Here is a 57,671-nt window from a genome sequence, read left to right as displayed (position 1 = left end):
GATTCCGCCTCTGATATGAGCAAAATGCAAAATAAAGAGGCTTCTTATGAAGCCTCTCACTTTTACACCTGCGGTTTGGATTTCTTCAGAATACCTACCATCATTGCCGTTACGACTGTACCGATTACAATTGCAAGGAGATAAAGCAGAATATGCTGAATCGAAATGTTGTTTACAGACCACATTACGAATGCTCCGCCATGTGGAGCTGGTAGCGCTATATTAAAGAGCATTGTCAAAGCCCCTGCAACCGAAGAACCTGCGATGATAGAAGGAATAACCCGACCGGGATCAGCAGCTGCGAATGGAATAGCCCCCTCTGTTATAAACGAAGCTCCCATGACATAAGCAACTTTTCCAGCTTCTCTTTCTGTTTTATTAAAACGTTTCTTAAAGATCGTGGTCGCTAGTGCCAATCCTAATGGAGGTGTCATTCCACCCGCCATGATCGCTGCATGATAAGTTAGGTTTCCTGCGTCAATCATCGCGATTCCAAACGTGAACGCTGCCTTGTTAATCGGTCCACCCATGTCTACAGCCATCATACCCCCAAGGATTAAACCAAGTAGGAGTTTGTTCGTCGTTCCAAGTCCGCCTAACCAGCTTTCTAATCCAGTATTTAAAGCTTGGACCGGTTCGATCACAACATACATCATGATCATACCTGTGATGAAGATACCGAATAGTGGATAAAGCAGAACTGGTTTGATTCCTTCCAAAGATTGAGGAAGACTTGAAAATAGTCTTTTAAGTAAAAGTACAGCATAACCAGCAAGGAAACCTGCGATTAGGCCACCTAGAAAGCCGGCCCCATTCGTCGAGGCCATCAAGCCACCTACAAGACCAGGAGCAAGACCTGGACGATCGGCAATACTCATTGCGATAAATCCGGCAAGAACAGGAATCATAAGTGCAAATGCATTGCCTCCACCGATCGTACTCAGTGCTTCTGCAAAAGGATTGTAACTTGGATGTTCAGGATCTGCTGCATTGATTCCGAAAATAAACGATAAAGCGATTAAGATACCACCACCAACAACAAGTGGTAACATGTTTGATACGCCGTTCATCAGATGCTTATAAAAAACGGGCTGTTTCCCTTTTCTCTCATTTTTCTTCTCATTGATTTCATCTTCATATGAACGAGAGCTTTGAAACACTTCAGCATCACCACTAGCTGAACGTTTTAATAATTCCTCTGGTTTTCTAATTGCCTCTGCTACAGGAACTTCAATCACTTTCTTACCTTTGAAGCGTTCCATCTCTACTTTTGTATCTGCTGCGACAATAATACCATCTGCTTCTTTTATATCTTGATCCGTTAATCTATTCTTTACACCACCAGAACCATTCGTTTCAACTTTTAATGCCAAACCAAGCTCTGAAGCCTTTGACTTTAAAGCATCTGCTGCCATATAAGTATGAGCGATACCTGTCGGGCAAGCTGTAACCGCTAACAACTTTGCTCCTTGTGAGGTTTCTTCCGTGCTGCTTTCTATTTCCTGCTCTTCTTCTTTAGAATCGAAAGCGCTCAATACCTCATCCGTTGACTTAGCATCATTTAAAACCCTTCTAAAATTAGTATCCATCAGAAATGAGGAAAGTCTTGAAAGAGCCTCAAGATGGGTCTGGTTCGCACCTTCAGTAGCTGCGATCATGAAGAAAAGGTGAGCCGGTTGACCATCTAACGAATCATAGTCAATTCCTTCATGAGACCGTCCGAAGACGATCGCTGGTTTTTTTACAGCTGAAGTCTTTGCATGTGGAATTGCAATTCCTTCCCCTATTCCAGTAGTACTTTCTTGCTCACGTTTATGGATGGCTTCTTTAAAGCTTCTTACATCATTTAAGTTTCCCGCACGATCTAGTTTATCAGTGAGCTCATCGATAACCTCTTCTTTCGTTTTTGACGCAAGATTAAGGATAATCGTTTCTTTTGTTAAAAGCTCTGTTATCTTCATCCCGATATTCTCCCCTTTCTTATATAGAACGAACTTTTATTTGAGTTTTTAATGTTTCAATTTCTTCTTTTGTACAGAACTCGTTAGAAAAAGCACTTGCACTACCAGCAGCGATTCCAGTGTGAAAAGCATCTATTAAATCTTTTTTAGATAAGTACATGCTTAGAAATCCAGCGACGACAGAGTCACCTGCTCCTACAGAGTTTTTCACTTCACCCTTTGGCGCGTTGCCTATAAAATCACCTTCTGAGGATAAAAACACGGCGCCTTTCTCAGCAAGGGAAATGATGACGTTCTGTGCTCCAAGGTCTCGAAGTTTTCTACCATATGAAGTTGCTTCTTCGACCGAATTGATCTGTACACCAAAGAACTCACCAAGTTCATGATGATTTGGTTTGACTAAGAAGGGTTTTGAGTCAACTACTTCTTGCAATGCAGTCCCTTTCGTATCAACGATGGCTTCCACACCTTCGGGAAGAGAATCAATAATACTTGAGTAAATTGAGGATGGCACACTTGAAGGAACGCTACCAGCCAACACGACGATGTCACCCGATTCTAGTTCAGACAGTTGTTCGTACAATGATGAAATCGATGATTCATCTATCTCAGGTGAAAGTCCATTAATTTCCGTTTCCATTTCTGCTTTCAACTTGATATTGATCCGGGTATCTCCATCTACTTTAATGAACTGTGGAGATAACCCCTCTTCTTTGAGTGCCGTCTCAATAAATTCTCCTGTAAAACCTCCAATAAATCCTAGCGCTTTAGAAGCATAACCAAGCTTATGAAGAACTCTTGAGACGTTGACACCTTTTCCACCTGCAAATTTCTTATCATGATTCACAATATTAACCTGACCTGCCTCAAAATGCTCCAACCCGACTATATAATCGACTGACGGATTTAATGTAACTGTATATATCATAATTTCACCACTTCTACTGTTGTTTGTTCACTGATCTTATCTAGGTTCGGTTCTGTAAAATGACTGGTTATAATCGTACATTCATGTAGTTCAGCAACCTTACTAAAAGCAGTCTCCCCAATTTTTGAATGGTCAGCTACTATATAAGATTCTTTAGAAAGATCGATCGCTGTTTTCTTCATGATGGCTTCCTCAGGATCGGCGGTTGTATATCCGAAAGACTCATGTATGCCGTTAATTCCAATAAAACTCTTATCAAAACGATAAGTAGAGATCCCCTCTAGAGCTTTGCCACCAATCATCGCACCTGTATTCGGCTTTAGCTTACCTCCGATCAAATATGTCGTGATACCATTTGCGAGAAGTGTTTCTACTACTTGATAACCGTTAGTGACAGCAATTAGGTTTTTACCTCTTAATTGTTCTGCTACCTTTTGGGTTGTCGTACCTGCATCAAGAAAGATGCAATCACCGTCTTCAATAAGACTGGCTGCATAAGTTGCGATAGACGTTTTTTCGGTCAAGTTTTGTGAAGACTTTTCATTTAACGATGGTTCAGTCCATTTTGTCCTGTATTGAGTGGCACCGCCGTGTACTCGTTTTAACTTATCTAACTCTTCAAGTTGAACAAGATCACGACGTATCGTTGAGATAGAAGCTCCTGTGGCTTCACTTAATTCATGGACCGTAGCATTCCCTTGCTCTTTTAGTACTTGTAATATGATGAAATGGCGTTCTGCTGTTAGCACATGTTCACCTTCCTGTCTTAGTTATGTTAAACCCATTATAGTGTAAGCACTTTCATAAATCAATCATTTTTGTTCAAATAAATTCAAAAACAATCAACAAACGATTAAAACCGTTCATTTAGACATAAGAAAAAGACTGCATATGCTGCAGTCTTTTTAACATTACTTACTTTTCTCTTTTTATTTCCTCAATAATTTCATAGCGTTCGTTCCACTTCAGCGCACGATAACTCGCATCATGATAAAAGATAAACCACGCTTCTTCTTTTACAGCTTCATTTATCCACTTTTCCTTGGCGTAGATCGACGTCATCGGATAGTCATCATAAGCCAGGACCCAAAGTGGATTCACATGAGCATGAGTAGGCATCAAATCAGCCATATGGATGATCATTTGTTCATCTTCGGTCATTGTGATAATACAATGTCCATCACTATGGCCACCAGTGTGGTGCATCTTTAATCCAGGTAGAACTTCTATCGATTCGTTAAAGGTGCGAACTTGATTCACGATCGCTTCCCAGTTCTCTTTCCAGTATGTATTCTTAGAACGAATATTCGGGTGTCTCATTTCATTCCATTCAATTTCAGAAGTATAAATGACTGCATTTGGAAATACAGATCGATACCCTTCACCTGCAGGCTCTGTTAGTCCACATGCATGATCGAAATGCAGATGAGTCATCAATACCATATCAATATCTTCTACGGAGAGCGAGAGTTCCGCTAAACTGTTTTTCACGTCAGACTCTTCATTTACCCCATAATTCCTTTTTTGTTTTTCTGATAGCTTCTCAGAACCTATCCCTGATTCGATAAGGATATTTTTACCTTGCCATTGAACAAGAAGCGGGTCTGTCCTTAGCTCGATTTGATTGCGTTCATTAACCGGATATTTCTTACTCCACAATGGTCTTGGAACAACACCAAACATTGCTCCTCCATCCATGTGAGTAACGCCCCCTCTTAACCAGTGAATCGATAAAGAGCCTAGCTGAAATTTCTCCATGACGATCTCCTTTCACCTACATAGTTTATTTTTCTCTTTAGCAAACGCTTTCAAATATTATCAAAAAAAGAACCGTTTTCGGTTCTCTTATCGAAACTGAGCGACACAACGGTAAATCCTACTGCCTTTTGAGGAAAACTTCTGTTCATATTCAGTCATGACATTTCCTTCAAAATCACTCTGATGCAAGTCAAGGCTCACTTCATGAAGCACCATTCCATAGTCCGAGAAACTGTGGAGTGCATATTCGAAAAGACCCTGATTATCCGTTTTAAAATGAATCTCACATTGTGATTTTAAAACTGTTTTATAAAGATCTAAAAATGTACGATACATTAATCTTCTTTTTTCGTGTCTATTTTTTGGCCATGGATCAGAAAAATTCAAATAAATTCTGCTCAACTCATTCTCGTTGAAAAGCTCCGTTAGGTTCTGAGCATTTTCATTCAGCAATCGAACGTTCGTGATGTTTTCCTCGATAAGTTTTTCCAAAGCGGAAACCATTACACTCGGGGATAACTCGATTCCAATAAAATTTATATCAGGATATTGCTTAGCCATTCCGATAATAAATTGGCCTTTTCCTGTTCCTACTTCCAGATGAATTGGATTATTGTTTCCGAAGACCTCGCTCCATTTGCCATTTAACTCAGACGGAGCATTTGGTACTAAGGTAGGGTGTTCCGCGAACATATCCTCTGCCCATGGTTTATTGCGCTGACGCATACTTTCACTTCCTTATTTGCCTATCGTTCACACAATCGACATTTTACCATGAAACTTTCCGAATAGGAAGGTCTCATAAAGGCAATCACTCTCGATATATGTTATCTTATATTAAAATCAATCCAAACGGGAGGAGTTATCTTATGGAACATTTTCTCATCATGTGGGCTCCATGGATCGTTATAGTATTGTCAGTGCTCGCTCTATTTGGATGGGGCGCAAAAGGAGACACTAAGTAAAACACGGACCAAATATGTCCGTGTTTTTTTATTGATCTTACATAATAAGGCTCAGTTCATGTCATCCTACTCAATAGAATGGTCAAAGGAGGAATGAACAATGCCACTCACGCATGAACATCAGCTCGCGATCTTAGCTGATATTTTAACCAACCACAGTACTGATTGCACAGGTACAACATCTGAATGTGAACAAGTTCAAAGGCTTGCAAAGTTGTTAAAACAAAACCATGTGATCGCTCCTGAGATCAAACAAGTCTTAGATCAGATAGAGGAGTACAGTACAACTGGAGCGCAACAAGCCGATTTATTAAACCATATAGAAACCCACCAGCCAAATTTAAGCCAGTGGGTAGATACCATCAATCATTATCAGTAAGTCGATTTTTATTTAGATTAAGAAGATCTCTCTTCCAATATTCCACTTCTCCGTAGAGACCTTTATAATCGTACCAATAAATGGATAATAGGGTTTGAGCAAGCACATACCAGTACATCCTTTTTCTCAGCCCTTCTGTGACTGACAACCCGTAATGAGTTAACCAGTCTGCCCATTCATTTTTTGGTACGTACCAATATAGCAGCATTCCGATATCTAAAGCTGGATCTGCAACGACAGCCCCGTCCCAATCGATCAAGTATAGATTTCCTTCATCACTGAACATCCAATTATTATGATTGACGTCACAATGACAAACGACTTTTTCTACATGATCAAGATTGTCTTTGTTTGAAGCTAAATAAGACAAAGCACTCTCTACTTCGGGATCTTTTCTATGATGACCATCAAATTTCATGATCAGGTCATGATAGATTACATCTGGGGATAGAGGCTTTTTTCCAAGACGGTGAAGCATTCTAAGAAGTTCTGAAGAACGATGGATCTTCCTTAGCAGCTTTGCTACTCTAGGCTTTTTCATCTCAAACGCCTTCAGCTCTCTCCCAGGCAGCCATTTCTGGGCTGTAATGACGTCCCCATTCTCAAGTCTTTTGGTCCAGAGAAGCTTCGGTACAATTCCTTCCGCCGACAAAACAGCCAGAAAAGGCGAGGAGTTCCTCTTAAGGAATAGTTTCTCGTCTCCATATTGAGCTAAGTATGCTTCACCTGTCGCTCCGCCAGCAGGGGTCACCTGCCAGCCTTCGCCTAAAATGTTCTCCAACAAATTCACCTTCGATTTCTGTTAGTTTGTAGATTCTGGAAGTTTTGACCTCTGCTTTGGCGGCAGAATCTCTGGACGTTGTTCAAAACCGCCTACGAATAAAAAATTATAACACAGGTTAATGAATTCTTCATGTTTTTATTCCATCTTTATTAATACAACAGTGTTTAAAGGCGCTACAAAAATAGAACTGTCATGTGTTTTATCTAATGGATCGATTCCTGCTTCTGTACCATTAGCTACTATCCATTTCTCTCCCTCACCAATATAAATCCATTCAGAATGATGACCGGCATTATGAATCACGACAATCTTATCGTCACTGTGCTCTTGATCTATTCGATAAGCGATCATCGATTCAGGGGAGTCAATAAATTGAATGCTGTGCATCTCATGGATCTCTGACATACGCAAGGCAGAAAAGTACTTTCTGATCTCAATAAGACCCTTCAAGTAGGTAACATTCTCTTTTACAGCCCTCATCCTTCTCCAGTCAAACTTATTGACCCTGTCTGGTGATTTGTAGCTGTTTTCAACCCCATTTTTCGTTCTAAAAAACTCCTGACCGGCATGCAAAAAAGGAATTCCTTGTGAAAGAATCGTAATCGCTGTTGCGAGTCGGTGCATCTGTTGTTTAACTTCTTCGTTAGAATGAGGATGGCTGCGATTCAATCGATCCCATAACGTATGATTATCGTGGCATTCAACATAATTGATCGACTGGGATGCTGTAATAAAATAATCCTCAACACTTCCCATTATACACTTCTTCACGTCTTCTTTAACTGAGAAATTTCCAGTAGCAAATCCTGAAGAATGAGTATCAAATAGTTTTCCTTTAACAGAATCTCTAAAACGGTCGTTAAAAAAGCCGATTCTTGGAAGTTCCTTAGCATGTGAAATCGTTGCCTTACGATAATCAGGTAAGATGGTGTTCAGATGCCATCCTTCTCCAAATAGTAAGATGGTAGGATCGATACAGTCAATCGCATAGCGAACCTCTTTCATCGTTTCTTTATCATGAATGCCCATTAAGTCAAACCGAAATCCATCCACTCCAAATTCTTTCGCCCAGTACGTGACAGAATCGATGATGAGTTTTCTCATCATCTTTCTTTCAGAAGCTGTATCGTTTCCAACACCTGTACCGTTCGATGGCTTCCCGCCATGATCGTATCGGAAATAATATCCTGGTACGATTTTCTCTAGATTAGAAGCCTCTAGATGGTATACATGATTGTAAACCACATCCATTATTACCCTTAGCCCTTTGTTGTGAATAGCAGCTATCATTTCTTTCACTTCACGTATTCTCGTATAAGGATGATGGGAATCTGTAGAATAGCTACCTTCAGGAACAAAGTAATGAATAGGGTCGTATCCCCAATTGTATTGCGGCTCTGCTTTCATCTCATCTACGCTACCGAAATCCTGAATAGGAAGCAATTCAACGTGCGTAACACCTAACCATTTTATATAGTTCAGTCCTTGTGGAATGCCGTCTTTCTCTGGTAACTCTTCTGTGAAAGCCTTGTATTTCCCTTTATATTTTAGACCGCTTTTCGTTTGGATGCTAAAATCCCTAACGTGTAATTCATAAATGATTGAATCTGAGGATTTCGCATGCGCTGGTTTTACCGTAGGATCCCAATTTGGAGGGTTGGTATTAGAAAGATCTGTGACCATGCCAAATTTACAATTTGAGGTAGCCGCCTTAACATATGGGTCCACTACTTCCTTCGTACTCCCGTTAACCCGAACGCTATACGTGTATAAAGTTCCTTCTCCATAGCCATTCGCTTCACAATCCCATAATCCTTTATCCTGTCGTATCATTGGGAGTTCATCTACTTTTTGAAATAAGTCATTATAAATATTTACAATAACGTTGGTTGCAGTAGGTGCCCAGACTTTGAATAAAGATCCTTTCTTCGTTAGTGAATTGCCAAGTTCACCATCGTAATGGTACTTTTCATCAAAGGCTTTTGTTCGGACAACTTTACCTGTCATCACCAACGCCTCTTCACCACTAGAGTGGATGAGGTAATATTCTGTGCCAGGATGGTAGTCTGAATCTGTTAACAATGAAACGATCCTCTTCTTGCCAAGTTTGAAATCACCATTGATCTCTAGATTGATATCAAGGTGACCATCCGTTAACGTAAAGCCTTGATGATCGTCTATACCTTCTTCTACCATTACTGTTATCACATTGAAATCATCCCAATAAGCAGTAAAAGCGTGACTATCAGTTTGATAATTAGAGTGATTTCTCATTGATCCCATCCTTTACAAAGGTGTTTACACATCATCATATTTTCTCTTATAGAAAATGACCGCTTGATTAACTTAATTCATAGCCAATTTATTAAGATAGGAGCTAAGACCGAGACACATAGCGCACAAAGACTCATACCAATCGAACTAACCGCTGCTTCTTCTTGACCGTATTCGAGCGCTTTTGCTGTACCAATCGCATGAGAAGCACCCCCTAACGCAATACCGACCCCAAGGAAGTTTGTAATCTTAAATAGTTTCAAAATCCATGGACCCGTTACAGCTCCTCCTATTCCAGCGATCATTACGAAAATAACGGCAAGGGCTGGTTCTCCACCGATCATTCTTGAAACCTCCATAGCGACAGGGGTCGTCACATTCTTCGGAACAAAGGAGAACTGAATCACTTCTCCAAATCCAAACAGGAGGGTAAGCCAATAACCTGAAAGAATTCCTAACATGCTTGATAATAGGACAGTTGAAAGAAGCTCGTTTTTGTACTTGTTTAGGAGCTTTCTTTGTTTATATAAGGGATAGGCAAGAGCAACGATCGCTGGTCCTAGAAATGCATCGATAACCTTTCCACCGCTAAAATATGTATCGTAAGAAATATCAAAAGATGTGAGCAAGATTACTAGCAAGACCGTGCAAGTCAAGATTGGAATTAGGAATGGATATGGCAGAAGTCGATAGAGAAGAGTAAAAATAAAATAGATTGCAATTGTAAAGATGAGCCAAAACATGGCTTGTAATAAAAACATGACGCTATTCCTTTCGATTTACAAGTGTCTGACCAATGAAGCCAGTTGTGATCATAATAATCCATGTGCTGACAAGAACGATCGGTATTAACCAAAGACTTTTACCATTAAAGAAATCCAAGTGATTCATGACACCAACAGTAACAGGGATAAAAAATAGCGGCAGGTGGTTCAATAAAAACGTAGCCCCTTTTGAAACCCATTGCTCTGGTAATAGGTTTGTATAGAGGCAAACCAAAAGAAGTACCATTCCTATTACACTTCCTGGAATTAATAAACCGAATAACTTTTGGATTGAGACGCCTATAAGATAGAACCCAAACAATAATGCGAGTTGGAGTATGGTGATGAAAAGGTTACTTTTTAAATTCATAACGCGCTACACACTTGTACCTGGGTATTTCAAACGGTGCCACTCTGAATAATCCAATACTTGAGATTTCTTGCGATGCTTTATGAATATCTGGGGTATTTCTCCCTATTTTCTTTTCTGGATATCGCCATTTTTTAGCGAGCGTAATATGAGGACGATACTCTCGGCGATCGACTCTGAAACCGGAATCCTTACAAGCCTCGGCAACCATCTGATGTAAATGCTCTAGGCTCTTGGTCTTCTCCACATCTACATACAGTACACGAGGTTGAGATAATTTTCCGAATGTCCCGATTTTATTTAGCGTGATCTCAAATGAACTTACATTCTCAGTTATTTCCTTTAGTTGTTCACCTAAATCACTTAATTGCTCTTCCTTCGCTTCACCAAGAAACTGCAATGTAATGTGAAAATCATCCGGTTCAACAACATGCTTAAATAGAGATGTATCTAAGTTTTTCTGCACTGACTTCAGCTCAGATTTCATATCTTCGAGCGTGATCGCAATGAAATAATGGGTGCTCATCTATCCCCCACTCCTTTAGATCTGATTATATTCTACCAAAAAACTGAATCTTCTTGCATTTATCTTTTGAGCCGACTTCTTATCCTCTACTTTATCATTTGCTATAATAGGGAACAGTAAAAGAAGCATCACAATAAAACTTATCCTTAACTTTAACCTTTTATTGGATAAAGATAAACTCTTATAAATTTCGAAAGGATGTGGACACATGATTTACGAAAACATGGCTGAACTTATCGGTAATACTCCTCTTCTTAAATTAAACAGGGTTCCGAATCCTGATGGTGCTAAAATATACGCAAAACTAGAATATTTTAACCCAAGCCGAAGTGTAAAAGACCGAGCAGCTTATAACATGATTGCGACCGCTGAAGAAAAAGGATTACTCAAGTCCGGATCGACCATTATCGAACCTACATCAGGTAATACAGGGATTGGACTAGCAATGAACGCTGCTGCTAGCGGATATCCTGCCATCATCGTCATGCCTGACAACGCGACAGAAGAGCGGATCAAACTCCTTAAAGCTTACGGTGCAAAAGTAGTCTTGACTCCTGCTTCTGAGAAAATGCCTGGTGCAATCAAAAAAGCAAAGGAACTAGCTGAGACAATTGAAGACAGCTTTATTCCAATGCAATTTGAAAATGCTGCAAATCCGGATGCACATCGAACGTCTACTGCTTTGGAAATTATTGAAGCGATGAACGAACTAGGAGTTACCCCTGCCGCTTTTGTTTCCACAGCAGGTACGGGTGGAACCGTAACCGGCACTGGAGAAGTACTAAAAGAACATTACCCGAACATGACTGTTCATGTTGTAGAGCCAGAAGGATCTCCTGTTCTTTCAGGAGGCAAACCTGGAAAACATAAGCTCGTTGGAACGAGTCCTGGTTTTATCCCTGATATTCTTAATACCTCGATCTATGATGAAATTATCCAGATAAAAGACGAACAAGCTTACGAAGTAACCCGTAAACTTGCAAGTCAAGAAGGACTTCTTGTCGGTCCTTCATCAGGAGCAGCCGTTTACGCAGCTATGAAAGTAGCTCAGCGACTTTCCCCTGACCAAGTCGTTGTAACGATGACGTGTGATTCAGGAGAAAGGTATTTATCTAGCGATCTTTTTAGTTCCCTATAACGTGAAACGCCATGGCTTACCGCCATGGCGTTTGTTATTTTGCTAGTTCATAAATCGCTTCCGCGTAGATCGCTGCTGCTTTCAGCAAATCACTAACCTCTACGTATTCATCTTTTTGGTGGGCCATCTGTGGTTTACCTTGGAATAACGCGCCAAAGGCAACTCCAGCGTCTAATGACCGGGCATATGTTCCGCCTCCTATTGAAAGAAGCTCGGCAACGTCTCCCGTTTGCTTTTCGTATACTCTTTGTAGTCTTTGAATCAGCTCATGATCTTCAGGAACGTGATGGGGTGTCATATGATCAATGATGTTCATCGTAATTCCCTCAGGTCCCGTAACTTTATCAAACTGAGTTTTCACCTCACTAAAATCACATGTAACAGGGTATCGAAGATTGATGCCTATTTTACCTCCGTGTAAAGCTGTGTACGAGAACGTTCCTGCGTTCATGGTTAAATCGCCCGTAATGGGATCCTCACAGTTCACTCCCAGCTTTTCACCCTTGAAATCATCGGTGAGCCACTTTGTAATGAAATCGATATAAGTCGTTCCGCCCGTATCAAGACCTACTCCTGAAAGAAATTCTGCTAATCTGAACGCTGCATTATTCCCTTGCTCAGGTTTAGATCCATGCGCTGAAACTCCTTCTATCTCGATGGTCAACGATTCATCTAATGATGTATTCCCACTCAAATGTCTTTGAAATACAAACTCTTCAAAAACCGTTTTTAGTTCAGAAAGCACCTTCTCTTCACCTATTAATACAGCACTAGCGAAATCTGGAACCATATTCAGTCGTTCACCGGCACCGAATGATTTTAACACTAGATCATGTTGCTCTGTCTTCACAGCTGGGAAATGCCATTCAAAATCAGCAATCCCTTTTTCTGCATAAATAATTGGAAAGACTGCGTCTGGCGCAAAGCCCATCACTGGCATTTCTTCTTGCTTGAAGTACGTATCTACACAACGCCACGAACTTTCCTCGTCAGTACCGACGATCATTCGCACTCTCTTCGATAACGAAGGGTATAATTCTTTTACCATGTTCATCGCCCAGTAGGCCGCAATCGTTGGTCCTTTGTCGTCGATCGCTCCTCTTGCATAGAGCTTTCCTTCCCTAAGTTCAGGTTTAAACGGGGGGCTTGTCCATCCGCTACCAGCAGGTACAACATCTACATGACAAAGAATGCCGATCGCTTCTTCTCCATCTCCAAATTCCAGATGACCTGCAACATGGTGAACATCTTTCGTTTGATAGCCATCACGCTCTCCTAATCGAAGCATATAATCTAATGCTTCTCGCACCTTATAGCCAAACGGAGCCTCTTCAGTACTATCCTCTTCGTTCAACACACTTTCGATCTCTAATAAGCCATTAAGATCTGATAAAAGCGCTTCTTTTCTCTTAAGCACCTCTTCTGACCAATTCACTTCACTCATGAACCTCTCTCCTTCCCGATCAAACTCTGATAAACCGGCTTATCACAAATCACAAATAGCTTTGCATCGGCTGGTATCGCTTCATCAAGACGGCGATTGATGTCCATGCGATTTCGATCCGCAACGAGTGTTGCCCCCTGTTGAAGTAATGCCTCAAACGCATCTTTATAAGTTGTCCATTCCTTCCTTACAGGAATTTCATATAAATTTTCTCCGTGTCCTCTACTCAACAGCTGAGAGTATACGCTTGAAATCCCTTTTGTAAATGCAGCTCGTACAGCCATACGAGAGATCGCTTCATTGGATAGTACGAACTCATCTACCTGGACATGGGCGAAATTCTTAATATGTTCTTCCTTCATCACTTCTACTGTCGTATGTATCTCAGTTGACATTCTCTCAATAGAGCTTGCGATGATTAGAGACTTTCCATCTGCTAATAACGAATCATGAATCGAATCATCTGAGAAAACGAGTACTGCCCGGGCCTTTGTAATCGCAGCTTTCTTGAGGACTGCTTCTTCTGCAGCATCACCTTGTATGTAATGGATATGATCCGCAACGATAGGTGTTTTTGGAAGTTTATCGATTATGACGATTTCACAATTATCCGAATCCACAATCTCCGATACTGCATAGGAAGCTTTCTGTGACCAACCTATTATGACGATATGATCTTGTCCGTGATAGTTCAATTTCCCTTCCTCCTTCCTCTTTTTCAGTTCTGCTACTCCGTCCACTAATTTCCCTATGACGACCCCTAAGAGTCCAATTCCAACAATGTAAAGGAATATGGCGTATAACCTACCGCCAACTGTCACTGGAAAATAATCACCATAGCCTACAGTGGTTACAGTAGTCATCACCCACCACATCGAGTCGAATAGTGTGGGAAAGGTTTCCGGTTCGATCAGCCTCATAATGAGCGAACTGATTGCGACGAGAGCGACTGTCGTATAAAACATAAACCAGTTATTTAGCTTTAGTGCATTCTTAATGAATAATCGAACGAACATGATGTTCCTCCTTTCTATAGCCCGCTCCTATAAGAATAGCAAAGGAGGGAAGAAGAAGGAAGATGTAGACAATGGCATGAAAATTTTTGCCGAAATAACCGAGATATTGTAAAATAAACTTTAAAGAGGAGGTGTAAACAGGTAAATTAAAGGGAATTGGCAATAGAGGTGGAATTATACTATTATACTAACAATGCCGATATGTTACTGTGAAAGTTAGAAAATCCTTATTTATCATTACACCAAGTTGGGACTTACCCACAACAGCTAGAAATCACTTCCAGTTTAATACGAAGCACTCAGACCAATCAGACTTTCATCTTATTAATGAGGGAATCATCAGAAAATTAAGTATATCTTTACGTTTCCTTCATATTGTTTTAATAGTGAGAAACTATTCTAAGAGTATGGCATTGATTACACGTTAGGGAGTGGTTCTTTGAGTATTACTTCAACTGATCGAATGATGACCCGTATCAAGTCTATCTATTTATTTATTAGCAAGCATGGTACCGTCAGTACAACGGAGTTAGTTGAAGAGTTTGGTATTACCCAACGAACAGTTCAAAGAGATTTAAATGTCTTGGCCTATAATGAATTAGTCAAAAGCCCAAACCGTGGAGTATGGACTACTACGAGTAAGAAAGTAAAAGTTGGTTAAAGAGTTTACTTACAAGCAAAATTCAAAAGTATGATACACAAAAAGCCATGGACTAGTCCACGGCTTTTTCTATTGTTTATTTAGCTAATTCTTTGTGAAAATCTTTAGGAACAATCACGTTCCCATCTACAAGCTTTACCGACTCATTCACCTTCATATAAGGTTGTCCACTCATTAAGAAATCTGAAAGGAACCCTTCAGAAAGTTCAAGACCCTCAACTTCTCCTGTCTTAGCAATATAAACATCTCTTACCTTACCAAGCTTTTGGCCGTCTTCAGTATGAACTTCTGCTTTACATAACAAGTTGTACGAATAGTGGTTTACCAGTTCTGTCGGTTTAACTTCGTCCTCTCGGTTGTTTATCACAGGTTGACTACCGTTCCATGACAATCCTGAATAAGGGATAAACACACTCTCTTTTTCAGAAACTTCAAAGTCATCATCCGTAACAGGATAATTATCATGTGTATATTGCCCACCTGAAGCTTGAATTGAATTTAAGACGTCTTCAGCATGATGATCCGGCTCAAGATTTTTTTGTTTCGTTTTATCATTACTGATTTCTAAATAGGTCGCTGCATTCAACGATTCATCAAAGTAGACTTGATTCACAGTTTGCTCATCGTTGATACGCAAGTTAATTAGTTCATTCCCAATCTTTAACATCCTATCCTCTCCTTCTTTACTGACTACAAGGTGTATTCCCTTAGTCTGCAAAAAAGAAACGATGGGTTACTTTCTAAGGAGTTCTACTTCCTCTTCAGTCAATTCACGATATTCTCCTACATCTAAATCTTGATCAAGTACAAGATCACCCATGCTGATTCTTTGCAAATAGATGACTTTTTTATCAACCGCTTCGAACATTCTCTTTACCTGATGAAACTTACCTTCGTGAATAGTGAGTTCGATTTGAGAAATAGGTCCTTCTTCAACGATCGTTAGCTCTCCTGGCTTAGTCTTATACCCGTCATCTAACGTAACTCCATTTTCAAATGCCTCAACGTCCTTTTCTGTAACACGTCCATTGATCCTTGCATAGTAAGTTTTTGGAACATGGTGTTTTGGAGATGTCAGATGGTGAGCTAGCTTACCGTCATTCGTAATAACTAGTAATCCTTCTGTATCTTTGTCTAGGCGCCCAACTGGGAAAGGATTAAAAATTTGATCTTCTGGAATAAGGAGATCAATTACCGTTTCCTCTTCATCTTCAGTTGCCGATATGAAACCTGCGGGCTTATTCATCATGATATAGATGTATTCTCTATATTCAACGGTTTCCCCATTAACTGTAACGTGATCATTCTCAAGATCGACGTGCTGTTTAGCATCTTTGATGACTGACTCATCCACTCTAACCGCACCTGTTTTTAAGATTTTTTTTACTTCTTTCCTTGTTCCATATCCCATATTAGAAAGTAACTTATCGATACGCATGTTCAATCGCTCCTTTTTCCATGTAATTTCCAAAAAAAATAAAATATGAGCATAATTATTGTAAATCTAGGGTAAGTAACCGGTAAATGCTAATTTGTACGTTTGGAGTGATAGAATGACTGAAAAAGTTGGACTTTTAGCAACCGCACGAAAGAAAAGTACAAAATCAGCTCCGGTTACGGAGTTTTATCAAAGCCCTTTATTTCAAAAAACATTAGAATACGCATTGCATCACTACGACAGAATGTATTTTTATAATGCCAAAGACGGGCTTTTATTACCAGACGATATGATGGATCCATACGATCTATCTATTAAAACATTAACACACCATCAACGAGAGGAATGGGCGCAAAAGCTTATTTCACAATTTAGAGAGCAAGAGTCCCCTTCTAACATTACTGTTTATTTGCATGGTGGCTCCGTGTATAGAAAACATATTGAACCTCAGCTGAAGCAGTATGAATTTAACTATGAAGTACCTCTCAAAGGACTCGGAATAGGTGAGCAATTGAATTGGTACCAAAAAAATTCAGTGTAACCATGATAAACGCCCAGCAACTATGCCCAGTTCCTTCATAGACTATCTCGTAGTCTTAATAAGGAGGTCATCAACGTTGGATTATCGACAACAGGGGCAGCAATTTCCTGGGTATGGCGGAGGAGGTTACCCGCAATATCCGGGTGGTGGACCAGGCGGAGGACCTGGTGGTGGGCAAGGTTATCCAGGCTATAATTATACAGAAGAACAATTCAACCAGATAAGAAGAAGATTAAATCGTCTAAATAGAAGAGTGAGAAGAATCGAGAGGTACCTCGGAATCCGAGAAGAAGAGATTGACGAGACGAACTACTACGAATAAAACGAAAAACAACTCTTTCACCTCACAAAAATGAAGGCCGAGCGGCCTTCATTTTTAGCGTCTTTTAAGGAAACTGAACCGTTCTCCTAGGACGAGTCCAGCGAGATTCGAACGGTAAGAAAGCCATAGATAGAGTACCCCACCTACCCCAATACCGATCAGTAAATTAACGATAGAAAACAACATGCTTCCACCTTCACTTTGAGATCGATATAGATCAGGCATTGCACTTTCTAAAGGCATCGTTGCTAATTTAGCAGCGAACGCCATACACGTAACGAAAATTCCAATCAGTAAAATCCTTCTAAAAACAAATGCAAACTGAAAATCTGTATACCTTTTAATGATAGCAACAGTAACGATTACAGACGTGATCAGCCCTATATCAGTGGCAATAATTGCTCCTTTTCCTTCAAGTAAGACCACTAAAGGGTATGTTAGTGAAACTTTTAATACAAGTCCTGAAAGCAAACTATATACTGCGAACTTCTGCTTGTTGATTCCTTGTAGAATCGCAGCTGTAACAGAAAAGAGAGCAAACAAGATTGCTGTCGGAGCGTACCACATCAGCAAATGGCTTCCTAAGTCTTGATCTACCGTTGGATAAAGAACGCGAAACACAGGCTCAGAAAGCACTGCAAGCCCAATTGCAGCGGGCGTTGTCAGAAATAGCAACATCTGAAATGTCTGGGTAAGCTGTTTCTGGAGTGCGCCTTCTTTTTGTGACGTAAACGATTTTGTAATTGCTGGAATGATCGTCATCGCAAGCGCAGTGGCGAGCGAAACAGGAATCATGATCAACTTATGAGCAAGCCCTGTAATAATGGCAAAGACAGCTTCATAAGTAGACTCATCGTAGCCGATACTTTGCAGAGCTGGATTGATGAAAAACGTATCGACTTGCAGGTACAACGGAATCGCAAGTCCCACGACGACAAACGGGAACGCGTATGTCACGATTTCTTTGTACATATCACTTAATGAAACATCATGGTCGACCGTGCTTTCCTCTAAGTTACGATCTAAGCTAGGTTTACGCTTACGATAGTACCAGAAAACAACCATTAAACCTCCTACAGCCCCCACAAACGCACCGAACGTTGCAAACGTTGCTGCAGTCTTTTCGTTTCCGTCCAGAAAACGCATAATAATAACACTTGTTACTAATATAAATACGATACGGAAGATCTGTTCCACAACCTGAGACACGGCTGTTGGTCCCATCGATTGTAACCCCTGGAAAAACCCTCGCGTTAAACTCATGATTGGTACGATCAATAAAGCAAGACTGACAACCCTTATAACAAGTGTAACGTCAGCAATGGTATTCCCTTTACTTCCCTCCTCGATTACAAACCTGGCAATCGGTTCTGCAAGGAAGAAAAGAATTAGAAATGCAATAAACCCTGTGAACGTCATGAGCAGCAATCCGGATTTGAATAATCGTCTTCCTGTTCGATAATCTCCGAGCGCGTGATATTTTGAAACAAACTTTGAAACAGCAAGTGGAATTCCAACTGTTGAAAGACTCAGCATAATCGTATACGGGGTATACGCATAATTATACAACGCGATCCCTGGAGTACCCACTAGGGCAGTGAAAGGAAACATATAAATCATTCCAAGTATTCTCGAAAAAAGGGTAGCTGCTGTCAACAGCATCGTCCCTCTAACCACATTCGAATCAGACATTTCTCCAACTCCTACTTCTTACCATTACTCTATATAAATTCGTCAATAATATCCTTTTTTCTACAGTCAATTATAGACACTTCTCCATTTTAAGCTATTTATAAAGGAACAACAAACATTATCTATGATTCGTGACTTTTCTATTTTAAATGAATTATGGTATGTTTGTTTGTAGCAAAATGAGAGAGGTGTAAGCATGAAGTATGATGTTGTCGTGATTGGTGGTGGACCGTCTGGACTCATGGCGTCTGTAGCTGCTGCTGAGCATGGAGCATCTGTCCTACTCGTTGATAAAGGAAATAAACTCGGTAGAAAACTTGCCATTTCTGGTGGCGGCAGATGTAATGTAACGAACAGACTCCCCCTCGATGAATTGATTAAATTCATTCCTGGAAATGGGAAATTTTTATATAGCGCCTTCAATATCTTTGATAATGAAGATATCATTTCGTTTTTTGAAGGCTTGGGAATCAAGCTCAAAGAAGAAGATCACGGCAGGATGTTTCCTGTTACGGATGATGCAAAGTCTGTCGTGAACGCACTCCTTAATAAGGTAAAAGAACTTAACGTAACGATTCAGGTAAATACACCTGTCGAAAAGGTCCTTTATGAAGACGGTGCTGTTGCAGGTGTCTTACTGAAGTCGAATGAGAAGATACCGGCATCGAACGTCATCGTTGCAGTTGGAGGAAAATCAGTTCCTCACACTGGTTCAACAGGAGACGGGTATGCTTGGGCAGAGGAAGGGGGACACACGATTACAGAGCTTTATCCTACCGAAGTTCCCCTCACATCGAGCGAGCCCTTTATCAAAAATAAAGAGCTTCAAGGTCTTTCGCTCCGTGATGTAGCATTGTCAGTTTTGAACCCTAAAGGAAAAGTGATAAAGACACACCGTTGGGACATGATTTTCACACATATCGGACTCTCTGGACCAGCAGTATTACGCTGTAGTCAATATGTTGTCAAAGCATTAAAGAAGTTCAACGCACAATTTATTCCCCTTCAAATCGATGCAGTACCTGACCAAAATGAAGAAGAATTGTATCGCGAACATATGAAGATTGCGAAAGAAGATCCTAAAAAGGCAATTAAAAATATCTGGAAAGGAAAAGTTCCGGAGCGCTACATGCTGTTTCTACTCGAAAGAGCTGGACTATCCCCAGATACGACGTACGCACATCTATCGAAAGAAAAAGTACGAGAATATGTTCGCTCGCTAAAACAATTCCGAGTGGCTGTCGATGGTACGTTACCGATTGACAAAGCGTTTGTTACTGGTGGAGGCGTCTCTCTTAAAGAAATTCACCCAAAAGAAATGGCTTCGAAATTTACGAAAGGACTTTACTTCTGTGGTGAGGTGCTAGATATCCATGGTTATACCGGTGGATATAACATCACTTCAGCTTTCGTTACTGGGTTCACGGCAGGAAAAAGTGCAGCTGAAAGGTAAAAAAGGTATCTGCGATTGCAGATACCTTTTTTCACCTTCTGTTTCTACCACCACTTCGACTGTTTTTCCGTCTGCCATGCGATCGACTTCTATCTTCTCTACCACGTGCAGGATCACGGTCATCCCCCGAAGGTAGAGCGCTCTCTACAGATTTGCGTTCGATACGCTTACCAATCCCCTTCTCGATCATTGGAACTGCTTGCTTATCCTTAGAAGCGATAAATGTATATGCTGTACCACCTTCACCAGCTCGACCTGTTCTTCCAATTCTGTGAATGTAGCTTTCGACATCATGAGGTACATCGTAGTTGAACACATGTGTAATCCCTTCGATATCAAGTCCTCTTGCAGCTACATCGGTCGCGACAAGAAACTGAATTTTTGCTTCACGAAACTTTTTAATGACGCTCTCCCGCTTTGCTTGTGACAGATCTCCGTGTAGTTCGTCAACTAAATAACCCTGCGCTTTTAAATCTCCGTAAAGTTTACTCACTCTACGTTTCGTACGACAGAATATGATACCTAAAAAAGGACGTGCTTCATCGAGCGTCTCCGTTAAGGCTCCAAACTTTCTTCGATCTGTTGTTTCGATCATGTACTGCTGTACAATTTCAACCGTCTTTCCCTTCTCTTTCCCTTTTATCGTTATAGGAGAACGCATAAATCGTTTTGCTAAGCTACGAATATCACTCGATAATGTAGCTGAAAAGAGAGCTGTTTGTCTACTATCTGGCGTTTCGTAAATAATATCCTCAACTTCTTTTAAGAAACCTATATGCAGCATTTGATCTGCCTCATCAAGTATAAGGAAATTTGTTTGAGAAAGGTCGATCGTCTCTCTTCGAATGTGATCTAATAATCTCCCTGGCGTTCCTACTACAATATGAACGTGTTTGTTAAGCTTTGATATCTGCTTCTCTACATCCTGTCCACCATATACGGCAAGAACGTTTACTTCAGGACGCCCATTAACTAGTTTCAATAATTCAGTGGTGATTTGAAGAGCCAGCTCACGTGTAGGCGTAACGATTAGAGCCTGTACATGATCTGCTTCTGTATCTACCTTCTCTAATATCGGTAATAAGAAAGCGAAAGTTTTCCCTGTTCCAGTCTGTGCCTGAGCCATCACATCCTGCCCCTTAAGCATAACCGGGATCGTTTCTTTCTGTATATCAGTGGGTGATTCAATTCCTTGTGATTCAAGGGATTCAACCAAACTTATATCTAAACCCATTCCTTTAAAATCTTTCATAGTGCTTCACCTCTCCATGTAGTATCTCACAAAGCATCCCAAAATTCTTTTAAAAAAATAAAAAAACTGCCTCCTCACGTCCGCTAAAGAGCAGTCGTGTGAGACAGCTTTGCTTTATGCTAAATAGTTTTTCATAACTTTAGATACATAGTTTTGCGTTTCTTTAAATGGAGGGATACCTCCATACTTATCAACGTTTCCCGGTCCGGCATTATAAGCTGCTAGAGCAAGTTCAGTATTCCCACCATATTTACTCAACATTTGCTTAATGTATTTGACGCCGCCTTCGATATTCTGTTTAGCATCAAATGGATCTTCTATCCCGAGCCCACGAGCTGTCGCAGGCATAAGCTGCATAAGTCCAACTGCACCTGCATGGCTAACTGCTGATGGGTTATACCCTGACTCCTGCTTAATAATGGAGTGAACTAGTTTAGAATCCACTTGATGTTCATCGGAGAGTTGCTGAATGTATCCATCTATTTCTAGTGACTTTGTTGAATGACCAGTAGGCTTAAATGACTCCACCGGAGTTTGCTTTGTTAAAGACGTACTGTCGTAAGTAGTTATCTGATCAGATGAAGTGTATGAAATAGCCTGTTCTAGCATTTCAAGAAAAGGAGTGGCTGCCTGCTGATTTCGACTTCCGTTTCCAGGTTGAAATTGGCGCAATGCCTGTAAATCCATCATAGCGCGAATAAGTTCTGCCCTCATGACGACACCTCTAAGTTATCTTTTTCCTTATTATAACAAAGAAAAGGGAGGCTTCTAGACCTATTTTAAAAAGAAAAAATATAATTAATCCTATAATTTTAGTTGGATTAATAGGCGAATGGTACGCCTTCAGAAAAGTCTTCTAAAGGCGTTCCAGTTTATGATGAAACTGTCATGTAATAAATAGGCTGCTTCGATTGCTTTAACAATATTTTTGCAGCCATCCTCGCAGCCTTGCGGTCTTCTGCAAGCACAACGATTTCTTTATCACAAACATCATTTTCCCTTGTCTGTCTACCGAGATAAGAAAGCGGGATGTTCTTTGCTTTCTCATACGGTGTACGGTGCGAAAGAATGTAATCTCTTACATCGATCAAGCAGTATTTATCATCATCAAAGGGATCAACATTGATCGGCTTTAAATACGTATAGGGATGAACGACTTTCCATAGCCCAATCGTTATTGCCGCAACAGCGATAGCCATGCCCCATAGTGTCATCTGGATTCTCTCCTTTTCTTAGGAGGGTTACTTTACTTCACCCTCCCACTTCATCATACCGCCTACCATATTCTTCACTTCATATCCTGCTTCTTGTAAATATTCACATGCATGCTCGCTTCGTCTTCCTGAGCGACAAATCATGATGTGCTCTTCGTTTTTGTTGATCTCATCAAGTCGTTCAGGAATAGTACCAAGACGAATATGTTTAGCCACAGGAATCTTTCCTTCTGCTACCTCTTCATCCTCACGAACGTCGATTAGCGATACGTTTTTTCCCTCATTTAGTAGCTCTTGAACCTCTTCAGGTGTAATCGTCTTAACTTCATTACTCATTTAACATACTCCTTCCTGAACGATTGTTTTCATTGAATGGTTTCTTCACCAAAACAATCCTACATCATTTTTATCTTTAATTCAAGAAATCAATCTGGCAAGCTTTTGAACAAGAAGTTTCTAGTGATACCATGTCACAAATATAACCCATACTATTATTTTTCACTAAAAAGAGTGATTGGTTCGATACCTTTATAAATCAAAAAAAGCCAGAGGTCATTATGACCTCTAGCTTCACTCATTTCACTTTAATAACTTAGTTAGCCACAATATTCACAAGCTTTCCAGGAACAGCGATTACTTTACGAATTGTTTTTCCTTCAAGCTGTCCTTCGATCTTCTCGTGAGCCATGGCAATGTCTTGCATTTCTTCTCGAGTTGCTTCAGCAGGGATCGAAATCTTAGCACGTAACTTTCCATTTACTTGCACGACGATCTCTACTTCATCAACAGTCAGCTTGTTCTCATCAAACGTTGGCCAGCTTGCATAAGCGAGTGTATCAGTGTGACCAAGCACCTCCCACAATTCTTCTGTAAGATGAGGAGCTACTGGAGATAGAAGCTTAACAAAACCTTCCATCAGATTGAATGGTAAAGAATCTTGCTTATACGCTTCGTTCACGAAGACCATCATTTGAGAGATCGCCGTATTAAAACGCAAGCCCTCGAAGTCTTCCGTAACTTTCTTAACCGTTTCGTGATAAACACGCTCTAGGCCATCCTCTGATGCTTCTTTTGAGATCGAGCTTTTTGAAAGGTCACCTTCTCCGTATAAACGCCACACACGATCAAGGAACCTTCTAGCACCGTCTAATCCATTGCTTGACCATGCGATGGAACCTTCGAATGGTCCCATAAACATTTCGTAAAGGCGAAGTGTGTCTGCTCCATGCGTTTCAACAATTTCATCCGGGTTAACAACATTCCCCTTAGATTTACTCATCTTCTCATTGTTTTCACCAAGGATCATCCCTTGATTTCGTAGACGCTGGAATGGCTCTTTCGTTGGAACGACGCCAATATCGTAAAGTACTTTATGCCAGAAGCGAGCGTATAGCAAGTGCAGAACCGCATGCTCCGCTCCTCCAATATACATGTCTACAGGAAGCCAAGCTTCAAGTTTCTTTGGATCAGCCAACATTTGATCATTATCTGGATCGATGTAACGAAGATAATACCAGCAGCTTCCCGCCCATTGAGGCATGGTATTTGTCTCACGGCGTCCTTTCATACTAGTCTTCGGATCAACTACATTTAGCCATTCATCAATGTTAGCAAGTGGAGATTCTCCCGTTCCTGAAGGCTTGATCTCTGTTGTTTCAGGTAAAGTGACTGGAAGATCTTGTTCAGGAACAGCACTCATCGTTCCGTCTTCCCAATGGATGATTGGAATTGGTTCTCCCCAATAACGTTGACGGCTGAACAACCAATCTCTAAGTCTGTATGTTGTCTTTTTCTTACCTTTGTTCTTTTCTTCAAGCCACTGGATACTCTTAGTGATCGCTTCTGTTTTATCAAGTCCGTTCAGGAAGTCTGAATTAACATGCTCCCCTTCTTCAGTGTAAGCTTCTTTCGAAATATCTCCACCTGCTACAACTTCTTTTATCGGTAGGTCGAAAGCTGTTGCGAACTCGTAGTCACGCTCATCATGAGCAGGCACCGCCATGATAGCTCCAGTACCATAGCTCATTAGAACATAGTCTGCTACCCAGATCGGAAGCTTCTCATTGTTGATCGGATTGATCGCATATGCCCCTGTGAAGACGCCTGTTTTTTCTTTCGAAAGTTCTGTACGCTCAAGATCACTCTTCGTTTGCACACTTGAACGGTAGTCTTTTACTTTTGCAGCTTCAGAATCAGTTGAAATAAGGTCCACTAGAGGATGTTCTGGCGCTAGAACCATATACGTAGCTCCGAACAGTGTATCAGGACGAGTCGTAAAGACATCGATCGATTCATCATGTCCGTCGATTTCAAACGTTACTTCAGCACCTTCTGACTTCCCGATCCAATTGCGCTGCATCTCTTTAATACTTTCAGACCAGTCTAGGTCTTCAAGATCTTCTAGCAAGCGGTCTGCGTACTCTGTGATTTTCAACACCCACTGTTTCATTGGTTTACGTACTACCGGGTGTCCACCTCTCTCACTTTTACCATCGATGACTTCTTCATTAGCTAGAACCGTTCCTAGAGCTGGACACCAGTTCACAGCAACTTCATCTACGTAAGCAAGACCTTTTTCATATAGTTTTGTGAAAATCCACTGTGTCCATTTGTAGTAGTTTGGATCGGTCGTATTTACTTCTCTATCCCAATCATACGAGAATCCAAGTTCCTTGATTTGGCGACGGAACGTGTTGATGTTTTGCTGAGTAAATTCACGTGGATTGTTACCTGTATCAAGAGCATACTGCTCTGCTGGAAGACCAAACGCATCCCAACCGATCGGATGCAATACGTTGTACCCTTGCATTCGTTTCATACGTGACAATATATCTGTAGCTGTATACCCTTCTGGATGGCCTACGTGCAGACCTGCTCCTGATGGATATGGAAACATATCGAGAAAATAAACTTTTTCTCCCTCTGCTTCTTCAGTCGTTTTAAACGTTTTATTCTGTTCCCAATAGTGTTGCCATTTCTTTTCGATCGATTTGTGATCAAAAGACATGCTAGCTCTCTCCTTCCAACTATCCATAAAATAAAAAACCTCCCATCCCTGTCTATAAACAGGGACGAGAGGTTGAGAATCTGTTATTCACAATCACCCGCGGTACCACCCGGATTAGTGCTGAATCGCACTCACTTAAAACCTTTAACGCAGGCGGACGGGGCTCCCTACTATCTTTCAGGATTCCGATTCAAAGGCGAGTTCATAAAGTTTCTATGTTAACTTTCACCACCCGTTAACTCTCTTAAAGTAGAAGCTTTATTACTATTCCTCATCATAATCTTTCAGTTTAATCTCAGTATATAGTTTGTATTGTATGAATACTTCAGAAAATTGTCAAGAACATTATCATTTTAGACGGTCACATAGGGGTTTATACATTAGGAAAAATCTTTCAACAGTAAGATTTCCGTATGAGGCCTGACACGATACGAAAGCAATAAGGTAAGAAGACAAAGAGAACTCTAAACAAAGTAAAACGCACCACTGTGGGTGCGTTATCCTTCTCTATATTTCTTTTGACTAGCTGAGTCATCTTTGGATTTTGGTTTCTGCTTTTCTTCTTTTTGCTCTTCTTTCAGGTCTTCAAGTGGAATAGGGTCTACATTCATCTCAGAAACATCTTCATCGAGCTGATTTCGCTCTTGATCTGGAAGCTGTTCTGGATTATTCGTTTCGCCTTTTTTATGACGCTTTTCATTATCTTTCATACGCTCACCTCTTTATCTGTGTATAGTCTTCTTTACCACGACCTAAATATTCCCAAACATTTAAAAAGGTTTGGAGAAGCCTTTTGAAAGTGATAAAATTTGATTATTATTCTGGACGGGCGCCGTTCGAAAGAGGAGTTGCTCCAATTATGAAATTTGATTATCTTCCCGACCACTTTGGAACTGACATGCGTTACTACTCGTTTAATCATTTCCTACGTCAGACATTCGGTCATAAGGTATTTAAAGTACCTTTAGATGGAGGGTTCGATTGTCCAAACAGAGATGGGAAAGTCGCACACGGAGGTTGTACGTTTTGCAGCGTTAGTGGCTCTGGTGATTTTGCAGGTGATCGCAGAGATGACCTCGTTACACAGTTTAATACGATAAAAGACCGAACTCGTGCTAAGAAGTGGAAAGATGCGAAATACCTCGGTTACTTCCAAGCGTTCACCAATACTTACGCACCAGTTAACGAACTTCGTGAAAAATATGAAGTCATATTGCAACAGGAGGGCGTAGTTGGTCTTTCGATCGCAACTCGACCAGACTGCCTTCCGGATGACGTAGTCGACTATTTAGCTGAACTAAACGAGCGGACATTTTTAATGGTGGAGTTAGGATTACAAACAGTACATGACCATACAGGTGATCTGATCAATAGAGCTCACGATTTTGATTGCTATGTTGAAGGGGTAGAAAAACTAAGGAAACATAATATAAACGTCGTTTCACACATCATAAATGGTTTACCTGGAGAAACACCTGAAATGATGATGGAAACTGCAAGAGCGGTATCAAAATTAGACGTACAAGGAATCAAGATTCACCTGTTACACCTTTTGCGTAACACAGCTATGGTTAAGCAGTACGAGAAAGGCATGCTCGATTTCTTAGACCGTGATACTTATGTGAACTTGGTAGTCGATCAGTTAGAAGTAATTCCTGAAGACATGGTGATCCACAGGATAACTGGTGATGGTCCTGCAGAGCTGTTGATCGGTCCAATGTGGAGTACCAATAAGTTCGGTGTATTAAACGCGATAAGAGATGAAATGATTCGTAGAGATACTTGGCAAGGAAAGTTTGCAACAGGAGGAAAGGTAACAACATGACACTACAAAGGATACTCCCCTTCACGAGAACACTGTTAGATTCCGTCCTTGAAAAAGGTAGCATCGCCATAGATGGAACATGCGGGAACGGACACGATACGCTCTATCTTGCAGAACGTGTTGGTGAAGAAGGTAAAGTTTATGGGTATGACATTCAAGAGGAAGCATTGCTAGCTACTAAAGCGCGCCTCGAAAAAGAAGGGCATCTCTCACAAGTAAACTTGATTCACAGCAGCCATGCTCATGTATTAGACACCATCGAAGAGACAGATAAAGGACAAGTCGCAGCAGCGATCTTTAACCTTGGTTACCTTCCAGGTGGTGATAAATCGATCGTCACCAATCCGAAGGATACGCTAGAAGCCGTTTCTTCTATATTAGAACTACTAAAACCTGGTGGACTGTTGATCGTTGTCGTTTACTCTGGTCATCCAGAAGGTAAAAAAGAAAGTGACGCTGTACTTAAATTCACATCTGAATTAGACCAACGTGATTACCAAGTATTACGATATGGTTTTATAAACCAAAAGAACAACCCACCATATGTACTCGCAATAAGCAAAACATAGGGGCAGCTCTAGCTGCCCCTATGTTTTATAGAATTCCCATCGATTCGATATGCTCTCTTGTACGCTCTGTTCCAAGCTCGTGGATCTTTCTGTAGATCTGTTGAAGATGATCATCGTAATCATGGTTATTCTTATCTTCATGATAATTTGTAGGCACATGCGCTCGATAGAGTGATAACCGACTATCTGTGTCAGCTAAATCAAATAGTTCACTTAAATGAAAAACATCTTCTTCATCGGCATCTATTTCAAAGTTATAGGATGAAGCCCCTTGGTCTTCTAAAATTTCACCAGATCCAACCGCTACGTAATACCGTTTCTTCATTGTGGAAGTCCCCTTTCAAGTTTCTATAGGTTACTTTTCTCACGAAGAGACGTTTTTTATACCTTTTTTACTGAGAAGCCTTATGGATCCTTCTATATACCCACCCATTAAAATAGAAAAACAAACTCGACTTCCCACCTTTTTGGATGATTTTTCTAGCAAGCGACCGTACATCTTTCTGTCTCATGACTTTTTTATCTGCAAGATAAATTCCAAGGAGTCCTTTATTAATCAAACGGTGGAAGTTCGAATGTGGAAGGTTTTTCACACTCTTATCTGCTTCTTTAATGAAATGCCCTACACGTGCTGCGAGTTCATCATTGTCTTGATAATAAAAACAAAAGTTTAGATCTCCACCAACACGATCCTCTTCCTGATCAATAAAATAGTCAAGCATAATATGAAGACCCTGGACCCATGGAAAATAACCTTTCTTAATACGATCTGTACTACCTTTTGGCATCGTTCCCCCAAGTGAATAAGAAACGAGACAAAAGATGCCGAGTGTGGAGCCTGCACATGCAGAAAACTCATGCCAAGACATATCTGGTAGCTTTTCTTTATTATAATTGAACCATTTCTCTAACCTTGGAACACGTTCTTCCGGAATCACGTGCTTATGTATTTGCAAGTCACAGTAGTATTGACATAGTTCAAGGAGCGCAGGCTGAACTTCCTCAAAGTTAGGAAGATCTCTCACCACATCCTGACATGTCTTCACTAACGCTTTAAGATAACCGCCATCGTCTTGCTCTTCTCTATAGCGATAATAATTGTACGTCAGCTCTACTTTGGGAGAAAGTGCGTGGATCATCGATTCGTGAAGAGCACTGAAATCTTCAGGGTTAAGCGAAGTGCTCCTATCGCATAAATTATCGAGATAATCACTTATCGTTTGATAGGCGGCTATGAATTTAATCGATTGATCAATATTATTACCTGCGAGCAACCCATAGATGGCACCACCTTCACAGTGAAAAGTTTTGGAATCAATACTAGCGATCGCCTGCGTTCGAAGTTCTTTGTTCGGAATTCGTTCGGCAAATTCCTTCCACTCACTCAGCTCTTTGTGCACTCTCGGTAACACACGTTTGTAAATGTTTAACATCAACGTCCATGGTTGAGTAGGTACATTCAATAAACTCCACCCCTAATCGTCAGTTTAATTCCACACCTATATCTTCCAACAGATCGAGTCTCAGTTGTGCAAATGACAATGCGGACCTAAAAACAATTTCACGTTCTGGTTCATTGAATACTTCATGGTAAAAATTTTCCCATTCTTTATAAGACTTATCGGTTGAAGGGATTCGATCGAACCATGACCTCACTGACTTTTTATCTACGATACGATCATCACCGGCCTGTACTAATAGAAGAGGGAGATCAGAGAAAGCTTTCGCGCCTTCGTTTGCTATCCTCATTGCTTTCACTAATTCTCGATACCATCTTACTGATACTTTTTTCACAATAAGCGGATCTTCAAGATCTCTTACATGGAAATCTTTGTTTCTAGTTGCAAGTCCGGGCTCAAGCTGTGAATTTAACCGAAGCGAAGGAACGATCGGGTTTAACATTTTGGATACGAGATCAAGGCTTTTCTTAGGTGGATTAACAAGTCCAACACAAGGAGATGACAGGATAACGCCTGATAACGAAAGCTCTTTCTCCATAATAGTACGGATAACAGCAAGTCCCCCCATACTATGCCCAAGTAAAAAGACAGGCAGTTGAAATTCATGTGCTGCTTTAACCCACTTTTCAATCGTTTCGATATATTGATCGAATGAATCGATATGACCTCTTCTCCTTGAACTTTCACCTTGCCCAGGCAAATCCCCTAAAACCACATGAAACCTTTCATCTAACCATTTGGAAACAAGCCAATCATAACGGCCGTGATGCTCCCCTGCTCCGTGAACTAAAACGATTACCGCTCTTGCACCTTCAGTTTGTTTTATCTTCATGGGTATTGCCCCCTTATCCGACTCTTTTTTGTTACACTACGTTTATAAGTACTTATTATCGATAGGAAGTTGGGATCTTATGTTGTATGAGTATAAAGGAAAAAAACCTGTCATTCATGAAACAGCCTATATTGCGGATTATACTACCATTACGGGTGATGTGACAATTGGAGAGAGCAGCAGTGTTTGGTTTAATACAACGATACGAGGTGATGTCTCACCTACCATTATAGGAAAAGGAGTGAATATTCAGGATAACTCAGTTCTTCATCAAAGTCCTAATCTTAAGCTCATTTTAGAAGATGGTGTAACAGTTGGTCATCAAGTTATTCTTCATAGCAGCCACATCAAAAAGAATGCCCTTATCGGAATGGGGTCGATCGTTTTGGATGGTGCAGAGATAGGCGAAGGTGCTTTCGTAGGAGCGGGCAGCCTTGTGCCACCTGGAAAGAAAATACCAGCTAACACCCTTGCATTCGGCCGGCCAGTGAAAGTTATTAGAGACCTGACAGATGAAGACAAGCTTGATATGGACCGCATAAGAAGAGAATACAAGGAGAAGGCGGCATATTACAAAGCACAATCGCCTCTTTAAACAGAGTACCGCGTATAATTCCGGTAGGCTTGTGGAAAATTACCACTACAATCCTATTGGATAGAGGTGACTACCTTGTACAAATTAACGATTGTTTTGATCGTCTTGGTCATCATCACCCTGGCAATCGGAGCTTTCATGACTTACCGCCTCGGGCAAAATCAAAAAGGTGATTACGAAAATCAAGGTGATGCAAAAGTAAAAGCGTCGTTTTTCAGCAATCCTATCTACTTAGTTTATCTAATCGGTACAGCACTCGCGATCGGGTATGTTATTTACTTCGCTTTAATATGATGAGAAGAGACCAGGTTTAGCCTGTCTCTTTTTTTGTTTACTATTGCAAAATAAATCTTAATGATTCTTTAATATGTCCTTAATAGTCCCACTAAACGCCTCCTTTATGATGAAAGTAACAAAAAGTGAAGGGGGATTATTTTGAGTAAAGTAGTTGGCTGGCTTCACGAACAAGAATGTTCTGTTTTTCGGTTCTTAAACTTAAAATGTCACTCTCGATACCTTACTACCTTCATGGGAACCATCACACACATAGGTGGTGCACGTGCAACGATTATTAGCACATTGTTATTATTCATATTCTTACCTTTTCCGTACAAAACATTAGCACTTCAAAGTGCCGTGGCACTTACTTTAAGTCACCTTCCCGTACATTTCATAAAAAAACATTACCCAAGAAATAGACCTTATCTAGCGATACCCGAGACAAAAATGCTTGTATATCCATTGAAGGACCATTCTTTCCCTTCAGGCCACACGACAGCTATTTTTTCTGTCGTCACACCATACATCCTAGTCATTCCATCTCTTGTAATCCCATTACTGGCGATTGCAGCAACAGTAGCTCTCTCACGGATTTATCTTGGTCATCATTATCCATCGGATGTTCTTGTTGGAATCATACTTGGAATGGGCAGCGCTTTTATTTCTGCAATTTGGTTAGCTTAATTAGAGGAATGGGGGACGATTATGAAGTTAGCGCTTTTCACGGACACCTACTATCCAGAAGTAAACGGTGTGTCAAAAACTCTCGGGAGATTGACCTCATACATGGAGAGGCATTCGATCGAGTACAAATTGTTTGCTCCTGATTCGAATAATGATGTGGACTTATTCTCTAGCAACATCCATCGTTTTGCCAGTACAAAGTTCTTCCTTTATCCAGAATGTAGGATGGCTCTCCCTAAGTTAGGGCTGTTACGGAAACAATTACAGGGTTTCAATCCAGATTTATTACACATTGCTACCCCATTTAATATCGGATTAAGCGGACTCCATTATGGAAAAAAACTTTCTATTCCCATGGTGGCTTCTTACCACACGAACTTTGACTCTTACCTCAATCATTATCATCTCGAATGGTCCGCTCCGTTTATTTGGAAGTATCTACTTTGGTTTCACCAACCGTTCTCATCTATCTTCGTTCCGTCTAAAGATACGCTCGATCGCCTTCAAGAAAAAGGGTTTGATCAGCTTAAGTTATGGAAACGAGGGGTAGATTGTACGCAGTTCTCTCCCTCCAAAAAGTCTAATGCTGTAAGGGAACGGTATGCCATCAAAGAAAAGTATATCTTTTTATTTGTGAGTAGACTTGCTCCAGAAAAAAACCTCGAAACACTCAGAAAGATAATGTGGAAGCTTCCACAAGGGATCAAAGACCACTCACGATGGCTAGTCGTAGGAGATGGACCATCCTTACCGAAATTCAGAGAGAATCTCCCAGATAATGTAACCCTTACTGGTTATAAGCATGGTGAAGAGCTTTCTGAGCTATATGCGAGTGCAGACTTATTCGTTTTTCCTTCAGCTACCGAAACATTCGGCAATGTAGCGCTTGAGTCTCTCGCATCAGGCACACCAGTCATCGCAGCAAATGCAGGCGGGTTGATCGAAGTGGTTTCTCACAACCGTAACGGTGTCCTTTGTTCTCCTTATTCAGAAGCAGACTATATACGTTCTATTGAAAGGTTACTAGAAGACCCGACCGAACGTTTGATGATGGGGTATGAAGGTAGAAGGTATGCCCTTACTCAATCCTGGGATGCCATATTCGGCAGGTTGGTTGAAGATTATGAAACTGTAATCGGAAACAAAAAAGTCGCGCAGTACGCCTAAAACCCTGAGAGGAAGAGTGACATGAAATTAGCAGTATTTGGAGCAACCCGTATAGGAGTCACAGCAGCAGCTACGTTTGCAGCAAATGGGTATGACGTTATTTGCGCTGATGATGATAAAACAATTATTTCAGCACTTAAGAATGGGTCTGTTCCTTTCAATGAAAGTGGTTTACAGGAACGATACAATGAGGCCCTAAGAACGGGCATGTTAGCCTTCTCCACAAATAAACTGGCTGCCGCTGCAGAAGCTAGCTATCTCCTATTCACCGAATCACTTCAAACAAATGAAGACCAAGTTCCAGATCTTACGAACCTTTACCGTTTCATCAGACAAATTGCAGTGAGCGTTCAATCTCACAAAACATTTATTATCAAGAGTACGGTGCCACCTGGAACTACGACCAGAATCCATAATATCCTTATCGAACAAGGATTGACTGAACAAGATTTCGAAGTTATTCACAATCCAGACTTCTCACGACCGGGGACGATCGTGAAAGATTTTACACATCCATCTGAGTTAATTATAGGTACCTCCTCTTTGAGGGGGTGTCGATTGATGGAGTCATTCTATTCTCCACTGACGAACGCTCTTCAATTTATGGATTATGCTAGCGCTGAATTGATGAAATATGCGTGCCACACATACCTTGCTTTAAATAGTTCTTGCCTAAATATGATCGCAGGTATGGCAGAGAGATACGGAGCAGATGTGGAAGTTATACACGGGGCACTCCGTGCAGATCCACGAATGGGACATCACTCAAGACATCCAGGCTCTTTCTATCAAGGTAACGAAAGCATATCGAACGTTTCAACGTTTCGAGAAATGGAAAACCAGTCGTTTTCTGGCTCAAAGCTTATTAATTTGATAGAGGAAATCGAACGATATCAACCCGAAATTCTCACACAAAAACTTAAAGATTTTCTAGGAACACTACACGGCTCAATCATTGGGGTTTTAGGAGATTCATATACAAAAGAGGCTCCCTCTCCTTCAGACCTTGTATCAAAACGGCTTGAAGAAGAAGGGGCCGAAGTTAGATTCTTTGATCCTTCTATGGAACATCACCACTCGAGCCAGTACCGTTCGTTGATGAACGATACTGTTTCAAACTGTGATGCTTTGCTATTATTAACCGAATTACCCCTTATTCAGAATGTTGATTGGGGTCAAGTGGTGAAACGTCAAAGATTGCCTTTACTCGTGGATGGACATAACTTATTCACGTTGGAAGAAGCAAGAAAGATCGCCAATGAGCATGACCTAATTTATTGCTCTATCGGAAGACCAAACATTTATAAGGGGTTAGGAGCCATTTCTGTTCAACAGTCAATATAGGCGCTGTGAGTAACTTTCCCTCAAGGTCTTGCTAACAGAATTGCTTTCAAGCTTCGCATGGTCTGCGAGCATCTTTGCGGCACTTGGTAACTTTTCTGTATTCGGCCAATAGTCTTGCTTAAAAAGATGAGAACGCTTTAATGCTTTTCCACAATGAATAAAACATTCGACCACTTCGACTCCTATTCCTAAAGAAGGAATATTCCCAAATGCCTCGCAGTCTTTAAGTAAGCCTTCCTCTTTAACGATACTCGCTTTACCGTTGATTCTAAGGCTTTCCTCCCTGCCTGGAACAAGAAATAACAACCCTACATTGGGGTTCTCCAAAATATTCAGTAGGGAGTCCATCCGTTTGTTCCCCGGCCTTTCCGGGATTAGAAGGTGTTTTTTATCGATCACTTTCACAAATCCTGGTTGGTCTCCCCTCGGGGATACATCGCTTCCCGAATGAGATGCTGTAGCGATTGTTAAGAAAGGTGAATGTGAGATAAATCGTTCACAGTTATCATCTAAGAAGTTGATCACCTTGTTGGCAGCTAACTTCCCCGGCTCTCCTCCAATTGATCGTAACTCTTCTAGCGATTCAACTTTCTGTCCAAAAACGTCTGACATGGTAGCCCCCTAACTAAATCTCAACTATTTCAAGTTTACCATTAAATGGCTTTTGCGCGTTGGGTAGTTCTGTCATATGACGTTATATAACTTTTACGCTACTTAAACCGCACAAAAAAGCTGTCGAGCATATCTCGACAGCTTGCTAGGCCTCATAGGCTTACTATTTTATTGGTTAGCACCCTTTTTAAGAGCTTCTGCTTTATCAGTGTACTCCCATGGTAATTCGATGTCTGTACGTCCAAAATGGCCGTAAGCAGCCGTTTGCTTGTAAATTGGGCGTCGCAGATCTAACATCTTGATGATCCCTGCTGGACGTAGGTCGAAGTTATCTCGCACCAGTTGTACTAGCTTCTCTTCAGATACGGTTCCAGTGCCAAACGTGTCGATCGAAATCGATACAGGTTGAGCTACTCCAATCGCATAAGCCAACTGTACTTCACAACGATCAGCAAGTTTTGCTGCTACGATATTTTTAGCTACGTAGCGCGCTGCATAAGCCGCTGAACGGTCAACCTTTGTAGCATCCTTACCTGAGAATGCGCCACCACCATGACGTGCATATCCGCCGTAAGTATCCACGATGATCTTACGCCCTGTTAACCCTGCGTCACCTTGAGGTCCACCGATTACAAAGCGACCAGTAGGATTAATGAAATACTTTGTATCTTCATCGATCAATTCTGGAGAAACAACAGGTTTAACGACGTGCTCTTTAATATTTCGTTGAATTTGCTCAAGCGAAACTTCTGGATGATGCTGTGTAGAGACAACGATCGTATCGATACGTACCGGCTTACCTTCTTCATCATATTCTACTGTAACCTGGGTTTTGCCATCCGGACGAAGATAAGGTAGGATTTCCTCTTTTCTTACTTCGCTTAAACGACGTGCCAACTTATGAGCTAAAGAAATCGGTAGAGGCATAAGTTCAGGAGTTTCATTACAAGCATACCCAAACATCAACCCCTGGTCACCAGCACCAATCGATTCAATCTCATCGTCAGACATTTGGCCTTCACGTGCTTCTAAAGCCACGTTCACACCAGCAGCAATATCAGCTGACTGTTCATCGATCGATGAAAGGACTGCACATGTTTCAGCGTCAAAACCATATTTAGCACGTGTGTATCCAATCGATTGGACCGTTTCACGAACGACTTTCGGAATATCTACATAGTGAGATGTAGTGATCTCTCCGGAAACCAACACTAGTCCAGTCGTGACTGTAGTTTCACATGCAACGCGCGCATTAGGGTCGTGCGCAAGAATATCATCCAGAATCGCATCAGAAATTTGGTCTGATATTTTATCTGGATGCCCCTCAGTTACTGATTCAGAAGTAAACAAACGACGATTACTCACTTAAGTACCTCCTTAAGGATTCATTCCTATTTAATATAGTGTAATGGATACGGTACTCATTTCCCTAATAGTGTTGTCGAAACGAGACATCGAATTCAATAATAAACGGTAATATTACGCTTTTTTCCAAAAACGACAATAAAAAAGCCCTTTCCTTCATCATAAAGGGAAAGGAGCTGAAGTCTCTTGCCTTTCGCCTCTTATCTTCCAAGACAATAAGTCTTGCAGGTTAGCACCTTAATCCACTATATGAGGAGTTGGTTGCTGAGCTTCATAGGGCCTGTCCCTCCGCTTACTCGGGATAAGAGTATCCATTCTCGAAATATAATATCGTAGTTCGCTTTCTCTGTCAATCTAATGACACAAGCCCTAATTAGAAAGGTCATTCACCTTTTTTTCACTTTTCAAGGAAAAATCCATAGATTAGTATAGAATAATTAAATGAATGTGTTATACTAATTTTGAGTTAAACAAGTTCAGAAAAGATCTTGATGAAATTTTATTATAAAGGATGGGTTTAACGTATGAAAACAGCTTCCTTCTCTTCACCACTTTTGGATGCCATTTTAAATAAGAATAATCCGCATGTTAATTTATCAGTTTCTGAACTGGTAGAACGTTCACTATCGATGAAAGAGGGAACATTAACATCCACTGGCGCTCTTCGTGTTGAAACAGGCAAATACACTGGACGTTCTCCAGAGGACAAGTTCATTGTCCGTGAAGAATCAACAAAAGACAAAATCAACTGGAAAACAAACCAGTCTATCTCTTCAGAACATTTTGAAAGCCTTTACACTAAGGTTCTGGATTACCTGGGAGAGAAAAAAGATCTTTATGTTTTCAAAGGGTTCGCTGGAGCAGACCAATCAGCAAGACTACCCATCCAGGTTATCAATGAATATGCATGGCACAACTTGTTCGCACATCAGCTTTTCATCCGCCCAAATGAATCTGAATTAAAAGGACATGAAGCAGAGTTCACTGTCATTTCTGCACCTGGTTTTCAAGCTAACCCAGACAAAGATGGCACGAATTCAGAAACGTTCATTATTATTTCATTTGAAAAACGTACCGTCTTAATCGGTGGCACTGAGTATGCAGGTGAGATTAAGAAATCGATCTTCACTGTCATGAACTACTTACTACCTGAGCGAAATATCCTTTCCATGCACTGTTCGGCGAACGTAGGAAAAGAAGGCGATGTGGCTCTCTTCTTCGGTCTATCAGGTACAGGAAAGACGACGCTATCAGCAGACGCAAACCGTCGCTTGATCGGTGACGATGAACATGGCTGGTCGATGAACGGTGTCTTCAACATCGAAGGTGGCTGCTACGCCAAATGTATTAATTTGTCTAGAGAAAAAGAGCCTCAAATTTGGGATGCAATTCGATTCGGCACTGTTCTTGAGAACGTTGCACTAGACAACAATTCGAGACTGCCTGATTATGATGATACAAGTTTAACTGAAAATACGCGTGCTGCATATCCAATCGACGCCATTCCTAATATTGCGGTTCCGAGCGTAGCGGGTCACCCTAACACGATTATCTTTTTGACTGCAGACGCTTTCGGGGTCCTACCGCCAATCAGTAAGCTGACAAAAGAGCAAGCGATGTTCCACTTCCTTTCTGGTTACACAAGTAAGCTAGCCGGAACTGAAAGAGGGGTTACGTCTCCACAAGCAACGTTCTCCACTTGCTTTGGTGCACCGTTCCTACCACTTCCTGCTCACCGATATGCAGAAATGCTGGGTGAAAAAATCATGGAACATGATGTTGAAGTCTTCCTAGTAAACACAGGCTGGTCAGGCGGAAGCTACGGCGAAGGTGAGCGTATGAAACTTTCTTATACTCGTTCGATGGTTCATGCTGCTCTTAATGGAGAGCTCGACAGTGTCGAAACGAAAAAAGATCCGATCTTCGGTTTACATGTTCCTGCCCATTGCCCAGGGGTTCCTGCAGAAGTTCTTCAACCGAGGCAAACATGGAATGACAAAGATAAATATGATGAGAAAGCAAAAGAACTTGCGACTCAGTTCGTGAAAAACTTTGAGAAATTCTCAAACGTTTCAGATGAGATTAAAAACGCAGGACCTACTATTAACCTATAATTCAAAAAGCACCCTCAGCGGGTGCTTTTTTTATTTCCTGTTGCTTGTAGGCAAACACACAATGATGCTTTCTACATAAGCTATAGTATTTCAATGTGCCTATTTTGAATGGCAACAGGAGGTTATTCAAATGCCAAAAGGCTGGATCACGAAAACGATCATATTTATCGCAATATGTTCACTTTTTCTTATGTCTGCATGTAGTAATAACAGTGATAACACGGTAAGAGTTGCCGAGGTAACCCGCTCCATCTTCTATGCTCCTCAATATGTTGCATTGTCTGAAGGGATATTTGAGAAGCATGGAATCAATGTTGAACTAACCACCACATGGGGTGGAGACAAAACCATGACGACGCTCTTATCTGATGGAGCAGACATCGCACTCGTAGGATCTGAAACCTCTATCTATGTGTATGCTCAAGGGACTTCTGATCCAGTAATTAATTTTGCGCAACTCACACAAACTGATGGCACTTTTCTTGTTTCAAGGAAGGCGATGGAGCATTTTAAATGGGTCGATGTAAAAGGAAGTACATTTCTTGGTCAGCGTAAAGGTGGAATGCCTCAGATGGCAGGAGAGTTCGTTCTGAAGGAAAAAGGCATCGATCCTCACAATGATATGACGCTGATCCAAAATATTGATTTCGCCAACATCGCAAATGCCTATGCTTCTGGAAAAGGAGATTTTGTGCAGCTTTTTGAACCGACTGCCAGTATATTTGAAGCTCAGGGACTCGGCCACATCGTCGCTTCTTTCGGAAAAGAATCCGGCAAGATTCCTTATACAGTCTACATGGCTAAGGATAGCTTCCTTAAGAAAAACGATGATGTTGCTACACGTTTTACAGCTGCTATTTATGAAGCACAAGCTTGGGTAGACACTCATTCATCCGAAGAGATCGCAAAATCCATTCAACCCTACTTTGAAGACACCGAGTTGTCATTGATCACCACGGTTGTTGACCGCTATAAAAGTCAGCATTCTTATGCTACAAATCCAATTCTAGATGAAGAAGAGTGGAACAATTTACAAACGATTATGGATGAAGCGGGGGAACTCCCGAAACGGATCGATCATAAGACTTTAGTGGATACCACCTTTGCAGAAAAAGCACAGCAATAGGAGGAAATCCAATGTCATTTCTTCATCTTGATGCCATCACACATGTTTATTTCACGAAAGAATCTGCAAAAGTCGCAATCTCAGACCTTACTTTTCATATTGATGAGGGGGAGTTCGTATCATTGCTCGGACCTTCGGGATGTGGTAAATCGACTGTTCTTTCTCTCATTTCAGGATTGCAATCTCCCACTAGCGGAACCATAACACTCCAGAACAAGGCCATTACTGCACCGACTGAACAAGTAGGATACATGTTGCAGCAGGACTATTTGTTTCCGTGGAAGACAATCGAAGAGAATTGTTTACTCGGTTTAAAGCTTACCGACCAGATTACGACAGAGAATAAAGAAAAAACGTTAGGGTTTCTTGAAGAAATGGGCTTAGGTGATGTTAAAAATGCCTATCCAAACCAGCTGTCGGGTGGGATGAGGCAGCGAGTAGCTTTAGTTAGAACACTCGCCACACAGCCCGATTTGCTACTGTTAGACGAACCGTTTTCAGCGCTCGATTACCAAACGAAATTGAAACTGGAGAACCTTGTATCTTCTATCTTAAAAACTAGGAAAAAGACAGCGTTACTCGTTACTCATGATATCGGTGAAGCAATCGCGATGTCTGACAGAGTTATTCTTCTATCGAAGCGTCCTGGAAAGCTAGCAAAGATCTTTGAAATTCCAGAGCATCTCAGAGAACTCACACCGTTTGAAGCAAGAAATAATCCAGACTTTGGTAATCACTTCCAATCGATCTGGGAGGAGCTCGAATCACATGAATAGCCCCCAGCTAAAAAAACAGCATGCTCATTACCTTAATGAATTAAAGATTGAAAAGCGAATCGTATTTACATGGCAACTCTTTATACTAATCGCTTTCTTCTCTTTATGGGAACTAGCTGGAAGATTATCATGGGTAGATCCATTACTATTTAGCTATCCCTCAAAAATTGGTGAACTGTTTCTTATAAAGTTATTAGATGGTTCATTAGTCGTTCACACTACCGTAACCCTCCTCGAAACGGTAGCTGGCTTTATACTAGGAACAGCTTTAGGGACTTTGTTTGCCGCAGGATTATGGTGGTCGCAAAAAGCCTCTAAGATAGCTGATCCATACCTTGTCGTGCTAAATTCCATGCCTAAAGTAGCTCTTGGACCAATTATTATCGTAGCGCTCGGTCCAGGATACCTTTCGATTATCGCTATGGGAGCTTCCATTTCAATCATTATTACAACATTAGTGGTTTATCATGCATTTCATACCGTTGAACCTAATTTCGTCAAAGTCATCCGTTCCTTTGGAGGCAACAAAAAACAAACTTTTCTGGAAGCAATCTTACCAGCCTCTTTCCCAGCAATTATCTCTACATTGAAAGTAAACGTAGGACTTTCCTGGGTAGGCGTCATTGTTGGGGAGTTTCTCGTATCAAAAAAAGGGCTAGGCTACATGATTATTTATGGGTTTCAGGTATTCAATTTCACGCTCGTTCTACTTAGCCTTGTTATGATTGCAATTTTTTCATCGATCATGTATGTGATTGTAGAATGGATTGAAAGAAAACTAATAAGGAACTAGCCTTCACGAAGGCTAGTTTCAGCTTGTATCCTACTTGATGAGAATAAGTCCAAAACGAGATCCAATTGTTTAATACCATTTATCCCTCAATGACCACTCTTATTCAACACTGAATTCTTTACACTCTTGTTTTATGATATAAAAAAGTCCAGTTTTTCAACTGGACTCTTTTACATTGATTTGTTTAAATTCTCCAAGCAGAATGGTAGTACGTTGTCTTTCATCATAAAACTATACCGTTCATTCGTCGGAAGATCTGTGGGGAGATCTTGAAGCAATACTGGACCATTCGTTTCCATATAGTCCTCTTTTGATACTAGGTGATCAATTTCTGCATAGTAGACGTTTTTGATGATCGTTCCACCCTTGCCTTCTACGCGATATTGGCCTACGTACCGTATTGTGTTCACTACGCCACCCGTTTCTTCATAAACTTCTCGGACTGCGGCTTCTTTTGCAGTTTCCCCTTCTTCAACTTTTCCACCCGGAAACTCAATGCCTCTTCTAGAATGTTCGGTCAGAAGCCATTTTCCTCCAAACTGACAAATGACCCAAACATGCTTTGGATAAAGCGAATAAGGGTGATCCTTAAAAGAAAGTCTCACCTGATTATGATAGTAATCCGTAAACGTAAGTTCGCTCATTTGATAACCTCGTCTTTTAGTTTCTTACTTTATTGTAAAAGAGTACAGATTGGATGTCCAATTTACCAGATTAGATTAGAGTGTTTTGAAACGCAGAGATATTAAAAATACATGTAACAACCATGTGGTAAGTTGTTGAAAAAAAATAAAAATGGGCCTATGCCCATTTTTATTGAATCGTAAAGTTTTGTATGATCCAGTCGTTATTCGTATATTCGAATTCGATCTCAATCGTGTATGTTCCGTAAAGATCAGTTTCGTTCGTTTGCACAAGCTTATATTCGAATTCGTTTACCTTTTTTAAATCATACTCATTTTCATAATCAACCCACGGGAAAAGTTCCGTTGGCTTTAAGTACAGCCCCCCATCATTTTCTTCATAATAGAAGTCTGTAATTTCATTCGCTAGATCCTCTGATGCAACACCTTGTAAATGGTTACTTACTTCTTCTTTTGAGGAGAACTTTTCAACTCTGTAATTCTCATCAGTTTTTTGAATAATACGTTCTATCAGTTCATTCGTTACCTTTTTTTCATCTATTTCCTTAACTTCTGTGGACTTTGCTTGGGCTTTTGTCTCAAAGCTTGAAACCATCATTTCAGTGTGGTTTTGGGCTACTTTCGTTAAATCAGCTCCACAGCCTGCAGTTATACTCACCAAACAAAGTAGTAATAGCATGCTTATGTATCTCATCTTAACTCCCATCCTTTAATTCATGTTGTTTGTGTCTTATAGATACAATTCCTCATTTATCACGGTGTCAAACCGCTCATCTTGATAAATATACTTTTTTACTACGATTACTAGTGCTGTTCTTCTACTTATAAGACGATCGAATAGATTGAAAAGTTTCAATTTAAGAAACCTTTTAAATACTTATGACCAACTTACATAAAAAAAGCTGTCGATCCTTCGACAGCTTATACCTTAGCAATATGGATTATATCCAGCTCCACCAACTTGAGGTGGTGGGCAGCAGCCTCCTCCAAACGCACCTGCTCCAACGATAATCAATAGCAAGAATAGAACAACGATCAAAGCAAAGCCTTTTCCGTAACCACCGTGTTGCTCTTTACCCATATACGTATCCCCCCAAAATAATTAATTACTACAGTATACTCTATGTCAAAAACCTATTTTAGGAAGGGCATGAGCGGAGAAAAAGAAAAAATATACGGCATTTGTCCTCATTCATCGTAGATAGCATGGCATAAAAAAAGCTGTCATAGGCGACAGCTTTTAACTTGCTATTTTCTAGTATGGGTATTCAATGCATCCAACACTCCCATTTGTTCGATCTGAGCTTTTGTTTCTGGAGTACCTAATTGATGAACTAGGTAATAAAGATCATAAATCGCATTATCTGTCCAATCGCGATGACTATCAACTTCTTTCTCATCGAAATGGTTAGTTGAGAAGAAATCATGCTGTTGAACATATTTTTGTGATCTTAATTTCTCAATCGCTTGTTGAATCTTCATATATTCTTCATGATTCGCTTTAATCTTGAAAGAGTTTAATTGATGACCCTCGATCTCTGTTTCGTGAAGCTCACCTTTTGGAGTAACATAGTACGTTTTCTTAATCATATTCATCCTCCTTCAATCTTTTTAAACAGGGCTATCCTGCCTGTGAGTGTATCCTTTGTACTCGTGCTGTGCTGCATCGATCGTCTGCTCTACATTGAGGTGGGAATAAAAGACGCCAACATCCCTTCCAGCTTCGTTTGCCTCTTCAACCAGAAGGTCGTAATACGATTTTTTTTTCTCGTCATTAGCTACATGAAATTGTTTCCGATCATGGTCGACTATTACAAGAACATCGCTTTCCACTGCCTTTCCTCCTCACGACTATTCGTATAGGAACATTACCCGAATCTCTATTAAACTAATCTTTTCTATTTCTAACTAATCGACTCCTAAATCTGTGTTAAAATGAACGGATGAATCTATAGAATAAAGTTCAGGTGATGATCATGAATTTTACGAAAACTCCCCACCAAGCAATATCTGAATCCAGCCTGGCAGCACCATTAACATCAACCGGTGGTGAAGGATTTGCGAAAACGGAGCTTGATAGAGATTTCTTTTTAGAACTATTAAGCTCAGGCATACGATTAAACGATCGCCAAATACAAGCTGTACAACATACGTCCGGACCTCTTTTAACAATCGCCGGTGCTGGAAGTGGGAAAACATCAGTACTGACTGCGCGAACAGCGTACCTTATGACGGTAAAAGAAATCGATCCTTCCAATATCTTACTGATTACATTTACAAGAAAAGCTTCAGAAGAAATGAGGCAGCGAATCAGCGCGCTTCCCGGTGTTGCTCCTTCTCAAGCAAACAGTTTAACAGCTGGTACTTTTCATTCAATCTTTTTAAAACTATTGAGAAGCATTGGATACAACCAGAAAATATTAAACAGCGAACGCCATAAACAAATCATTATGAAGAATATCTTGAAAAAATTAAATAGTACACAAAGTTCTTTACCTGAAATCATGCTTTCTTCGATTTCTTCCTGTAAGGTTAAAATGGTTGAGCCACACGAGGTGCCCGAGGGGAAAGAAACAGAAGAATTAAAGAAAGCATACCAAGAATATGAAACATGGAAAGCCTCAAATGGCTACATGGATTTTGATGATATTCTTGTATTTACATACCGTGAATTCTTGAACAATCCACAGCTTCTTCAGAAAATGCAGAAGCGTTTTCAATATGTGCTCGTTGATGAGTTTCAAGATACGAATCCAATTCAGTATGAACTGATTAAGTCTATCGCTGCACCACAAAATAATCTATTTGTCGTAGGAGACGATGACCAGGTCATCTATTCCTTTAATGGCGCAAACAGTTCTATCATTCTTGAGTTTGATAGCACCTATCCTGATGCAAAAGTTGTCACACTCGATACAAATTATCGATCCACCCCAGATATCGTCGGACTTGGAAATCATATAATCAAACATAACGAGTATAGAAGATCGAAATGGATGAACGCGACTGATAAAGAGGGAAGTAAACCATCGTATATACGGCCTGCAACAACTGAAGAAGAAGCCACCATCGTTCTTGAAAACATTAGGGAACAGGAACGAGAATGGAAAGATATCGTCATCCTTACAAGAACATATACGAATGCAAGAGCGATCTTTGAGCAACTCGTCGAGCAAGATATACCATTTAACGCCCAAGGAATGAAGCAAGTATTCTATGAACAAACAATTATTAAAGGCATGCTTGATCACCTAAGACTCGCCTATCAGCACGATAGCCTCGATGCAACGGCAGCAATCCTACCTTCTCTCTTTATTAACCAGGAAGCAGGAATGCGCCATATAGAGATGGAGAATTTCGTAGACCCGATCGACTTTCCACTACGCCATCTTACTTCATGGAAAACGCTGAGACCTTTCCAACAGAAAGCCATCGAGAAGAGAATCAGCTTGATAAAGGAAGCAAAACGACTTCATCCAAAGAAGGCCATTCAGTTGTTACGGGAAGACTACATGAAGCATTTAGATAACGCGAATGATGAAACGATAACTGTTCATAAAACAACGCTGAAAGAAATGATGGACGAACTCGAATTCTCTAGCTCACGTTTTGAAACATTGCCTGAATTTCTAGGTTATGTCGATCGAATTATCACTCGGTTTAATGAACATAAAAAGAAGCCATATACCAAAAACGCTCTCTCTTTGTTATCGATTCACCAAGCTAAGGGGCTTGAGTATCCCGTCGTTTACTTGATCGGTGCTTCAGAAACGATTCTTCCGCATGTATCAGCGTTAACATCGATGAAGGATAAAGAAGCCTCTCAAAAAGACCTCTACCTTAAAAATCCTTCTGCGGACTTAGAAGAGGAACGTAGGCTTTGTTATGTAGCAATCACTAGAGCCAAAGAAGAAATCTATATTAGCTCACCAGAAAAACATCTAGGAAAACAGACTCCTGTATCACGTTTTTTAACTGAAGCATTCAAGAACAAGAAACCACTATCAGACCTTCATGTAAAAGCATGGATCTGTTCAAGTGATTTCTGCAAAGGATGGATGAAGATCAACGGTAAACAACCGGATGAAAAGGAATGCCCACTCTGCAAAAAACCAATGATCATCTCTCAGAAAGCAATCCTTAAACGATGAATATGTCATACCAATAATCTTTGTTGCGCTTTGATTACAAGTTATTTAAGAGATGTTAAACAGCCCATTTTCATGCGTTATACATGCTATAGTATAAAAAAACGACGCAACAGGAGGGCTCCGATGAGCAGCATACGGTATGAAACCATCTTTCAGAAACAGCTTGCAAACGGAACGATCATTGGGATAATGGATTACCTAGAAGGCAAGCTGATCAGATTGAACCTACATGATGAGGAGCCGGAGTATCTCAACCCGGAATTAAAGGAATTCTTTCAAAATGAACGTAAAAGAATGTATACGCATCAATAAGCTATAGATTTACCACGCTTTTTAAGGAGACGCAATGCTGTCGAGATTTTTCTCGGCAGCATTTTTTTTACGCAATGATAATGATTTCTTCCTTGCTGAATAAAAAGGTTACGAGATGAGAATTCTAAAATACTAGACCAGGATAGAAATTTTTTGTTGAAAAAGGTTTGATATAAAAATTAAGTAGGGAATAAAAGAAGTAGCAAACGATATGGCTACTTTGAAGGAGGAAAAGACATGTTAAAGCAGGTACTCGTTATTATAGGAATTGTTGTCGTTGTACTATTTGTAGTTAACGCACTATTCTAGATTCTATTACAAAACATGTTGTTAGGAGGAAAGAATATGGTTAGAACAATCTTAATGATTATTGGTGCTATCGCACTGATCGCTGCAATCTTATCATTTATATAAGTCATACAAAGAATGCGCCTAGAATCACTGTTCTAGGCGCATTTTTATATTAGCGTTTATCGTTATTACTGTTTTTCTTGACTTCGTCGACCTTGGACTTAGGGATGTATATGAAAATCGCCTTTTTTTTGCTGTTCATATTGATCTCCTTCAAGATAATTATTAGCTCACCTATCTAATTCTACTTGATAAGAAACATAAGAATCAAGCTAATTTATTTAAACAGAAGCTTTTTTACTATTTTGTGGAAGGATAAATTCATCACCTATAACTGTCAACAAATCGATGAATTTTCATGTCTAAGAATGTTGTTTCGCTGATATACTTGTTTTATACTATGAAGTATCATGATTGTGAATTTCATCACATTAAATCAGTTAGTACTGAAGGAGTGAACGCGTTGTTAAAACAGCCTTTAAAAATGTTCCGAGGCGTCGGTTTTGCTGAAGGTATTTCCTTCTTACTTCTTCTCGGAATCGCGATGCCACTTAAATATATGTTAGATATGCCTCTTGCAGTAACGATTGTCGGCGCGATTCATGGAGGATTGTTTGTGCTTTATATCGCAGTGATCCTATATGTAACGCTAGTGAAGAAATGGTCTTTCCTAAAGGCTTTTCTCGCTGTAGTATCGTCAGTGATTCCGTTTGGACCGTTCATTTTCGACGCCAAACTCATCAATCAATCAGAATCTTAATCAAAAGGAAGGACCAAACCGGTCCTTCCTTTTCAGCTTTTTTGGGAAATCTAAAATATTGTGGACCTTATGCCGCAGGAGTTTGAACACCTCTTGCTTTCCTGTGGACGAACGCCCGTTGGACCACGGGAGTCAGAGGTCTTCTCTCCTACTAGAACTTTACGACCTATTATGCTACAAATCTTTCTCATTATAAAGTCAATGTATTCAACGTGAGACGACTGAGTTCCCTTCGATCTACTTCATACCCTATTCCAGGTCCATCTGGGACGGTTATGCAGCCATCTTCTACCGTTACTTCTGGCTTAATGATGTCCTTTTCCCAATACCTAGAAGAGGCAGATAGATCACCTGGTATTGTAAACCCTGGTAAGCTAGCAAGCGCTATATTATGAGCTCTCCCGATACCTGACTCAAGCATCCCACCACACCAAACTGGGATGTGTTGTTCAAAACATAAATCATGGATTTCTTTGCTAACTTGTAAGCCGCCGACCCGACCAGGTTTGATGTTAATAATCTTACAACTCTTAAGTTGAAGCGCTTTTCTCGCATCGTTGTAAGACGTGATACTTTCATCTAAACAAACCGGAGTCGTGAGGTGTTTTTGCAGTAAAGCATGGTCCACAATATCGTCAGCCGCTAGTGGTTGTTCAATCATCATAAGCTCATACTCATCAAGTTTCTGTAGCTTAGGCAAATCATGTAGACGATAAGCGGAATTGGCATCAGCCATCAAATTGATCAAAGGAAATTTCTCTCGAATCGCACAGATCAGCTCGATATCTTGAGAAGGCTTGATCTTAATTTTTATTCTCTCATATCCTTCTGCTACTCTCTGTCCGATTTCATCGAGCATATGCTCTTTTGAGGACGCTCCAACCGCTACCCCCGCTTTGATACGCTTTTCAGATGACCCTAAGGCCTCAGCTAAACTTATATTCTCCCTCTTTGCATATAGATCCCATACTGCTCCTTCGATGGCTGATTTCGCCATCGTATTCCGTCTGATAACATTAAGAACCTTTGACACTTCAGAGGGGTGATGGAAAGTAAGCTTCTTCAACTTTGGAACGATTATGTCTTTCAGCATATGCCAGGAAGTGGTCAACGTCTCTTCAGTATACCAGGGTGTTGTGAAGGCAACTCCCTCACCAAATCCGGATATGCCATTCTCATCGATCGCTTCAACGATGATCAGGTGCCGATCATATACTTTCTCCAAACTATTTTCAAATGGAGATTTCAATTTCATCTTCACATGGCGAAGAATGACTTTTTTGAGTTTCATCGTTTTACCCCCAATAGGCGGCGCTGTAATTTATTTGCCCCATTTCTAGGAAGTTCATCAAGAAACGTTATGCTCTTAGGCTGCTTGTATCGAGCTAGTTTTTCAGACAGAAAGCTGAGTAGGTCTTTTTCAGTTACCTGTTTCGTTCGACATACAACAAAAGCGACTGGTACTTCGCCCCATTCTTCATCGGGTACACTTGTCACCCCGGCATCGATGATGGCGCTATGTTCTAAAAGTGCCGCTTCGATTTCGGCAGGATAAACGTTCTCTCCACCCGATATGATGAGATCTTTTCGTCTGTCTAAAACAAATAAGAAGCCTTCATCATCGATATAGCCCTGATCTCCAGTATGCAGCCAACCGTCTACTAACGAAGCTTTCGTAGCACGTTCACGATTGTAATATCCTGATGTAACAGTCGGCCCCTTTACGAGGATCTCACCATGTTGGTAAGGACCTGCTACCTTTCCATCTTCAAGAATCCTTAACTCTGAAGGAAAAAGCGCTTTACCTGCTGATCCTTGTTTACTCAACATATATTCTGGTGAGAGTGTAATGATTTGTGACGCTGTTTCGGTCATTCCAAAAGTTTGATACACGGGTATGTTCTTTTCCTGACAAGTTGAAAGAAGAGGATAAGGAGCTGGTCCACCACCTAGAAGCATACATCGAAACGTATCAGGATAAATTGTGTCCCCAAGGTCATCTAACATTCGTTTCAACATAGTACTTACGACGGATACGATCGTAACGCCGTCTTTCCGGATCGATTCATTTACGGCAAGAGGGTCAAACTGGGAATGAATGACGGTAGTGATGCCATAAATAACACTACGTATCAAGATGGATAGTCCACTCATGTGATACATAGGAACAGCGCTTAACCACCGATCATTTATATGTAATCCAAGGTTCAAACTTGAACTGATAGCACTCCACCAATGATTCCCATAAGTAAGCATGACGCCCTTAGGTTTTCCAGTTGTTCCGGACGTGTACATGATTGTATGGAGCTGATTTAAAGAGATCGTCACTTGCAGCCCTTCTTCGAGGTCTGCACCTGGTTGAAGCGTTTCCCAAGAAATAATAGTAGCCTGTGAGCCAGCGGCTTTTATCGCCTTTTCTTCATAGGTTATATCAGAAATCAAATAGGATATTTCAGCATCTGATAGTTGATAGGAAAGCTCAGAGTCTGTTAAGCGAAAGTTCAATGGAACGATGATTGCTCCTAAATACATCAGCGTGTGCATACATACTACTGTTTCAATCCCATTTCCCATTAAAAAACCCACATGATCGCCTTTTTTTATCCCGAGCTTTTTTAATGCATTTGCCATTTGAACGGACTTTCTCTGCAGTTCTCTATACGTCCATGCCGTCTTGTCTTCATCGATAACGGCTATCCTATCAGGGGTCATATAAGCACGCTTATGCAGCCAATTTGGCATCGTCTCCATCAGTACCTCTCCTTTCTTTATCGTTAAAAACAGCTTGATGGAAACCCATCAAGCTGTCGAGTACTTTTTATGGAAAGCGAGGGAACTGTTTGAAGTCCGGCTTGCGCTTTTCCTTAAATGAATCACGACCTTCTTTCGCTTCATCAGTCGTGTAATACAATAGCGTTGCATCTCCGCCCATTTGCTGTAGACCAGCTAGACCGTCGGTATCAGCATTCAATGATGCTTTTAAGAAACGAAGTGCTGTTGGTGACTTTTCAAGCATTTCTTGTGCCCACTGTACTGTTTCCGCTTCTAATTGCTCTAGAGGCACGACAGTGTTAACTAGTCCCATCTCTTTTGCTTCTTCTGCATTGTACTGGCGGCATAGGTACCAGATTTCACGAGCTTTCTTATGACCAACGATACGTGCCAAGTAACCAGCACCATAACCAGCATCAAAGCTTCCTACTTTAGGACCTGTTTGACCGAAAATAGCATTATCAGCAGCTATCGTAAGGTCACATACAACGTGTAATACATGACCGCCACCGATTGCATATCCTGATACCATTGCGATAACTGGCTTTGGAATAACACGGATCAGTCTTTGCAAATCTAGAACGTTCAAACGAGGGATTTCGTCGTCTCCAACATACCCACCGTGTCCTCTTACACTTTGGTCTCCACCAGAACAGAACGCCTTATCTCCAGCACCTGCTAGAACGATGACTCCGATATTGGAATCATCTCTTGCATATGCAAAAGCATCGATCAATTCATTAACGGTTTTTGGACGAAATGCGTTTCGTACCTCTGGTCGGTTAATTGTAATCTTCGCAATCCCATCATGTGTTTCGTAAAGAATATCGTCGTATTCTCTTTCAGTAGTCCATTCAATCAAGATGAAATACTCCTTTCATATGTAGATTAATTTTGTCTTACTTTTAGTTTTCCTAGAAAACCTATTACCATTTTATCAAAGATTTGCGGTTGTTCTAAATGAATTGTATGTCCTGCGTCAATAATCTCCTCAATTTGACCATTAGGAAGCCTTTCGTTCATGCGATTTGCGATCGATACAAATTTTTTATCGTATTCACCAACTAGTAGTAAAGTTGGAATCGAAATGGCTTTTAACTTATCCCAATTGGAAGGCTGCGCACCTGTCCCCATACCCTTTAAACTATTTACTAGTCCTGTTGTTGAGTTAGTAAGACGCTGCTTCCTAAGCTCCCTTTGTAGAGATTGTGGTAGACGTTTTTGCGTTCTGAACAATGGGACTTCCTCCCAAAAAGTAACGAAGCTTTCCACGCCATCTTCCGCAATACGTTTCGCAAGCGCACCGTCTTTCAAAATTCTTTTTTCTCGCTCTTCAATCGTTTCTAGCCCAGGGGAACTGCTTTCAAGAATGAGGCTCTTCACATATGAAGGATGATGCGCTGCAAAAGAAAGAGCAAGTCTACCACCCATAGAGTAACCGATTACATTAGCATTTTCTACGTTCAACTGATCTAAGATATCTTTCAAATACTGTGACATAGCTTCCATCGAATAATAAGCAGGGTCCTCTGGCTTGCTGCTTTTACCATGTCCGATGAGATCGATTGCTATACAGCGATATCGGTCAGACCAGTCTTTAGTGAAGGGAGTCCAGTTATCGACCGCACCAGTAAATCCATGTAGGAACACGATCGCTTCCCCTTTCCCCCTGTCATCAACATGAAATTGTAAGCCATGGGTAGAAATCATCATAGCTTAAACTCCTTTAACACTGCACTTGTTGTTTCTGAAACCTTCGAAAACACGTCTCTATGCAATACCTTGTTAAGATTTCGATCAGTAGGTATTTCGATAATATTTAATCCTTTATGATTCTTAGAAGCATGAAACAATTCATTAAATTCTTCCCACGAAGATGCTCGTTCAAATGTAGCTCCATATAAAGCAGCTGCATGTCGATAGTCGAGACCTATTGGCGTTCCGAATAGACGTTCAAAATGCTTTTCATGTTCTTTCTCTGCCTGTGGGAGAAATGAAAAGATGCCCCCGCCATCGTTATTCATTACGATGATTGTTAAATTCAAACCATATAGCTTTCCTAATAACAAGCCGTTCATATCATGATAAAAAGATAAATCTCCTATTATCAATACCGAAGAATCGAATGAAACGCTCGCGCCTAGCGCTGTCGAAACCACGCCGTCTATTCCATTCGCACCTCTATTACCCATTATGGTAGGAGAACCATGCTTTGGTAAGAAGAAATTATCGAGATCTCTTATCGGCATACTGTTTCCAACGAAAAGCAAGGATTCTTCTGATAAGAGATTGGCGAGTTCTTTAAAGACGTGCCCTTCAAACATTTCACTCTGGTCAGCAAGAAGAACATCGGTTGCTTTCTTATTGATCGTTTGCCAAAGTTCACTCCACTCATAGTCTACGCGCTTCGAATCTTTATCAAGATTTTCAAGAAGCTGCTGACAGAATGAGAAAGGTGACGCAACGACCATGTGCGAACTGTTAAGGGTTGGGTCTCTCCACCCCGCTTCATCGACCACGATCTGATGCACGTCCTCTAATTTATCGATGTACTGCATATATGCTTTTGAGATGGGCATCGCTCCGAAACGAATGACCACTTCAGGCTTCAGTGTTTTACTTTCACCTTTTAATAGTGCATCGTAACTTTCGATCACCATAGGATTATTCATATCTCGACAGTTAGATAAAGGATCTGCAAAAATAGGAAAGCCAGTTGCTTCCGAAAGCTTTCGAACCGCATCTGAGAGTCCCTTATCTTCTTGTGGGCCGACTACGATCAATCCTTTCTTCTTCATCAACATCTCAACATAAGAAGAAATCTCAAGATCATTAATCTTTATACTATTTCCTGGAACAGTCACCCATGGCTCGTCGTTAGCTCTTCCTTCTTGATAGATCGTTTCATCTGATAAATCAGGAACGAGTGGATCTCTGAAAGGAAAATTCAAGTGAACTGGGCCCGATGGAGCTTGTAAAGAAATCGCCGAAGCTCGTGAAGCCACTGTTCTTATGTATCGAATTAAAGATTGAGAAGCATCTGGCATCGACGCTTCCATATACCATTTTGGAAAACTGCCAAACAGTTGATTTTGGTCGATCGCCTGTGGTGCACCATTATCTCTTAACTCAGGAGGTCGATCTGCCGTTAAGATGAGCAGTGGTATTTTTGATTGAGCTGCTTCAATGACTGCAGGATAGTAATTCGCACCTGCTGTACCAGAAGAGCACAAAAGTGCAACAGGCTTCTTTTGGGCTTTTGCAATACCCAGCGCAAAGAAGCCTGCTGACCGTTCATCTACATGAACCCAAGAAGTGATCGTAGGATGATTTGCTATAACCATAGCTAATGGTGTAGAGCGCGAACCAGGACTAATGACAACATCATTAATCCCGGAACGAGAAAGTTCATCAACAAATGCTCCTACATACTTTGAAAGGATGCGTTGATCATTCATATTGGCTGCCTCCAAGCGCTGCTAACATCGGTTTAAACTTCATCTTTGTTTCTTCATATTCACTATGTGGGTCTGAGTCTCCGACAATTCCACATCCTGCGAACAACGATGCATCCCGTCCTTTTAATAAACCAGAACGGATAGCGACAGCAAACTCACCATTATCTTGATAATCGATCCAGCCAACCGGACCAGCATACCAGCCTCGATCCATACCTTCTACTCGTCGTATTTCCTTAACTGCCTGATGCTGTGGATATCCTCCAAGAGCAGGGGTTGGATGTAGGCGTTCTAACATTCGTAATAAGCTTGTCCCTTTACGAGCCCGTGCAACGACTGGTGTGAATAGATGTTGAATGTGAGGCGTTTTGTATAGCTCCGGAGTAGACGGTACTTGTACAAACTCACATTCTTCTTCCATTGCTGTACGAATCATTCGGACTACAAGATCATGTTCGATTCGATTTTTATTATCATGCAATAATTCGTTTCCAAGTTCCTTATCTTCACTATCTGTATCTCCTCTGTCGATCGAACCAGCAAGACATGCTGAATAGACTTGCTGTCCATCTCGCTTAACGAGGCGTTCAGGTGATGCACCGATAAAGCATTTATCATTGTAATTAAAAGCGAACAAGTAACTATCGCTTTGTTGTTCTTTCAGCTTAAGCAGCGTTTTAGAAGAAGAGAATGGCTCTTCTGAACGAAGCTTTATTTCTCTCGCAAGTACTACTTTTTCTAACTTGCCATCTCTTATATTCGCTGCAGCACTGCGTACCGTGTTTTTCCATTGCTCTGGTTCGATTTCTTCAACAGTGAAGTTTGTAGTTGAATCACCCTGTTCGGAAGGCATCATATCCAAAATTCGATTATAGTGATGAAGAAGCTGATCAGATAGCTCATCGGCTTGATCACTCTCATCTACAACCGCATTCAGCGTTAGCCATAGATCGTCTCCAGCTTTTGTTAACATCAGCTTTGGAATGACCATTCCGCCTTCAGGGAATCCCGACCAATTCTCAGTATTTGCTGCATCAGGATCAAATGAAAACCCACCGAGTAATACAGGACCAACTCCTGGCCTCGAAGGTGCGCCTTCTATTAAAGAGTGCTCCAAGAATTTCTTCCAATCACGTTCAATCGTTTGGAATCGTTCCTCATTAGCTTGAAAGGCTTTTAACGTTCCGAGCCCTACGATCGTTGTATCATTTTCAGGGTCTGCCCAAAACGTTCGATCGTTATTATATAAAGACGAACCAGCTGCATAAAAGGAGAGGGGATCGACAGCACCTACTTGTAGCACCTGGCTAACAAGTACAGACGTTCCCCGTTTGTTCGCCTCACTTACACCTTGATGAAGCAGGCTATATAGTTCTTGATGCTGTATGATAGACACTGACTTCTCCCCCCAACTTTCTTTCCATGCAAAAGCAGACCGAGTCAGCCTCGGCCACAGTTAATTAAAGGATACACCTGTCCCACTAAAACTGTCAACGAAGCGGTTTTTACCATTCGAATATTCTATTATTAGTTTCCCTATCCTACAAGAAAAAAATCATATCGATACTCCGCTAATGCCCTTAGCAAAAAAAATAACGAGCATAGGATAGTTAATGTAGACATTTCACAGCGTCTATAAAAAGTCAACAAAGGAGGGTCTAATTTGTCCAGGCATTATTATCACGGAGTTTGTCGTCAACACGTCGGACAATGTGTCGAAATTCGTTGTCACGATGGCGAACTACATCGTGGCCACATTGAAGAAGTAGATGATGAATTCGTTTATATCCGTCCATTGCGAGATAACTGTTGCGGACCAGAGCAACCTGGAGGACCCGGAATGTATTTTTTTGGAGCATTTGCTGGTGGATTGCTCGGAGGACTAGTAGGGGTTGGGTTAGGAAGAATCGCGTTCTTCAGACCATATCCTTACCCGTATTATTAGAATTTACTGGATCACCTTGCTAGCGCAATGGTGATCATTTTTTATTCATACCTCAACTAAACATTGACACCCCTTATCCGTTTTTTTACACTATAATGGTTATAGGGGTCATTTTATTGAAGTTACAGATTGAGGGAGAGACACATTATTATGGAAGAGCGTTTAACAAACAGCACAAATAAGCTGGGTAAAGACTCGCCTTCGAAACCAACTTGGCAGGTGTGGTGGCGTTTGCTTCGTCCACACACATTAACAGCTGCCTTCGTTCCAGTTATTATCGGCACAATGCTAGCCGTTCAAGATAACCCGTTTCATTTTGGATTATTCATGGCAATGATGGTTGCTTCTATTTTGATTCAGTCCGCAACGAATATGTTTAATGAATACTACGATTTCAAACGCGGTCTCGATCATGCTGGAAGTGTTGGTATCGGTGGAGCAATCGTTCGAGATGGCGTTCGCGCTGAAACAGTACTAAAACTTGCTTTTATCTTTTTTGGAATTGCAATCGTTCTAGGGGTCTATATTTGTATACTAACAACATGGTGGATCGCAGTCATCGGAGTTGTATGTATGGCTGCAGGTTATTATTATACAGGTGGTCCATACCCGATCGCCTATACACCGTTCGGTGAGATAGCAGCCGGACTGTTTATGGGACTTATCTTAGTACTTCTTTCTTTTTATGTTCAAGCTGAAGTCATTACACTCGATAGCGTATTACTATCACTGCCTATCTCCGTGCTTGTTGGTGGAATCTTAATGGCTAACAACATCCGGGATCGGATAGGAGATAAAGAAAAAGGGAGAAAAACATTAGCGATATTATTAGGCCATGAGAAAGCTGTCCTATCATTGGAATGGATGTTTATCTTTTCTTTCCTTTGGATTGTGGTCATGATCATCACGATCGACGCTTCACTATGGTTATTATTAGTGTTACTCAGCCTTCCGAAGGCGTTTAAAGCGATTAAGCTTTTTGATGGCAAAACGGAAGCGATCCAGATGATGCCTGCAATGAAGGCCACTGCACAAATGCATACCCAATTCGGCCTACTTATGGCAATCGGATTGTTTCTAGCAACGATCATTTAGGCAAAAGCCCCGAAGGGCTTTTGTCTTTTTTATTGCAATAGTATTGTATACTGATAAGTAGTAAAAGGAGGAGATGACATGGAATTTAAAAACACGTTATTAGAAGCGCTCGGAATAGAAGCTGTTACGTTGACCCGTGAAAAAGTCGTTCTTCAAATGCCTGTTGGACCCAATACTCATCAGCCGCTTGGTTTTCTTCATGGCGGCGCTTCGGTTGCACTTGCTGAATCTGCAGCAAGCATCGGAGGATCCTTACATCTAAACGGAGAAAACGAAGCCGCTTTTGGTATGGAAATCAATGCAAATCACTTAAAAAGCAAGAAAGATGGTATTGTCACTGCGATTGCAGAACCAGTACATATCGGAAGAAGAACGATGGTTTGGGAAATCAAGATTGTGGATGAGCAGGATGATCTAATTTGTATCTCCCGCTGTACGTTAGCTGTTAAAAGGTATTAAACCAACAAAAAAATCCCGCTGAGTCTAACGGGATTTTTGTTCAGTGTTTCTTTTACTAATCGTACGATAATCTTCATGATAACTATCCGAAATAGCATAATGACATCCGTCACACACGATTCTTCTTCTTTCCCAAGGAAAGAGTAATTCTTTCTCACAGTAAAGGCACACGTGACCCATCCGCATCACCCCCATTTAGTTTATGCAGGTATTTTTAAATCAAGAACCAAAGGGAGTTTTACGTGAAAAATATTACATTCCTGTTGATATTACTCTTTTTTATGAGTGCTTGTGCA

Annotated in this window: 61 protein-coding genes, 1 pseudogene, 1 riboswitch and 1 other annotated feature (1 of these 64 only partly in view); of the genes and pseudogenes, 25 read left to right on the top strand and 37 right to left on the bottom strand. The window is 40.8% G+C overall.

Annotated elements, in window-relative coordinates; all coding sequences use genetic code 11:
- Positions 1-62 precede the first annotated feature (62 nt).
- From ACXADT_RS08890 to trmB, 5 genes are all read right to left on the bottom strand, one after another.
- Complete coding sequence (locus tag ACXADT_RS08890) at positions 63-1,961, bottom strand: PTS fructose transporter subunit IIABC (RefSeq protein WP_474810835.1); 1,899 nt, start codon at positions 1,959-1,961, stop codon at positions 63-65.
- Between the two features lie 19 nt (positions 1,962-1,980).
- Positions 1,981-2,889: a 1-phosphofructokinase gene (gene pfkB, locus ACXADT_RS08885; protein ID WP_474834317.1), complete on the bottom strand. Its 909-nt coding sequence runs from the start codon at positions 2,887-2,889 to the stop codon at positions 1,981-1,983.
- Positions 2,886-3,638, bottom strand: coding sequence for a DeoR/GlpR family DNA-binding transcription regulator (locus tag ACXADT_RS08880; RefSeq protein ID WP_270179628.1), 753 nt, complete (start codon positions 3,636-3,638; stop codon positions 2,886-2,888). The genes pfkB and ACXADT_RS08880 overlap by 4 nt, the downstream gene beginning before the upstream one ends.
- Before the next feature lie 166 nt (positions 3,639-3,804).
- Positions 3,805-4,647 (bottom strand): YtnP family quorum-quenching lactonase, encoded by an 843-nt coding sequence (locus tag ACXADT_RS08875; RefSeq protein WP_474834315.1) that lies wholly within the window; start codon positions 4,645-4,647, stop codon positions 3,805-3,807.
- Positions 4,648-4,734: 87 nt separating this feature from the next.
- Entirely contained in the window at positions 4,735-5,373 is a 639-nt protein-coding gene (trmB, locus tag ACXADT_RS08870) for a tRNA (guanosine(46)-N7)-methyltransferase TrmB (protein WP_270179630.1), read from the bottom strand.
- A gap of 143 nt (positions 5,374-5,516) precedes the next feature.
- On the opposite strand from trmB, the gene cydS reads away from it, so the two are divergent.
- Both cydS and ACXADT_RS08860 read left to right on the top strand, forming a co-directional pair.
- Entirely contained in the window at positions 5,517-5,612 is a 96-nt protein-coding gene (cydS, locus tag ACXADT_RS08865) for a cytochrome bd oxidase small subunit CydS family protein (protein ID WP_442865089.1), read from the top strand.
- Between the two features lie 100 nt (positions 5,613-5,712).
- Positions 5,713-5,991: a YtzH-like family protein gene (locus ACXADT_RS08860; protein ID WP_474834313.1), complete on the top strand. Its 279-nt coding sequence runs from the start codon at positions 5,713-5,715 to the stop codon at positions 5,989-5,991.
- Here the strand turns inward: ACXADT_RS08860 and ACXADT_RS08855 are convergent.
- From ACXADT_RS08855 to thpR, 5 genes are all read right to left on the bottom strand, one after another.
- Positions 5,975-6,772, bottom strand: a complete 798-nt coding sequence (locus ACXADT_RS08855; RefSeq protein ID WP_270179632.1) for a phosphotransferase family protein — start codon at positions 6,770-6,772, stop codon at positions 5,975-5,977. The two genes, ACXADT_RS08860 and ACXADT_RS08855, sit on opposite strands and share 17 nt — an antisense overlap.
- 138 nt (positions 6,773-6,910) lie before the next feature.
- The gene (gene pulA / locus ACXADT_RS08850) at positions 6,911-9,049 is read right to left on the bottom strand and encodes a type I pullulanase (RefSeq protein WP_270179633.1); all 2,139 of its coding nucleotides are present in this window, start codon (positions 9,047-9,049) and stop codon (positions 6,911-6,913) included.
- 77 nt (positions 9,050-9,126) lie between these two features.
- On the bottom strand, positions 9,127-9,810 hold the full coding sequence (locus ACXADT_RS08845; RefSeq protein WP_474834311.1) for an LrgB family protein: 684 nt from the start codon (positions 9,808-9,810) through the stop codon (positions 9,127-9,129).
- 4 nt (positions 9,811-9,814) lie between these two features.
- Positions 9,815-10,183, bottom strand: a complete 369-nt coding sequence (locus ACXADT_RS08840) for a CidA/LrgA family protein (RefSeq protein ID WP_270179635.1) — start codon at positions 10,181-10,183, stop codon at positions 9,815-9,817.
- Positions 10,167-10,709, bottom strand: a complete 543-nt coding sequence (thpR, locus tag ACXADT_RS08835) for an RNA 2',3'-cyclic phosphodiesterase (RefSeq protein WP_270179636.1) — start codon at positions 10,707-10,709, stop codon at positions 10,167-10,169. Before thpR ends, ACXADT_RS08840 begins: the two co-directional genes overlap by 17 nt.
- A 208-nt stretch (positions 10,710-10,917) precedes the next feature.
- Between thpR and cysK the strand changes: the two genes are divergently transcribed.
- On the top strand, positions 10,918-11,847 hold the full coding sequence (cysK, locus tag ACXADT_RS08830) for a cysteine synthase A (RefSeq protein WP_270179637.1): 930 nt from the start codon (positions 10,918-10,920) through the stop codon (positions 11,845-11,847).
- A gap of 34 nt (positions 11,848-11,881) precedes the next feature.
- Here the strand turns inward: cysK and pepV are convergent, their stop codons facing one another.
- Both pepV and ACXADT_RS08820 read right to left on the bottom strand, forming a co-directional pair.
- A complete protein-coding gene (pepV, locus tag ACXADT_RS08825; protein WP_474834309.1) occupies positions 11,882-13,291 on the bottom strand; it encodes a dipeptidase PepV in 1,410 nt (469 codons plus the stop codon).
- The gene (locus ACXADT_RS08820; protein WP_474834307.1) at positions 13,288-14,307 is read right to left on the bottom strand and encodes a potassium channel family protein; all 1,020 of its coding nucleotides are present in this window, start codon (positions 14,305-14,307) and stop codon (positions 13,288-13,290) included. Before ACXADT_RS08820 ends, pepV begins: the two co-directional genes overlap by 4 nt.
- A gap of 463 nt (positions 14,308-14,770) precedes the next feature.
- Between ACXADT_RS08820 and ACXADT_RS08815 the strand changes: the two genes are divergently transcribed.
- Positions 14,771-14,968 (top strand): DeoR family transcriptional regulator, encoded by a 198-nt coding sequence (locus ACXADT_RS08815; RefSeq protein ID WP_270180608.1) that lies wholly within the window; start codon positions 14,771-14,773, stop codon positions 14,966-14,968.
- Between the two features lie 76 nt (positions 14,969-15,044).
- On the opposite strand, the gene ACXADT_RS08810 is transcribed toward ACXADT_RS08815, so the two are convergent.
- Together ACXADT_RS08810 and ACXADT_RS08805 are read right to left on the bottom strand one after the other, a co-directional pair.
- On the bottom strand, positions 15,045-15,635 hold the full coding sequence (locus tag ACXADT_RS08810; RefSeq protein ID WP_474834305.1) for a PRC-barrel domain-containing protein: 591 nt from the start codon (positions 15,633-15,635) through the stop codon (positions 15,045-15,047).
- Between the two features lie 66 nt (positions 15,636-15,701).
- A complete protein-coding gene (locus ACXADT_RS08805) occupies positions 15,702-16,406 on the bottom strand; it encodes a pseudouridine synthase (RefSeq protein ID WP_270179641.1) in 705 nt (234 codons plus the stop codon).
- A 115-nt stretch (positions 16,407-16,521) separates the two neighbouring features.
- Here ACXADT_RS08805 and ACXADT_RS08800 point away from each other — a divergent pair, with 115 nt between their 5' ends.
- Positions 16,522-16,947, top strand: coding sequence for a DUF6884 domain-containing protein (locus ACXADT_RS08800; RefSeq protein WP_270179642.1), 426 nt, complete (start codon positions 16,522-16,524; stop codon positions 16,945-16,947).
- A 76-nt stretch (positions 16,948-17,023) separates the two neighbouring features.
- Positions 17,024-17,269 (top strand): hypothetical protein, encoded by a 246-nt coding sequence (locus tag ACXADT_RS08795; RefSeq protein ID WP_270179643.1) that lies wholly within the window; start codon positions 17,024-17,026, stop codon positions 17,267-17,269.
- Positions 17,270-17,323: 54 nt separating this feature from the next.
- Here the strand turns inward: ACXADT_RS08795 and ACXADT_RS08790 are convergent, their stop codons facing one another.
- Positions 17,324-18,961: a putative polysaccharide biosynthesis protein gene (locus tag ACXADT_RS08790; protein ID WP_474834303.1), complete on the bottom strand. Its 1,638-nt coding sequence runs from the start codon at positions 18,959-18,961 to the stop codon at positions 17,324-17,326.
- Positions 18,962-19,157: 196 nt separating this feature from the next.
- Here ACXADT_RS08790 and ACXADT_RS08785 point away from each other — a divergent pair, with 196 nt between their 5' ends.
- Positions 19,158-20,414 (top strand): BaiN/RdsA family NAD(P)/FAD-dependent oxidoreductase, encoded by a 1,257-nt coding sequence (locus ACXADT_RS08785; protein WP_474834301.1) that lies wholly within the window; start codon positions 19,158-19,160, stop codon positions 20,412-20,414.
- A 31-nt stretch (positions 20,415-20,445) separates the two neighbouring features.
- On the opposite strand, the gene ACXADT_RS08780 is transcribed toward ACXADT_RS08785, so the two are convergent.
- From ACXADT_RS08780 to ACXADT_RS08755, 6 genes are all read right to left on the bottom strand, one after another.
- Positions 20,446-21,666, bottom strand: coding sequence for a DEAD/DEAH box helicase (locus tag ACXADT_RS08780; RefSeq protein ID WP_474834299.1), 1,221 nt, complete (start codon positions 21,664-21,666; stop codon positions 20,446-20,448).
- Between the two features lie 114 nt (positions 21,667-21,780).
- Positions 21,781-22,380, bottom strand: a complete 600-nt coding sequence (locus ACXADT_RS08775) for a lytic transglycosylase domain-containing protein (protein ID WP_270179647.1) — start codon at positions 22,378-22,380, stop codon at positions 21,781-21,783.
- Positions 22,381-22,538: 158 nt separating this feature from the next.
- Positions 22,539-22,880 carry a rhodanese-like domain-containing protein gene (locus tag ACXADT_RS08770; protein ID WP_270179648.1) on the bottom strand — a complete coding sequence of 114 codons (342 nt, stop codon included), beginning with the start codon at positions 22,878-22,880 and terminating at the stop codon, positions 22,539-22,541.
- A gap of 27 nt (positions 22,881-22,907) precedes the next feature.
- On the bottom strand, positions 22,908-23,216 hold the full coding sequence (locus tag ACXADT_RS08765) for a rhodanese-like domain-containing protein (protein ID WP_270179649.1): 309 nt from the start codon (positions 23,214-23,216) through the stop codon (positions 22,908-22,910).
- A gap of 256 nt (positions 23,217-23,472) precedes the next feature.
- Positions 23,473-25,887: a leucine--tRNA ligase gene (gene leuS, locus ACXADT_RS08760; RefSeq protein ID WP_474834297.1), complete on the bottom strand. Its 2,415-nt coding sequence runs from the start codon at positions 25,885-25,887 to the stop codon at positions 23,473-23,475.
- A gap of 57 nt (positions 25,888-25,944) precedes the next feature.
- Positions 25,945-26,174, bottom strand: a binding site (T-box leader).
- 210 nt (positions 26,175-26,384) lie between these two features.
- Positions 26,385-26,597, bottom strand: a complete 213-nt coding sequence (locus ACXADT_RS08755) for a hypothetical protein (protein WP_474834295.1) — start codon at positions 26,595-26,597, stop codon at positions 26,385-26,387.
- A gap of 149 nt (positions 26,598-26,746) precedes the next feature.
- Between ACXADT_RS08755 and mnmL the strand changes: the two genes are divergently transcribed.
- Together mnmL and mnmM are read left to right on the top strand one after the other, a co-directional pair.
- Complete coding sequence (gene mnmL / locus ACXADT_RS08750) at positions 26,747-27,712, top strand: tRNA modification radical SAM protein MnmL/YtqA (protein ID WP_270179652.1); 966 nt, start codon at positions 26,747-26,749, stop codon at positions 27,710-27,712.
- Positions 27,709-28,281, top strand: coding sequence for a tRNA 5-(aminomethyl)-2-thiouridylate-methyltransferase MnmM (gene mnmM, locus ACXADT_RS08745; protein ID WP_474810816.1), 573 nt, complete (start codon positions 27,709-27,711; stop codon positions 28,279-28,281). Before mnmL ends, mnmM begins: the two co-directional genes overlap by 4 nt.
- Positions 28,282-28,306: 25 nt before the next feature.
- On the opposite strand, the gene ACXADT_RS08740 is transcribed toward mnmM, so the two are convergent.
- The 3 genes from ACXADT_RS08740 to ACXADT_RS08730 form a co-directional block, all read right to left on the bottom strand.
- A complete protein-coding gene (locus ACXADT_RS08740; RefSeq protein ID WP_270179654.1) occupies positions 28,307-28,606 on the bottom strand; it encodes a hypothetical protein in 300 nt (99 codons plus the stop codon).
- 67 nt (positions 28,607-28,673) lie between these two features.
- The gene (locus ACXADT_RS08735; RefSeq protein WP_474834293.1) at positions 28,674-29,744 is read right to left on the bottom strand and encodes a tetraprenyl-beta-curcumene synthase family protein; all 1,071 of its coding nucleotides are present in this window, start codon (positions 29,742-29,744) and stop codon (positions 28,674-28,676) included.
- Positions 29,745-29,763: 19 nt separating this feature from the next.
- A complete protein-coding gene (locus ACXADT_RS08730; protein ID WP_270179656.1) occupies positions 29,764-30,573 on the bottom strand; it encodes an alpha/beta hydrolase in 810 nt (269 codons plus the stop codon).
- Between the two features lie 79 nt (positions 30,574-30,652).
- Between ACXADT_RS08730 and ACXADT_RS08725 the strand changes: the two genes are divergently transcribed.
- From ACXADT_RS08725 to ACXADT_RS08705, 5 genes are all read left to right on the top strand, one after another.
- Complete coding sequence (locus tag ACXADT_RS08725) at positions 30,653-31,168, top strand: gamma carbonic anhydrase (protein ID WP_474834291.1); 516 nt, start codon at positions 30,653-30,655, stop codon at positions 31,166-31,168.
- A gap of 75 nt (positions 31,169-31,243) precedes the next feature.
- Positions 31,244-31,462, top strand: a complete 219-nt coding sequence (locus tag ACXADT_RS08720; protein ID WP_270179658.1) for a hypothetical protein — start codon at positions 31,244-31,246, stop codon at positions 31,460-31,462.
- Positions 31,463-31,603: 141 nt separating this feature from the next.
- A complete protein-coding gene (locus tag ACXADT_RS08715) occupies positions 31,604-32,131 on the top strand; it encodes a phosphatase PAP2 family protein (protein WP_270179659.1) in 528 nt (175 codons plus the stop codon).
- A gap of 21 nt (positions 32,132-32,152) precedes the next feature.
- Positions 32,153-33,298: a glycosyltransferase family 4 protein gene (locus ACXADT_RS08710; protein WP_474834289.1), complete on the top strand. Its 1,146-nt coding sequence runs from the start codon at positions 32,153-32,155 to the stop codon at positions 33,296-33,298.
- 21 nt (positions 33,299-33,319) lie between these two features.
- The gene (locus ACXADT_RS08705) at positions 33,320-34,642 is read left to right on the top strand and encodes a nucleotide sugar dehydrogenase (protein ID WP_270179661.1); all 1,323 of its coding nucleotides are present in this window, start codon (positions 33,320-33,322) and stop codon (positions 34,640-34,642) included.
- Here ACXADT_RS08705 and ACXADT_RS08700 read toward each other — a convergent pair.
- Together ACXADT_RS08700 and metK are read right to left on the bottom strand one after the other, a co-directional pair.
- Positions 34,634-35,254: an MSMEG_1061 family FMN-dependent PPOX-type flavoprotein gene (locus tag ACXADT_RS08700; RefSeq protein ID WP_270179662.1), complete on the bottom strand. Its 621-nt coding sequence runs from the start codon at positions 35,252-35,254 to the stop codon at positions 34,634-34,636. The two genes, ACXADT_RS08705 and ACXADT_RS08700, sit on opposite strands and share 9 nt — an antisense overlap.
- Positions 35,255-35,422: 168 nt before the next feature.
- Positions 35,423-36,619, bottom strand: a complete 1,197-nt coding sequence (metK, locus tag ACXADT_RS08695; RefSeq protein WP_474810810.1) for a methionine adenosyltransferase — start codon at positions 36,617-36,619, stop codon at positions 35,423-35,425.
- Between the two features lie 197 nt (positions 36,620-36,816).
- Positions 36,817-36,927, bottom strand: a riboswitch (SAM riboswitch).
- 216 nt (positions 36,928-37,143) lie between these two features.
- Here metK and pckA point away from each other — a divergent pair.
- The 4 genes from pckA to ACXADT_RS08675 all read left to right on the top strand — a co-directional run bounded on the left by pckA (position 37,144) and on the right by ACXADT_RS08675 (position 41,428).
- Positions 37,144-38,733, top strand: coding sequence for a phosphoenolpyruvate carboxykinase (ATP) (gene pckA / locus ACXADT_RS08690; protein WP_270179664.1), 1,590 nt, complete (start codon positions 37,144-37,146; stop codon positions 38,731-38,733).
- Positions 38,734-38,863: 130 nt separating this feature from the next.
- Positions 38,864-39,859 carry an ABC transporter substrate-binding protein gene (locus ACXADT_RS08685; protein WP_474834287.1) on the top strand — a complete coding sequence of 332 codons (996 nt, stop codon included), beginning with the start codon at positions 38,864-38,866 and terminating at the stop codon, positions 39,857-39,859.
- An 11-nt stretch (positions 39,860-39,870) separates the two neighbouring features.
- Entirely contained in the window at positions 39,871-40,635 is a 765-nt protein-coding gene (locus tag ACXADT_RS08680) for an ABC transporter ATP-binding protein (RefSeq protein WP_270179665.1), read from the top strand.
- The gene (locus tag ACXADT_RS08675; protein ID WP_270179666.1) at positions 40,628-41,428 is read left to right on the top strand and encodes an ABC transporter permease; all 801 of its coding nucleotides are present in this window, start codon (positions 40,628-40,630) and stop codon (positions 41,426-41,428) included. Before ACXADT_RS08680 ends, ACXADT_RS08675 begins: the two co-directional genes overlap by 8 nt.
- A gap of 170 nt (positions 41,429-41,598) precedes the next feature.
- Here the strand turns inward: ACXADT_RS08675 and ytkD are convergent, their stop codons facing one another.
- The 5 genes and pseudogenes from ytkD to ACXADT_RS08650 form a co-directional block, all read right to left on the bottom strand.
- Positions 41,599-42,072, bottom strand: coding sequence for an RNA deprotection pyrophosphohydrolase (gene ytkD / locus ACXADT_RS08670; RefSeq protein WP_270179667.1), 474 nt, complete (start codon positions 42,070-42,072; stop codon positions 41,599-41,601).
- A 169-nt stretch (positions 42,073-42,241) separates the two neighbouring features.
- Positions 42,242-42,766 (bottom strand): hypothetical protein, encoded by a 525-nt coding sequence (locus ACXADT_RS08665; RefSeq protein ID WP_474834285.1) that lies wholly within the window; start codon positions 42,764-42,766, stop codon positions 42,242-42,244.
- Between the two features lie 279 nt (positions 42,767-43,045).
- Positions 43,046-43,153: pseudogene (locus ACXADT_RS08660) on the bottom strand (YjcZ family sporulation protein); the annotation flags it as partial.
- A gap of 167 nt (positions 43,154-43,320) precedes the next feature.
- Positions 43,321-43,662 (bottom strand): hypothetical protein, encoded by a 342-nt coding sequence (locus ACXADT_RS08655; protein ID WP_270179670.1) that lies wholly within the window; start codon positions 43,660-43,662, stop codon positions 43,321-43,323.
- A 21-nt stretch (positions 43,663-43,683) separates the two neighbouring features.
- A complete protein-coding gene (locus ACXADT_RS08650) occupies positions 43,684-43,905 on the bottom strand; it encodes a hypothetical protein (protein ID WP_474834282.1) in 222 nt (73 codons plus the stop codon).
- 143 nt (positions 43,906-44,048) lie between these two features.
- On the opposite strand from ACXADT_RS08650, the gene ACXADT_RS08645 reads away from it, so the two are divergent.
- The 3 genes from ACXADT_RS08645 to ACXADT_RS08635 all read left to right on the top strand — a co-directional run bounded on the left by ACXADT_RS08645 (position 44,049) and on the right by ACXADT_RS08635 (position 47,646).
- Positions 44,049-46,223 (top strand): UvrD-helicase domain-containing protein, encoded by a 2,175-nt coding sequence (locus tag ACXADT_RS08645; protein ID WP_270179672.1) that lies wholly within the window; start codon positions 44,049-44,051, stop codon positions 46,221-46,223.
- Between the two features lie 123 nt (positions 46,224-46,346).
- Entirely contained in the window at positions 46,347-46,535 is a 189-nt protein-coding gene (locus ACXADT_RS08640) for a hypothetical protein (protein WP_270179673.1), read from the top strand.
- Positions 46,536-47,349: 814 nt separating this feature from the next.
- Complete coding sequence (locus tag ACXADT_RS08635; RefSeq protein ID WP_270179674.1) at positions 47,350-47,646, top strand: DUF3817 domain-containing protein; 297 nt, start codon at positions 47,350-47,352, stop codon at positions 47,644-47,646.
- A gap of 190 nt (positions 47,647-47,836) precedes the next feature.
- Here the strand turns inward: ACXADT_RS08635 and menC are convergent, their stop codons facing one another.
- From menC to ACXADT_RS08605, 6 genes are all read right to left on the bottom strand, one after another.
- A complete protein-coding gene (gene menC, locus ACXADT_RS08630; protein WP_474834280.1) occupies positions 47,837-48,937 on the bottom strand; it encodes an o-succinylbenzoate synthase in 1,101 nt (366 codons plus the stop codon).
- Positions 48,934-50,397 carry an o-succinylbenzoate--CoA ligase gene (locus ACXADT_RS08625; protein ID WP_474834278.1) on the bottom strand — a complete coding sequence of 488 codons (1,464 nt, stop codon included), beginning with the start codon at positions 50,395-50,397 and terminating at the stop codon, positions 48,934-48,936. Before ACXADT_RS08625 ends, menC begins: the two co-directional genes overlap by 4 nt.
- Before the next feature lie 67 nt (positions 50,398-50,464).
- The gene (gene menB, locus ACXADT_RS08620; protein WP_270179677.1) at positions 50,465-51,280 is read right to left on the bottom strand and encodes a 1,4-dihydroxy-2-naphthoyl-CoA synthase; all 816 of its coding nucleotides are present in this window, start codon (positions 51,278-51,280) and stop codon (positions 50,465-50,467) included.
- A gap of 26 nt (positions 51,281-51,306) precedes the next feature.
- Positions 51,307-52,131 carry a 2-succinyl-6-hydroxy-2,4-cyclohexadiene-1-carboxylate synthase gene (gene menH / locus ACXADT_RS08615; RefSeq protein WP_474834276.1) on the bottom strand — a complete coding sequence of 275 codons (825 nt, stop codon included), beginning with the start codon at positions 52,129-52,131 and terminating at the stop codon, positions 51,307-51,309.
- Entirely contained in the window at positions 52,128-53,876 is a 1,749-nt protein-coding gene (gene menD, locus ACXADT_RS08610) for a 2-succinyl-5-enolpyruvyl-6-hydroxy-3-cyclohexene-1-carboxylic-acid synthase (RefSeq protein WP_474834274.1), read from the bottom strand. The genes menH and menD overlap by 4 nt, the downstream gene beginning before the upstream one ends.
- Positions 53,869-55,272: an isochorismate synthase gene (locus tag ACXADT_RS08605; protein WP_474834272.1), complete on the bottom strand. Its 1,404-nt coding sequence runs from the start codon at positions 55,270-55,272 to the stop codon at positions 53,869-53,871. Before ACXADT_RS08605 ends, menD begins: the two co-directional genes overlap by 8 nt.
- 267 nt (positions 55,273-55,539) lie before the next feature.
- On the opposite strand from ACXADT_RS08605, the gene ACXADT_RS08600 reads away from it, so the two are divergent.
- From ACXADT_RS08600 to ACXADT_RS08585, 4 genes are all read left to right on the top strand, one after another.
- Complete coding sequence (locus ACXADT_RS08600; protein ID WP_270179681.1) at positions 55,540-55,821, top strand: hypothetical protein; 282 nt, start codon at positions 55,540-55,542, stop codon at positions 55,819-55,821.
- 150 nt (positions 55,822-55,971) lie between these two features.
- Entirely contained in the window at positions 55,972-56,916 is a 945-nt protein-coding gene (locus tag ACXADT_RS08595; protein ID WP_270179682.1) for a 1,4-dihydroxy-2-naphthoate polyprenyltransferase, read from the top strand.
- 78 nt (positions 56,917-56,994) lie between these two features.
- Complete coding sequence (locus ACXADT_RS08590; protein WP_474810798.1) at positions 56,995-57,375, top strand: hotdog fold thioesterase; 381 nt, start codon at positions 56,995-56,997, stop codon at positions 57,373-57,375.
- A gap of 242 nt (positions 57,376-57,617) precedes the next feature.
- On the top strand, positions 57,618-57,671 hold the start of the coding sequence (locus ACXADT_RS08585; RefSeq protein WP_474834270.1) for a thermonuclease family protein. It continues 630 nt past the right edge of the window; the window shows 54 of its 684 coding nt (coding positions 1-54); the start codon lies at positions 57,618-57,620; its stop codon lies off the right edge, out of view.

The sequence above is a fragment of the Anaerobacillus sp. ABR4_321 genome, from assembly GCF_056158505.1.
The sequence above is the reverse complement of the archived record's forward strand: the minus strand, read 5'-3'. Positions and strand labels throughout refer to the sequence as shown.

Coding starts and splice junctions, on each gene's coding strand:
- ACXADT_RS08840 (WP_270179635.1), bottom strand. CDS start 10,183: ATGAATTTAAAAAGTAACCTTTTCATCACCATACTCCAACTCGCATTA.
- ACXADT_RS08595 (WP_270179682.1), top strand. CDS start 55,972: ATGGAAGAGCGTTTAACAAACAGCACAAATAAGCTGGGTAAAGACTCG.
- ytkD (WP_270179667.1), bottom strand. CDS start 42,072: ATGAGCGAACTTACGTTTACGGATTACTATCATAATCAGGTGAGACTT.
- ACXADT_RS08785 (WP_474834301.1), top strand. CDS start 19,158: ATGAAGTATGATGTTGTCGTGATTGGTGGTGGACCGTCTGGACTCATG.
- ACXADT_RS08845 (WP_474834311.1), bottom strand. CDS start 9,810: ATGTTTTTATTACAAGCCATGTTTTGGCTCATCTTTACAATTGCAATC.
- ACXADT_RS08645 (WP_270179672.1), top strand. CDS start 44,049: ATGAATTTTACGAAAACTCCCCACCAAGCAATATCTGAATCCAGCCTG.
- cydS (WP_442865089.1), top strand. CDS start 5,517: ATGGAACATTTTCTCATCATGTGGGCTCCATGGATCGTTATAGTATTG.
- ACXADT_RS08775 (WP_270179647.1), bottom strand. CDS start 22,380: ATGAGGGCAGAACTTATTCGCGCTATGATGGATTTACAGGCATTGCGC.
- ACXADT_RS08780 (WP_474834299.1), bottom strand. CDS start 21,666: ATGAAAGATTTTAAAGGAATGGGTTTAGATATAAGTTTGGTTGAATCC.
- ACXADT_RS08685 (WP_474834287.1), top strand. CDS start 38,864: ATGCCAAAAGGCTGGATCACGAAAACGATCATATTTATCGCAATATGT.
- ACXADT_RS08810 (WP_474834305.1), bottom strand. CDS start 15,635: ATGTTAAAGATTGGGAATGAACTAATTAACTTGCGTATCAACGATGAG.
- ACXADT_RS08890 (WP_474810835.1), bottom strand. CDS start 1,961: ATGAAGATAACAGAGCTTTTAACAAAAGAAACGATTATCCTTAATCTT.
- ACXADT_RS08800 (WP_270179642.1), top strand. CDS start 16,522: ATGACTGAAAAAGTTGGACTTTTAGCAACCGCACGAAAGAAAAGTACA.
- ACXADT_RS08805 (WP_270179641.1), bottom strand. CDS start 16,406: ATGCGTATCGATAAGTTACTTTCTAATATGGGATATGGAACAAGGAAA.
- ACXADT_RS08815 (WP_270180608.1), top strand. CDS start 14,771: ATGATGACCCGTATCAAGTCTATCTATTTATTTATTAGCAAGCATGGT.
- ACXADT_RS08705 (WP_270179661.1), top strand. CDS start 33,320: ATGAAATTAGCAGTATTTGGAGCAACCCGTATAGGAGTCACAGCAGCA.
- mnmM (WP_474810816.1), top strand. CDS start 27,709: ATGACACTACAAAGGATACTCCCCTTCACGAGAACACTGTTAGATTCC.
- ACXADT_RS08770 (WP_270179648.1), bottom strand. CDS start 22,880: ATGACACTATGGGGCATGGCTATCGCTGTTGCGGCAATAACGATTGGG.
- menD (WP_474834274.1), bottom strand. CDS start 53,876: ATGAATGATCAACGCATCCTTTCAAAGTATGTAGGAGCATTTGTTGAT.
- ACXADT_RS08740 (WP_270179654.1), bottom strand. CDS start 28,606: ATGAAGAAACGGTATTACGTAGCGGTTGGATCTGGTGAAATTTTAGAA.
- ACXADT_RS08625 (WP_474834278.1), bottom strand. CDS start 50,397: ATGGAGACGATGCCAAATTGGCTGCATAAGCGTGCTTATATGACCCCT.
- ACXADT_RS08725 (WP_474834291.1), top strand. CDS start 30,653: ATGTTGTATGAGTATAAAGGAAAAAAACCTGTCATTCATGAAACAGCC.
- leuS (WP_474834297.1), bottom strand. CDS start 25,887: ATGTCTTTTGATCACAAATCGATCGAAAAGAAATGGCAACACTATTGG.
- ACXADT_RS08700 (WP_270179662.1), bottom strand. CDS start 35,254: ATGTCAGACGTTTTTGGACAGAAAGTTGAATCGCTAGAAGAGTTACGA.
- ACXADT_RS08655 (WP_270179670.1), bottom strand. CDS start 43,662: ATGATTAAGAAAACGTACTATGTTACTCCAAAAGGTGAGCTTCACGAA.
- ACXADT_RS08730 (WP_270179656.1), bottom strand. CDS start 30,573: ATGAAGATAAAACAAACTGAAGGTGCAAGAGCGGTAATCGTTTTAGTT.
- pfkB (WP_474834317.1), bottom strand. CDS start 2,889: ATGATATATACAGTTACATTAAATCCGTCAGTCGATTATATAGTCGGG.
- ACXADT_RS08790 (WP_474834303.1), bottom strand. CDS start 18,961: ATGTCTGATTCGAATGTGGTTAGAGGGACGATGCTGTTGACAGCAGCT.
- ACXADT_RS08680 (WP_270179665.1), top strand. CDS start 39,871: ATGTCATTTCTTCATCTTGATGCCATCACACATGTTTATTTCACGAAA.
- pepV (WP_474834309.1), bottom strand. CDS start 13,291: ATGAGTGAAGTGAATTGGTCAGAAGAGGTGCTTAAGAGAAAAGAAGCG.
- pckA (WP_270179664.1), top strand. CDS start 37,144: ATGAAAACAGCTTCCTTCTCTTCACCACTTTTGGATGCCATTTTAAAT.
- thpR (WP_270179636.1), bottom strand. CDS start 10,709: ATGAGCACCCATTATTTCATTGCGATCACGCTCGAAGATATGAAATCT.
- menH (WP_474834276.1), bottom strand. CDS start 52,131: ATGATGATTTCTACCCATGGCTTACAATTTCATGTTGATGACAGGGGG.
- ACXADT_RS08755 (WP_474834295.1), bottom strand. CDS start 26,597: ATGAAAGATAATGAAAAGCGTCATAAAAAAGGCGAAACGAATAATCCA.
- trmB (WP_270179630.1), bottom strand. CDS start 5,373: ATGCGTCAGCGCAATAAACCATGGGCAGAGGATATGTTCGCGGAACAC.
- mnmL (WP_270179652.1), top strand. CDS start 26,747: ATGAAATTTGATTATCTTCCCGACCACTTTGGAACTGACATGCGTTAC.
- pulA (WP_270179633.1), bottom strand. CDS start 9,049: ATGAGAAATCACTCTAATTATCAAACTGATAGTCACGCTTTTACTGCT.
- cysK (WP_270179637.1), top strand. CDS start 10,918: ATGATTTACGAAAACATGGCTGAACTTATCGGTAATACTCCTCTTCTT.
- ACXADT_RS08590 (WP_474810798.1), top strand. CDS start 56,995: ATGGAATTTAAAAACACGTTATTAGAAGCGCTCGGAATAGAAGCTGTT.
- ACXADT_RS08665 (WP_474834285.1), bottom strand. CDS start 42,766: ATGAGATACATAAGCATGCTATTACTACTTTGTTTGGTGAGTATAACT.
- menC (WP_474834280.1), bottom strand. CDS start 48,937: ATGAAACTCAAAAAAGTCATTCTTCGCCATGTGAAGATGAAATTGAAA.
- ACXADT_RS08875 (WP_474834315.1), bottom strand. CDS start 4,647: ATGGAGAAATTTCAGCTAGGCTCTTTATCGATTCACTGGTTAAGAGGG.
- ACXADT_RS08710 (WP_474834289.1), top strand. CDS start 32,153: ATGAAGTTAGCGCTTTTCACGGACACCTACTATCCAGAAGTAAACGGT.
- ACXADT_RS08860 (WP_474834313.1), top strand. CDS start 5,713: ATGCCACTCACGCATGAACATCAGCTCGCGATCTTAGCTGATATTTTA.
- ACXADT_RS08675 (WP_270179666.1), top strand. CDS start 40,628: ATGAATAGCCCCCAGCTAAAAAAACAGCATGCTCATTACCTTAATGAA.
- ACXADT_RS08640 (WP_270179673.1), top strand. CDS start 46,347: ATGAGCAGCATACGGTATGAAACCATCTTTCAGAAACAGCTTGCAAAC.
- ACXADT_RS08820 (WP_474834307.1), bottom strand. CDS start 14,307: ATGTTCGTTCGATTATTCATTAAGAATGCACTAAAGCTAAATAACTGG.
- ACXADT_RS08765 (WP_270179649.1), bottom strand. CDS start 23,216: ATGAGTAATGAAGTTAAGACGATTACACCTGAAGAGGTTCAAGAGCTA.